General features: G+C 61.8%; 58 protein-coding genes (2 of these 58 running past the window's edge). 28 read left to right on the top strand and 30 right to left on the bottom strand.

Translation table 11 applies throughout. The features are described 5' to 3' along the window. On the bottom strand, window positions 1-1,202 hold the 5' portion of the coding sequence (gene hmgA / locus BLP99_RS08720) for a homogentisate 1,2-dioxygenase (RefSeq protein WP_072430781.1). Its footprint begins 103 nt before the window's first position; the window shows 1,202 of its 1,305 coding nt (coding positions 1-1,202); its start codon is at window positions 1,200-1,202; its stop codon lies beyond the left edge, outside the window. 114 nt (window positions 1,203-1,316) lie between these two features. On the opposite strand from hmgA, the gene BLP99_RS08715 reads away from it, so the two are divergent. Beyond that, a complete protein-coding gene (locus BLP99_RS08715; protein ID WP_072388291.1) occupies window positions 1,317-2,102 on the top strand; it encodes an IclR family transcriptional regulator in 786 nt (261 codons plus the stop codon). A 188-nt stretch (window positions 2,103-2,290) separates the two neighbouring features. Here BLP99_RS08715 and BLP99_RS08710 read toward each other — a convergent pair whose 3' ends face one another. The 3 genes from BLP99_RS08710 to BLP99_RS08700 all read right to left on the bottom strand — a co-directional run bounded on the left by BLP99_RS08710 (window position 2,291) and on the right by BLP99_RS08700 (window position 8,166). Further along, window positions 2,291-4,843, bottom strand: coding sequence for a helix-turn-helix transcriptional regulator (locus BLP99_RS08710; protein WP_072458680.1), 2,553 nt, complete (start codon window positions 4,841-4,843; stop codon window positions 2,291-2,293). A 139-nt stretch (window positions 4,844-4,982) separates the two neighbouring features. Then, window positions 4,983-6,350 carry a DUF1329 domain-containing protein gene (locus BLP99_RS08705; RefSeq protein WP_072430779.1) on the bottom strand — a complete coding sequence of 456 codons (1,368 nt, stop codon included), beginning with the start codon at window positions 6,348-6,350 and terminating at the stop codon, window positions 4,983-4,985. A gap of 22 nt (window positions 6,351-6,372) precedes the next feature. After that, window positions 6,373-8,166: a DUF1302 domain-containing protein gene (locus tag BLP99_RS08700; protein ID WP_072388297.1), complete on the bottom strand. Its 1,794-nt coding sequence runs from the start codon at window positions 8,164-8,166 to the stop codon at window positions 6,373-6,375. An 888-nt stretch (window positions 8,167-9,054) separates the two neighbouring features. On the opposite strand from BLP99_RS08700, the gene BLP99_RS08695 reads away from it, so the two are divergent. Continuing rightward, entirely contained in the window at window positions 9,055-9,822 is a 768-nt protein-coding gene (locus BLP99_RS08695; protein ID WP_072388299.1) for an N-acetylmuramoyl-L-alanine amidase, read from the top strand. A gap of 41 nt (window positions 9,823-9,863) precedes the next feature. On the opposite strand, the gene BLP99_RS08690 is transcribed toward BLP99_RS08695, so the two are convergent. From BLP99_RS08690 to BLP99_RS08675, 4 genes are all read right to left on the bottom strand, one after another. Continuing rightward, window positions 9,864-10,775, bottom strand: coding sequence for an SDR family oxidoreductase (locus BLP99_RS08690; RefSeq protein ID WP_072388301.1), 912 nt, complete (start codon window positions 10,773-10,775; stop codon window positions 9,864-9,866). Between the two features lie 179 nt (window positions 10,776-10,954). Further along, window positions 10,955-11,857 (bottom strand): alpha/beta fold hydrolase, encoded by a 903-nt coding sequence (locus BLP99_RS08685; RefSeq protein WP_072388303.1) that lies wholly within the window; start codon window positions 11,855-11,857, stop codon window positions 10,955-10,957. After that, the gene (locus BLP99_RS08680; protein ID WP_072430777.1) at window positions 11,857-12,639 is read right to left on the bottom strand and encodes a class II aldolase/adducin family protein; all 783 of its coding nucleotides are present in this window, start codon (window positions 12,637-12,639) and stop codon (window positions 11,857-11,859) included. The genes BLP99_RS08685 and BLP99_RS08680 overlap by 1 nt, the downstream gene beginning before the upstream one ends. 153 nt (window positions 12,640-12,792) lie before the next feature. Continuing rightward, a complete protein-coding gene (locus BLP99_RS08675; protein WP_072388308.1) occupies window positions 12,793-13,248 on the bottom strand; it encodes a flavodoxin in 456 nt (151 codons plus the stop codon). A gap of 155 nt (window positions 13,249-13,403) precedes the next feature. Between BLP99_RS08675 and BLP99_RS08670 the strand changes: the two genes are divergently transcribed. Both BLP99_RS08670 and BLP99_RS08665 read left to right on the top strand, forming a co-directional pair. After that, window positions 13,404-13,880 carry a PAS domain-containing protein gene (locus tag BLP99_RS08670; RefSeq protein ID WP_072388310.1) on the top strand — a complete coding sequence of 159 codons (477 nt, stop codon included), beginning with the start codon at window positions 13,404-13,406 and terminating at the stop codon, window positions 13,878-13,880. Window positions 13,881-13,934: 54 nt separating this feature from the next. Then, the gene (locus BLP99_RS08665; RefSeq protein WP_072430776.1) at window positions 13,935-14,540 is read left to right on the top strand and encodes a hypothetical protein; all 606 of its coding nucleotides are present in this window, start codon (window positions 13,935-13,937) and stop codon (window positions 14,538-14,540) included. 99 nt (window positions 14,541-14,639) lie between these two features. Here BLP99_RS08665 and BLP99_RS08660 read toward each other — a convergent pair whose 3' ends face one another. Next, window positions 14,640-15,599, bottom strand: a complete 960-nt coding sequence (locus tag BLP99_RS08660; protein WP_072388314.1) for a MerR family transcriptional regulator — start codon at window positions 15,597-15,599, stop codon at window positions 14,640-14,642. Window positions 15,600-15,774: 175 nt separating this feature from the next. Between BLP99_RS08660 and folM the strand changes: the two genes are divergently transcribed. From folM to BLP99_RS08630, 6 genes are all read left to right on the top strand, one after another. Then, window positions 15,775-16,485, top strand: a complete 711-nt coding sequence (folM, locus tag BLP99_RS08655; protein ID WP_072430775.1) for a dihydromonapterin reductase — start codon at window positions 15,775-15,777, stop codon at window positions 16,483-16,485. A 19-nt stretch (window positions 16,486-16,504) separates the two neighbouring features. After that, complete coding sequence (gene folE / locus BLP99_RS08650) at window positions 16,505-17,065, top strand: GTP cyclohydrolase I FolE (RefSeq protein WP_072388318.1); 561 nt, start codon at window positions 16,505-16,507, stop codon at window positions 17,063-17,065. Continuing rightward, on the top strand, window positions 17,066-17,446 hold the full coding sequence (gene folX, locus BLP99_RS08645; RefSeq protein WP_072388320.1) for a dihydroneopterin triphosphate 2'-epimerase: 381 nt from the start codon (window positions 17,066-17,068) through the stop codon (window positions 17,444-17,446). It begins immediately after the preceding gene. A 99-nt stretch (window positions 17,447-17,545) separates the two neighbouring features. Beyond that, complete coding sequence (locus BLP99_RS08640; protein ID WP_072388322.1) at window positions 17,546-17,842, top strand: DUF1244 domain-containing protein; 297 nt, start codon at window positions 17,546-17,548, stop codon at window positions 17,840-17,842. Then, the gene (locus tag BLP99_RS08635) at window positions 17,835-18,173 is read left to right on the top strand and encodes a HopJ type III effector protein (protein ID WP_072388324.1); all 339 of its coding nucleotides are present in this window, start codon (window positions 17,835-17,837) and stop codon (window positions 18,171-18,173) included. The genes BLP99_RS08640 and BLP99_RS08635 overlap by 8 nt, the downstream gene beginning before the upstream one ends. Window positions 18,174-18,365: 192 nt before the next feature. After that, a complete protein-coding gene (locus BLP99_RS08630; protein ID WP_092180164.1) occupies window positions 18,366-19,616 on the top strand; it encodes a 2-aminoadipate transaminase in 1,251 nt (416 codons plus the stop codon). Window positions 19,617-19,803: 187 nt separating this feature from the next. Here BLP99_RS08630 and trxB read toward each other — a convergent pair whose 3' ends face one another. Then, window positions 19,804-20,766, bottom strand: coding sequence for a thioredoxin-disulfide reductase (trxB, locus tag BLP99_RS08625; protein ID WP_003205459.1), 963 nt, complete (start codon window positions 20,764-20,766; stop codon window positions 19,804-19,806). A gap of 309 nt (window positions 20,767-21,075) precedes the next feature. On the opposite strand from trxB, the gene cysZ reads away from it, so the two are divergent. Both cysZ and BLP99_RS08610 read left to right on the top strand, forming a co-directional pair. Next, a complete protein-coding gene (gene cysZ, locus BLP99_RS08615) occupies window positions 21,076-21,831 on the top strand; it encodes a sulfate transporter CysZ (RefSeq protein WP_072388329.1) in 756 nt (251 codons plus the stop codon). 40 nt (window positions 21,832-21,871) lie between these two features. Continuing rightward, window positions 21,872-23,071, top strand: coding sequence for a glycosyltransferase family 4 protein (locus tag BLP99_RS08610; protein ID WP_072388331.1), 1,200 nt, complete (start codon window positions 21,872-21,874; stop codon window positions 23,069-23,071). A 136-nt stretch (window positions 23,072-23,207) separates the two neighbouring features. Here the strand turns inward: BLP99_RS08610 and BLP99_RS08605 are convergent, their stop codons facing one another. From BLP99_RS08605 to BLP99_RS08595, 3 genes are all read right to left on the bottom strand, one after another. After that, a complete protein-coding gene (locus BLP99_RS08605) occupies window positions 23,208-24,311 on the bottom strand; it encodes an NADH:flavin oxidoreductase (protein ID WP_092180162.1) in 1,104 nt (367 codons plus the stop codon). Between the two features lie 210 nt (window positions 24,312-24,521). After that, on the bottom strand, window positions 24,522-25,004 hold the full coding sequence (locus BLP99_RS08600) for a glutathione peroxidase (protein ID WP_072388335.1): 483 nt from the start codon (window positions 25,002-25,004) through the stop codon (window positions 24,522-24,524). Window positions 25,005-25,111: 107 nt separating this feature from the next. Further along, entirely contained in the window at window positions 25,112-25,597 is a 486-nt protein-coding gene (locus tag BLP99_RS08595; RefSeq protein ID WP_072388337.1) for an FKBP-type peptidyl-prolyl cis-trans isomerase, read from the bottom strand. On the opposite strand from BLP99_RS08595, the gene BLP99_RS08590 reads away from it, so the two are divergent. From BLP99_RS08590 to BLP99_RS08580, 3 genes are read left to right on the top strand one after another with little or no spacing between them, the layout of a single operon-like run. Beyond that, window positions 25,566-25,904: a DUF3565 domain-containing protein gene (locus BLP99_RS08590; RefSeq protein ID WP_072388749.1), complete on the top strand. Its 339-nt coding sequence runs from the start codon at window positions 25,566-25,568 to the stop codon at window positions 25,902-25,904. The two genes, BLP99_RS08595 and BLP99_RS08590, sit on opposite strands and share 32 nt — an antisense overlap. 53 nt (window positions 25,905-25,957) lie before the next feature. Then, window positions 25,958-28,057 carry a phosphate acetyltransferase gene (gene pta, locus BLP99_RS08585; RefSeq protein ID WP_072388339.1) on the top strand — a complete coding sequence of 700 codons (2,100 nt, stop codon included), beginning with the start codon at window positions 25,958-25,960 and terminating at the stop codon, window positions 28,055-28,057. Then, a complete protein-coding gene (locus BLP99_RS08580; protein WP_092180160.1) occupies window positions 28,058-28,966 on the top strand; it encodes an acyltransferase in 909 nt (302 codons plus the stop codon). A gap of 201 nt (window positions 28,967-29,167) precedes the next feature. Here BLP99_RS08580 and cysN read toward each other — a convergent pair whose 3' ends face one another. The 3 genes from cysN to BLP99_RS08565 all read right to left on the bottom strand — a co-directional run bounded on the left by cysN (window position 29,168) and on the right by BLP99_RS08565 (window position 33,000). Then, window positions 29,168-31,066, bottom strand: coding sequence for a sulfate adenylyltransferase subunit CysN (gene cysN, locus BLP99_RS08575; protein WP_072388344.1), 1,899 nt, complete (start codon window positions 31,064-31,066; stop codon window positions 29,168-29,170). 9 nt (window positions 31,067-31,075) lie between these two features. After that, window positions 31,076-31,993 carry a sulfate adenylyltransferase subunit CysD gene (gene cysD / locus BLP99_RS08570; RefSeq protein ID WP_072388346.1) on the bottom strand — a complete coding sequence of 306 codons (918 nt, stop codon included), beginning with the start codon at window positions 31,991-31,993 and terminating at the stop codon, window positions 31,076-31,078. A gap of 248 nt (window positions 31,994-32,241) precedes the next feature. Then, window positions 32,242-33,000 carry a Nif3-like dinuclear metal center hexameric protein gene (locus BLP99_RS08565; protein WP_072388348.1) on the bottom strand — a complete coding sequence of 253 codons (759 nt, stop codon included), beginning with the start codon at window positions 32,998-33,000 and terminating at the stop codon, window positions 32,242-32,244. A 103-nt stretch (window positions 33,001-33,103) separates the two neighbouring features. Here BLP99_RS08565 and algW point away from each other — a divergent pair, with 103 nt between their 5' ends. From algW to BLP99_RS08550, 3 genes are all read left to right on the top strand, one after another. Beyond that, window positions 33,104-34,264: a Do family serine endopeptidase AlgW gene (gene algW, locus BLP99_RS08560; RefSeq protein ID WP_072388350.1), complete on the top strand. Its 1,161-nt coding sequence runs from the start codon at window positions 33,104-33,106 to the stop codon at window positions 34,262-34,264. Between the two features lie 283 nt (window positions 34,265-34,547). Continuing rightward, on the top strand, window positions 34,548-36,653 hold the full coding sequence (locus BLP99_RS08555) for a TonB-dependent siderophore receptor (protein WP_092180158.1): 2,106 nt from the start codon (window positions 34,548-34,550) through the stop codon (window positions 36,651-36,653). A 13-nt stretch (window positions 36,654-36,666) separates the two neighbouring features. After that, window positions 36,667-37,386: a DUF4198 domain-containing protein gene (locus BLP99_RS08550; RefSeq protein WP_092180156.1), complete on the top strand. Its 720-nt coding sequence runs from the start codon at window positions 36,667-36,669 to the stop codon at window positions 37,384-37,386. 84 nt (window positions 37,387-37,470) lie between these two features. Here BLP99_RS08550 and hisC read toward each other — a convergent pair whose 3' ends face one another. The 10 genes from hisC to BLP99_RS08500 all read right to left on the bottom strand — a co-directional run bounded on the left by hisC (window position 37,471) and on the right by BLP99_RS08500 (window position 45,577). Then, complete coding sequence (gene hisC, locus BLP99_RS08545) at window positions 37,471-38,523, bottom strand: histidinol-phosphate transaminase (RefSeq protein WP_072388357.1); 1,053 nt, start codon at window positions 38,521-38,523, stop codon at window positions 37,471-37,473. A 2-nt stretch (window positions 38,524-38,525) separates the two neighbouring features. Further along, window positions 38,526-39,863, bottom strand: a complete 1,338-nt coding sequence (gene hisD, locus BLP99_RS08540) for a histidinol dehydrogenase (RefSeq protein WP_072388359.1) — start codon at window positions 39,861-39,863, stop codon at window positions 38,526-38,528. A gap of 123 nt (window positions 39,864-39,986) precedes the next feature. Beyond that, window positions 39,987-40,622 carry an ATP phosphoribosyltransferase gene (gene hisG / locus BLP99_RS08535; protein ID WP_047228656.1) on the bottom strand — a complete coding sequence of 212 codons (636 nt, stop codon included), beginning with the start codon at window positions 40,620-40,622 and terminating at the stop codon, window positions 39,987-39,989. Window positions 40,623-40,877: 255 nt separating this feature from the next. Then, window positions 40,878-42,143, bottom strand: a complete 1,266-nt coding sequence (murA, locus tag BLP99_RS08530) for a UDP-N-acetylglucosamine 1-carboxyvinyltransferase (protein WP_076405551.1) — start codon at window positions 42,141-42,143, stop codon at window positions 40,878-40,880. Window positions 42,144-42,169: 26 nt separating this feature from the next. Beyond that, window positions 42,170-42,409: a BolA family protein gene (locus tag BLP99_RS08525; RefSeq protein ID WP_072388365.1), complete on the bottom strand. Its 240-nt coding sequence runs from the start codon at window positions 42,407-42,409 to the stop codon at window positions 42,170-42,172. Between the two features lie 116 nt (window positions 42,410-42,525). After that, the gene (locus tag BLP99_RS08520) at window positions 42,526-42,831 is read right to left on the bottom strand and encodes an STAS domain-containing protein (protein WP_072388751.1); all 306 of its coding nucleotides are present in this window, start codon (window positions 42,829-42,831) and stop codon (window positions 42,526-42,528) included. 8 nt (window positions 42,832-42,839) lie between these two features. Continuing rightward, window positions 42,840-43,493, bottom strand: a complete 654-nt coding sequence (locus BLP99_RS08515) for an MlaC/ttg2D family ABC transporter substrate-binding protein (RefSeq protein WP_072388367.1) — start codon at window positions 43,491-43,493, stop codon at window positions 42,840-42,842. 10 nt (window positions 43,494-43,503) lie between these two features. Next, window positions 43,504-43,971 (bottom strand): outer membrane lipid asymmetry maintenance protein MlaD, encoded by a 468-nt coding sequence (gene mlaD, locus BLP99_RS08510; protein WP_072388369.1) that lies wholly within the window; start codon window positions 43,969-43,971, stop codon window positions 43,504-43,506. Beyond that, complete coding sequence (gene mlaE / locus BLP99_RS08505) at window positions 43,971-44,768, bottom strand: lipid asymmetry maintenance ABC transporter permease subunit MlaE (protein WP_072388371.1); 798 nt, start codon at window positions 44,766-44,768, stop codon at window positions 43,971-43,973. The genes mlaD and mlaE overlap by 1 nt, the downstream gene beginning before the upstream one ends. Beyond that, a complete protein-coding gene (locus BLP99_RS08500; RefSeq protein ID WP_072388373.1) occupies window positions 44,768-45,577 on the bottom strand; it encodes an ATP-binding cassette domain-containing protein in 810 nt (269 codons plus the stop codon). The genes mlaE and BLP99_RS08500 overlap by 1 nt, the downstream gene beginning before the upstream one ends. Before the next feature lie 276 nt (window positions 45,578-45,853). On the opposite strand from BLP99_RS08500, the gene BLP99_RS08495 reads away from it, so the two are divergent. From BLP99_RS08495 to BLP99_RS08450, 10 genes are all read left to right on the top strand, one after another. After that, window positions 45,854-46,828 carry a KpsF/GutQ family sugar-phosphate isomerase gene (locus BLP99_RS08495; RefSeq protein WP_072388375.1) on the top strand — a complete coding sequence of 325 codons (975 nt, stop codon included), beginning with the start codon at window positions 45,854-45,856 and terminating at the stop codon, window positions 46,826-46,828. After that, entirely contained in the window at window positions 46,828-47,352 is a 525-nt protein-coding gene (locus BLP99_RS08490) for a KdsC family phosphatase (RefSeq protein ID WP_072388377.1), read from the top strand. Before BLP99_RS08495 ends, BLP99_RS08490 begins: the two co-directional genes overlap by 1 nt. Before the next feature lie 7 nt (window positions 47,353-47,359). Beyond that, window positions 47,360-47,929: an LPS export ABC transporter periplasmic protein LptC gene (lptC, locus tag BLP99_RS08485; RefSeq protein ID WP_072388379.1), complete on the top strand. Its 570-nt coding sequence runs from the start codon at window positions 47,360-47,362 to the stop codon at window positions 47,927-47,929. Then, window positions 47,916-48,461 carry a lipopolysaccharide transport periplasmic protein LptA gene (gene lptA / locus BLP99_RS08480; protein WP_072388381.1) on the top strand — a complete coding sequence of 182 codons (546 nt, stop codon included), beginning with the start codon at window positions 47,916-47,918 and terminating at the stop codon, window positions 48,459-48,461. The genes lptC and lptA overlap by 14 nt, the downstream gene beginning before the upstream one ends. Beyond that, the gene (lptB, locus tag BLP99_RS08475) at window positions 48,461-49,186 is read left to right on the top strand and encodes an LPS export ABC transporter ATP-binding protein (RefSeq protein WP_072388383.1); all 726 of its coding nucleotides are present in this window, start codon (window positions 48,461-48,463) and stop codon (window positions 49,184-49,186) included. The genes lptA and lptB overlap by 1 nt, the downstream gene beginning before the upstream one ends. 155 nt (window positions 49,187-49,341) lie before the next feature. Beyond that, window positions 49,342-50,838, top strand: a complete 1,497-nt coding sequence (locus BLP99_RS08470; protein WP_072388385.1) for an RNA polymerase factor sigma-54 — start codon at window positions 49,342-49,344, stop codon at window positions 50,836-50,838. Between the two features lie 76 nt (window positions 50,839-50,914). Further along, on the top strand, window positions 50,915-51,223 hold the full coding sequence (gene hpf, locus BLP99_RS08465; protein WP_072388387.1) for a ribosome hibernation-promoting factor, HPF/YfiA family: 309 nt from the start codon (window positions 50,915-50,917) through the stop codon (window positions 51,221-51,223). 12 nt (window positions 51,224-51,235) lie between these two features. Further along, window positions 51,236-51,700, top strand: coding sequence for a PTS IIA-like nitrogen regulatory protein PtsN (gene ptsN, locus BLP99_RS08460; RefSeq protein WP_072388389.1), 465 nt, complete (start codon window positions 51,236-51,238; stop codon window positions 51,698-51,700). 2 nt (window positions 51,701-51,702) lie between these two features. Continuing rightward, window positions 51,703-52,560 (top strand): RNase adapter RapZ, encoded by an 858-nt coding sequence (gene rapZ, locus BLP99_RS08455; protein ID WP_072388391.1) that lies wholly within the window; start codon window positions 51,703-51,705, stop codon window positions 52,558-52,560. A gap of 15 nt (window positions 52,561-52,575) precedes the next feature. After that, window positions 52,576-52,851 carry an HPr family phosphocarrier protein gene (locus BLP99_RS08450; RefSeq protein WP_072388393.1) on the top strand — a complete coding sequence of 92 codons (276 nt, stop codon included), beginning with the start codon at window positions 52,576-52,578 and terminating at the stop codon, window positions 52,849-52,851. 229 nt (window positions 52,852-53,080) lie between these two features. Here BLP99_RS08450 and BLP99_RS08445 read toward each other — a convergent pair whose 3' ends face one another. The 4 genes in view from BLP99_RS08445 to BLP99_RS08430 are tightly spaced (at most 27 nt apart) and all read right to left on the bottom strand, a layout consistent with a single transcriptional unit that may run on beyond the window. Continuing rightward, window positions 53,081-53,971 carry a ZIP family metal transporter gene (locus BLP99_RS08445; protein WP_092180153.1) on the bottom strand — a complete coding sequence of 297 codons (891 nt, stop codon included), beginning with the start codon at window positions 53,969-53,971 and terminating at the stop codon, window positions 53,081-53,083. 19 nt (window positions 53,972-53,990) lie between these two features. Then, a complete protein-coding gene (locus tag BLP99_RS08440) occupies window positions 53,991-54,614 on the bottom strand; it encodes a superoxide dismutase (RefSeq protein WP_072388397.1) in 624 nt (207 codons plus the stop codon). Between the two features lie 2 nt (window positions 54,615-54,616). Next, entirely contained in the window at window positions 54,617-55,057 is a 441-nt protein-coding gene (locus BLP99_RS08435; protein WP_072388399.1) for a hypothetical protein, read from the bottom strand. Between the two features lie 27 nt (window positions 55,058-55,084). Then, a protein-coding gene (locus tag BLP99_RS08430; RefSeq protein ID WP_076405556.1) for a class II fumarate hydratase crosses the window boundary here: on the bottom strand, window positions 55,085-55,316 show its end. It continues 1,145 nt past the right edge of the window; 232 of the gene's 1,377 nt are visible here — the last part of the coding sequence; the start codon falls outside the window, past its right edge — the gene reads right to left on this strand; it ends in the stop codon at window positions 55,085-55,087.

Raw genomic sequence — 55,316 nt, 5'->3', positions numbered from 1 at the left:
ACCTGGCTGGTCTCGAACATGAAGGCCATGGTGTTGTCGATCTTCGTCGGCTCGAGCGTGGCATTGATCGCCTTGGTGCAGGTCTCGCCATCCGGGCCATGGGCGCTCATACAGCTATGCAACGAGGCGCCACCCGGCAGGAAACCTTCGGCCTTGGCATCGTAGGCGCCCTGGATCAAGCCCATGAACTCGTTCATCAGGTTGCGGTGGAACCACGGCGGACGGAAGGTCTTTTCCGCCACCATCCAACGCGGCGGGAAGATCACGAAGTCGAGGTTGGCCAGGCCGTGGACACTGGTCGGCGACGTCAAAACGGTGAAGATGGAAGGATCCGGGTGATCGAAGCTGACCGTGCCGATGGTGTTGAAGCGTCGCAGGTCATATTTGTACGGCACGTTGTTGCCATGCCAGGCCACCACATCCAGGGGCGAGTGATCCAGTTCGCACGCCCACAACTCACCGAGGAATTTCTGTACCAGGGTGGTGGGTTGCGCCAGGTTCTCGTAATGGGCCACCGGCGCCAGGAAATCACGCGGGTTGGCCAGGCCGTTGCTGCCGATGGGGCCCAGGTCCGGCAGGCGCAGCGGCGCACCGTGGTTTTCGGCGAGGTAGCCCCGGGCCTGTGGGTCGAGCAATTCGACCCGGAATTTAAGCCCACGAGGCAACACGGCGATTTCCAGCGGAGCCAGCTCCAGCACACCCAGTTCGGTGGCGATTCGCAGTCGTCCCAGTTGCGGCACGACCAGCCATTCACCGTCGGCGTTGAAGAACACCCGCTCCATGGAGCGGTTGGCACGGTAGTGATAAAGGCTGATGCCGGCGGGTTTGTCCTGGCTGGCATTGGCCGCCATGCGCACCAGCCCGTCGATGAAGTCGGTGGGCTCGGCAGGAATGTCCAGCGGGCTCCAGCGCAGGCGATTGGGAGTGATGTCCCCCAGCGGCCCACCGGCCAGCTGACGCTCCAGGCGGGTAAAGGCCGGATGATTGGCCGACGGCCGGATGCGGTACATCCAGGTGCGTCGCGCTTCGCTGCGAGCCATGGTGAAGGCGGTGCCGGAGAACAGCTCGGCGTAGAGACCGTATGGGGCTTTCTGCGGGGAATTCTGGCCGACGGGTAACGCGCCCGGCAGTGCTTCACTGGCAAATTCGTTGCCGAAGCCCGATTGATAGGCCAGGTCCGATGCCGTGGGATCGAGGTTCATGGAGCCTCCTGAACATCTGTTATTTTTATCGTAATCGAATTACGCATAACGTAATTTGCCCGATAGCAACCGTCAAGCTATAAAGACGCCCATTCGCCCCCAGATCAGGCCTCCATGGAAAACCCGCTCAGTAACGGCAAACAGAAAGTCCGCTCGGCCGAAGTCGGTACCGACATTCTCAAGGCCCTGGCCGAACTCTCTCCGTCCACCTCCCTGTCGCGCCTGGCCGAACACGTGCAGATGCCGGCGAGCAAGGTCCATCGCTACCTGCAAGCCTTGATCGCCAGCGGTTTCGCCGAGCAGAACGCCGCGACCAACCATTACGGCCTGGGCCGCGAAGCGCTGCGGGTGGGCCTCGCAGCGTTGAATGGCATGGATGTGCTGCAGGTGGCCGCCCTGCCCCTGGCAGAGCTGCGGGACGACCTCAATGAAACCTGCTTCCTGGCGGTATGGGGCAATCACGGCGCAACCGTGGTGCGGATCGAACCCGCCGTGCGGGCGGTGACCGTGGTGACGCAACTGGGGTCGGTACTGCCGTTGCTCAGTTCATCCACCGGCCTGGTGTTCAGCGCCTATCTGCCGGAGCGCGAGACAATCGAGTTGCGCCAGCAGGAAGTGAAGAGCAGCCAGGCGCACGCCCTGGCCGACGACCACGCCTATGCCAGCCTGTGCGAGCAGATTCGCAGTCGCGGCCTGCACCATGTGCACGGTTTGCTGATGCCGGGCGTGGACGCCTTGTCCGCCCCGGTCTTCAACGCTGTCGGCCAGGTGGCCGCCGTCATGACCATCGTTGGCCCGACATCGCTGTTCCATGCCGACGAACACGGCCCGGCGGCGCAACGGCTGTTGGCGGCCACCCGGGCCGTGAGCTGGCGGATGGGCTACGAAGGCTCTGTCTGAAAAGCCCTTACTCGGTGAGGCTGCGTTGAAACCGGCTCGTGCGCGAGCCCCATCGCCATGCTCATTCACTCCAGTAAAGTCGCGCGCGACCCCGGCCGTTCCTCGCCTTGCCTGACCCTCGTCTCAGACTTTTCAAACAGAGCCTGAGGCAGTCCCGCCGGAAGCTTGCAAGAAAGCCACGCGCCGTCCTAACTCATGACCCCCATGCCCTTGGCTTTCGCCACCGCTTGAGTCCGTCGCTGCACGCCAAGTTTGCTGTGGATCCGACGGGCGTGGGTTTTCACGGTGTGCAGCGAGATGAACAACTGTTCGGCGATCTGCTGGTTTGAATGCCCTTGTGCGATCAACCCCAGCACTTCCAGTTCACGCTGGCTCAACAAGGTCTCTTCGGCCGCGGTTGCAGGCGGCTCGATAGGGGCCGCCGCCTGCACCCAGCGCAATAGCTGGGGCTGGCGCAGGCGCAATTCACTCAGGGCGTGTTCCGCTCGCCAGCAGGCGACGCGTTCGAATCCCTCCTCCATGAGCGAACGCGCCAGGGCATGGTCGGCGGACAGCCACGCCACTTCGGCCAGGGCCAGGTGCAACTCGGTCTCCAGCCCATGCATGCCACAGCGCTGAGCCTGCTCGATCATTGCCTTGAGCCGTGCCTGTGGCTCCTGCGCCCGCTGCAGGTAGACCTCGGTGAGCACCAGCAAGTATTCGAGCCTGGGGATCAACTCCAGGGTCGCCGGTGGCGCATGCTTGGCCTGGGGCCCATGGAAATGCCGCAGGACCCTGGTAAGGGCTTCATGGGCCAGCTCCGGACGCCCTTGCTGCAACCAGAACTGGCAGCTGGTTTGCAGCAAAACGCCACGGTAGACCGTGTCGGGAATGTGCCGTTGCTGCATGATCCGCTCGGCATCGCGCAGTTGCATGAAAGCTGCGCCGTAATCCCCCAGGTTGACAGCCAGGCTGGCCTTGCCGAGAAACCCGTAGAGCACCTGTTTATCCTGGTAGCGCAAAGCCGTGTCCAGGCCCCGCTGGAATTGCTCGGCGGCCTGGTCGTCAAAGCCCATGCGCAACGCCAGGCGTCCACGACGCAGGGCGATACGCCCCAGCAGCGCGGAAAAATCCTGGCCCGGCTTGTCCAGCAATACTTGCACCGCCCTGAGCAGATCGTCGGCTCGATGGGGCGCGCCGCGCTGTTCCAGGATCTGGGCATGGTCCAGCTCCAGCAACCCTTCGAACACCAGCGAACCCTGGGCCCGGGCCAGGCACAGCGCCTGGCGGCTGGTCCACTGGGCCGAGGCCAGTTCGCCCTTGAGCAATGCCTGCTGCGTCAATCCCGACAGGCACAGCAACTGCAAGGACCAGGCTTGCGGATCCAGGCCGGCCTGGGCCTGGAGGAAGTGCTCGCGTGCCTGTTCGCCGTCGCCCGACAGATGCAGCAGCCACCCCCGCAGGACCTGCCAGCGAGCCACCAGTTGCCGCTGCTGGCAAGCCTGGGGTTGCGGTGCGAACCGGGTCAGTTGCTCGATGCAGGCCGAGGCCTGATCGAAGCGTCCGGCGAACAGCAGCGCGGCAGTGACCAACCCCACCGATTGCGGCGTGCTCAGGGTCAGTGCCTCGCCTTGCTGGTCATGCAGGTCCAGCAACAGCAGTACATTGTCGCGCTGCAAGACGTGCTCGAAACTCAGGTGCCGCAGGAAACTGATGGCCGCTTCGAACTCCTCGGCCTGGATGGCCTGCTCGAACGCCATTTGCCAGTCCTGTTCGGCGGCGAACCACTGGCACGCCCGTCGATGCCAGGAGCGTCCCTGGGGCCAGGGTTCATCACGCACCAGCCGAGCCAGCGGCGGGAAAATCTGCAGCCAGTCCGAGGACTGCTCCCAAGGTTCGATGAAGCATCCCAGCTCCAGCAGCAAGGGCAGGCACTCCGCCCCCACGGTGTCACCGAACAGATGCTCGCAAAGACGGGCGTTGAAGCGCGGCAGATGCGCCAGCACGCGCCACGCCTGGGCCAGGTCCGCGGTCAACGTGCTGAACAACTCGTACTCGAGGTAGTCCAGCAAGGTGCCGGGCCGCCCTGGCGAGGCGTGACGGCGCGCCCATTCGCACTGTTCGAGCAAGGCGATGCGCACGCCGGCGCACCAGCCGCCACTGCGCTGTATCACCTCCCGAGCGGTTCGGTTTGCCTGGGGCGGGGTCAGATGACCGAGCAAGGGCAGGATATCGTCGGGCGTGAAGACCAGCGCCTTGGCATCGAATTCGTACAGCTCGTCCTCGAGCAGCAGGCGCGTCCAGTTGCAATGCGGACGCCGACGGCCGTTGAGCCACAGATGCAGCAGCGGGCTGCTGGCATTGAGCAGACGGTCGAGCCAGTGGTCCAGGCCGGGGTTCGACACCCGGCAGTAATCATCCAGGAACAGCCAGGTGGGGGTTTGCAGGCGGGCCAGATGATTCAGCAGCCCCGCCTCGTCCATCATCGGCAGGCCCAGGGCCTGGGCCAGGCGCTCGCACATCTGCGTCGCATCCAACACGCTGCCTGCCAGGGGCAACCAGTGCACTCGACAATCTTTGGGGGCTTGCAGGAAACACTCGGCGAACAAGGCGCTCTTGCCGCTGCCCGCGGGCGCGCACAGCAACTTCACCCGAGCCCCCGAGGCCAGCAGGGGCTCGCTCAGGGACCTGCGCGGCACATGCGTCGAAGACAGGCGAGGCAGCAATCCAGGACGGTCCGGGCACGGGGACATGGCGGTCATGCGGGCAGGTCCTTTTTATTGTTCTCCCTCCACCCTAGCCCTGTGTCACCCACCTTTGGAGAAGTATTCAGCGCGCTGATCGCAGCCCATAAAAAAAGAGACCGATCGGTCTCTTTTTTCGTAGCGACGGCAGTGGGTGTTACCGAACCCCACTCGACCGCAGCGCCGCCGGGGTGTAGTCGGCCGCACGGGCCTCGAAACCATACACGTAGCTGTGCTTCTCCTCGTTCTTCATGCCCAGGGCGATATAGCGGCCGGCGATGAGGTCGTAGAGTGCCTCGAGGGTGTAGCCCGGGTTCTGGTGATCGTAATAGAACTGGGCATGCCCTTCGGCCACGCGCCACAGTTGCCCACGACCGTCGTAGTGGTCCACCAGCGCGGCCTGCCAACTGTCCTCGTCGATGTACATGTGGCGCTTGGCATAGATATGACGCTCGTTGGGCTTGACCGTGCCGATCACTTCCCAGACGCGATGCAACTCGTAGCGGGTCAGGTCCTGGTTGATGTGACCGGCCTTGATCACGTCGTCGTACTTGAGGTTGGGCGAGTCGAGCTTGTAACTGTTGTACGGGATGTACATTTCCTTCTTGCCCACCAGCTTCCAGTCGTAGCGATCCGGTGCGCCGGAAAACAGGTCGAAGTTGTCGGAGGTACGCAACCCGTCGGCGGCAGTGCCCGGACCGTCGTAGGCCACCTGAGGCGCGCGGCGTACACGCCGCTGGCCAGCGTTGTAGATCCAGGCCAGGCGTGGTTCCTTCACCTGGTCGAGGGTTTCATGCACCAGCAGTACGTTGCCGGCCAGACGCGCCGGAGCGGTGACCTCCTGCTTGAAGTAGGTGAGCACGTTGCTGGCCTTTTCTGGATCGGCGTCCTTGATCAGGAACGGCACGGCAATTTCTTCTTCGAAGCGGATCGGCGTGAAACTGCCGTTGGTCTGCGGCGTGGCCTGGGTGATGATGCGCCGCAGGTTGCCACCGTGGTAACGAGTGACGTGGTTCCACAGCACCTCCACGCCGTTCTTGGGAATCGGGAACGCGTAGTAGCGGTTACCGGTGAAATTGGACAGGCCGTTGCCATCGTTGATCGCCGTGACGTTGAGCGCGCTGCGCTTGATCGACTCGTAGATCTCGGGGGGCAGTGACACACTGCGATGGGTCGGATAGACCGGGATCCGGTAGGTTTCCGGGTAGCGCTTGAACATCGCGACCTGGCCTTCGGAAAGCTTGTCCTTGTATTTGTCCACGGTGGCGGCGGTGATGGTGAACAGCGGTTTTTCACTGGCAAACGGATCAGCCAGGAAACCTTTGCTGTCCACCGCCCCGGCATTCTTGGGAATGCCGCCGGTCCAGGCCGGAATCGAGCCATCGGCGTTGCCCGCCTTTTCCGCGCCCACCGGCGTCAGGCTGGTGCCCAGTTTGTTCGCTTCCTCCGGCGAAACCGCCGCCATCACGTTCGCGGCCAGCAGGCTCAGGGCCAGGGCACCGCATTGCAGAATCATCTTGCGCATTGGGTTTTCCTTGTCAGCCAGATCAGAAGTTCACGCCGAAGCTCAGGGCGAGGAAGTCGCGGTCTTCGAGGACGTTGTAGTCGCCGCCGAAAAAGTCGGTGTAGCTCAGGCTGGCGGTGTAGGTGTTGCGGTAGTCGGCGTCGACGCCAACGCTGACAGCCTTCGCGCCCTCGTTGAACAGGCCGTTGGGGCCGTAGCCTGACACGTCGTGAGACCAGGACAGGTTGGGTTTGAAGTTGACGCCGGCGACGACGTTGGAATAGTCGAGAATGGCCCGCGCGCGGTAGCCCCATGAGGTCGAGGTGACGAAACCGTCGGTGTCACCGTTGAAGCCGTACTGGCCGTAGACCGAGTCGCGGCCATAACGCAGCTGGTCCTTGGACTCCAGCCCCCCGACATGCACCACCGCCGCCTCGCCCACCAGGGTCAGCCGATCGGCCCCCAGCACCTGGTCGAAGAAGTGCGTCATGGTGCTCTGGATCTGGGTGATTTCCTTGCGCCGGTAGCCGGTGTTGTCGGCACCCGGCGCGGTCGCGATGGGCGATGCCGCGCCACCGGCAATCGGGTTGACCAGGGCCAGGGTCAGGTCGTTGGTATTGACCTGCACCGGTGCGTTGGGACGGTAGCTGATCTCGCCGGTCCAGGCGGTGCCGGTGGGTAACGTCGTGGAGAAACTGGCGCCGTACAGGCGGATATCTTCCGGGTATTCAAGGTAGTACCCACCACGGCCCAGCATCACGCTTTGCGCAAGGCCCGCACCGCTGCCAGGGACCAGGCCGTTGGCGATCGCGACCATTCCCGGCAACGCCGCCAGCGTCGAAAGCCCCGCCGTGGTGGTCCCGACGGTAGGCGTACGGCTGTGGTAATTCATGAAGTACAGGCCGTACTCGGTATCATCGCCAAGCCAGCGCAACGCCGTGCCCCACTGGCCGGAGTCGCGGGCGTCGCGGTCGCCGCCACGGGGAATGATCACCCCTTCGCTGGACACCTGGATCTCCTGGCCGAATGCCTGGGTCAGGGGCACGAACGGCGCAATCGCCGGACTGCCCACGGTGTAGCCACTGGTGCAACCATCGGCCACCACGTCGTTGCCGAAGAACGTGCCGCAGTTATCCACCACGGTCTGATCCCACTCCAACTGGTAGAAACCTTCGATGGTGAGCTTGTCGGTCAGGCCCTGGGAGGCGAACAGCATGTTCACCGGAATCAGGCCTTCCTTGATTTCCGCACCGGGGCGACGGAAGGCGGACACGTCCACCGGGTTGATGCTGTTGATGGAGTTGCCGATGAAGGTGCTTTCCCCCCAACTGACCACCTGCTTGCCGGCGCGCACAGTGCCCGGCAGATCGGCGATGGAATAGTTGTGATAGACGAAGGCATCGAGAATCTGTGCCCCTGAGGACTTGGCGCCTTCCTTGCGATTGCTGTCGCTGATGTCCTTGAACTCGCGGCCCTCATCCTTGAGCTCGAAGTCATACCAGTACTTGCCACGCACGAACACACCGGTGTCGCCGTACTTGAGTTCGAGGTCGTGCAGTCCTTTGAAGATCTTCGAAAAGGTCTCGCCTTTCTTGAAGTTCAAGCGCCCATCGTCACCGGTGGAAGATTGCCCCCGGCCACCGTTGACCGTCCCCACCAGATCCCTGTCGGCGTCGCGCATGCCCCAGCTCGCGCCAACGGACAGCGAGGAGTCGAACTGGCCTTCGATCTCGCCAATGTTGAATGAAACGGCCTGCGCCTGGGCACAGCAACCCAAGGCCACCGCGACGGCCAGCGCCTGCGGCTTGAAGATGGCGCGCATTGTTATTGTTGTCATGCGTCTTCCCCGGTGAGTGACAGAGACTTCACCCTACTGCCGCCCGGAGCGGGCGATAAGCGCACCAAGGAGGTATTCGCGCTGTCGCTCGAAAGGATTACAGCCTTTGCGAGACGGGCCTTTGCACGACGCATGGATGGACTGGATGACCCATCATCAACGCCACGCATATCCATCGCGGCCATGACACTGTTGCGCGCACTGCAACAGTGCATGTCCGGATCCGGGCTGTTTCCCGACGCGGTCGATCCTTATGCTGGCCGGGCTTGCAGGGTAACGGGCCTGCCAGCAGCCGCCACGGCATCCCTCACGCCTGGCGCACCGTCATTCGGATGGACTGGCGTCATCGGTTCATCATCCCGTGCTTGCGACGTTGATTTGTAGCTCCTTTGCAACGTCATCTTCAGGCCGCTGCTTTTTGCAGCGGCCTTTTTTATTTGGTTTATTCCCAGATGAAATTCTCGACGCTTACATCAATATCGGAAATATCCAACAGCCCGGCCACCTGCTCCAGCGCATTGCTTTCTTTCATTTCCATTGAGTACAACTACGTCAATTGCAATGAACGATGACAAGTGCTCAACATACCGCCATATCACTGATATACCGGCATCCGATATATGCATGGGAAGAACACCCAGGGACTCTTAAACCAACGTAGACCGGAAGCAGCGGCAAAATAGAAACAGGGCACAAGCAAGCCTGAATACCTTACCGGTGACACCAGTTAAGAGCGGCAACTGCCGTACCTCTAACGCCCTGAAGACCAGACGCCAATTCCCACACGAAACCAAGACCTTCACTACATGCCGAACCCACAGTCATTGTTAGCCTGATTTACGTCGAAGCCTGTTGCATCGACCTTCTTCAGTTATCAGTGAGTTTCTTATGTACGCGATCAACTCCACAAGTTACCGATCAAGATATGGCTATAACAATCGGGTTCGTTTCCTCGTCTTTCACTATACCGCCGCCAACTTTTCGTCCTCTGTCAATACATTGACCGGCGCCTCGGTCAGCGCTCATTACCTGATTCCGGATTTCAACGACCCGAGTTATCTGAAGGCTGGGTTCAATGAGCCGCAGATCTTCAACCTGGTGGACGAGAACCAGCGCGCCTGGCACGCAGGGGTGAGCAGCTGGGGAGGCAGGAATAACCTGAACGACACTTCGATTGGCGTCGAAATCGTCAATCTCGCCACGGATAACCAGGGACAATTCACCTTTCCTCCTTATGACCCCCGGCAAATCGAGGCAATCCAATACCTGGCCTCGAACCTGCTCCAGCGCTATCCGGACATCAGCCCGGTCAACGTGGTGGGGCATTCGGACATCGCCGCCGGCAGGAAAAGCGATCCCGGCCCGATGTTCCCGTGGCAGGCGCTATACGCCAAGGGCATCGGTGCCTGGTTCGATGAGTCCACCCAAAGGGCCTGCATGCACGCCTACGAATGCGCCGGCTTGCCTACCCGCGAACAATTGCTCGGGCTGTTCAAGAAATATGGCTATGACACTTCGGCTGCCACGACCAGTATGGGCTTCCAGCGCCTGGTGCGCGCCTTCCAGCTTCACTTTCGCCCGGCCCGGTATGACGGTGTGATGGACATCGAGACCGCCGCGAACCTGGCGGCACTGGTGAAGAAGTATTGTCCGTGACCGACGTTGCCGTCATCGACGGCAACCGGTCTGGCGGCGAGTCAAACGGCGTAGCGTTGCAGATTCGCCATCATCTCCTTCAATGCTTCCAGGTTGTCGTTCGGGTGGACTGCGTCCTTGAAATCACAGATCTGCTGCCAATGGGCGGCGACGTCTTCGGGGGAAAAACCCTTGTTCGGATCGAATCCGGCACCGAGGCTGCGTTCCCAGCGCACCTTGCCCATCCAGCCGCCGCCCACCTCGAACAACCCGGAAGTTTCCTGGCAGGCTTCGCTGGCCAGGTACACCACCAGCGGGCTGACCAGTTCGGGCTTGAGCTGTTCGAACACCTGCGGCGGCATCAGGCCTTCGGTCATGCGGGTGCCGCCAGTAGGCGCGATGGCATTGACCAGGATGTTGTTCTTGCGACCTTCAATGGCCAAAGTGCGGGTCAGGCCATACAGGCCGAGCTTGGCCATGCCGTAGTTGGACTGGCCGAAATTGCCATAGATCCCCGAGGTCGAGGCCGTGAAGATCACCCGGCCATAATTCTGCTCGCGCAGGTGCGGCCATGCGGCACGGGTGACTTTGTAGGCGCCCTCGACATGGACGCGATAGACCAGGTCCCAATCGGCATCGTCCATCTTGTGGAAGGTCTTGTCCCGCAGGATACCGGCGTTGTTCACCACCACATCGACCCGGCCGAACACGTCGAGGGCATTCTGTACCAGTTTGTCGCCATCAGTGACCGAGTCGTGGTTTGCCTCGGCAATACCGCCGGCCTCGCGAATCTCAGCCACCACCCGATCCGCCGCCGAGGCGTTGGCCCCCTCGCCCTGGGCGGAACCACCAAGATCGTTGACCACTACCCGGGCGCCTTGCCTGGCGAACAGCAGGGCATGGGCCCGCCCCAGGCCACCGCCAGCTCCGGTGACGATCACCACTTTATCTTCGAAGCGCACAGATTCACTCATGGGCAGAACTCCAGCAGGCCGAATGGATTGCAAAGCCCGAGTGTCGGGCACAGGGAGCATGATCCACAATCAACACGGCTGAGAGTGAATGGTGGGCGATAAGGCGAGGGGATGATGCGTTGGCGCATGACAGGACGCGAATCCGAGCCTGGCTCAACCCGATCCCAAGGCAACAGGCGTCACGAGTACACCACCTGCCGCACCGGCCCAGGGATGCCCGCACGGAACGCCAGGTAATGCTTGAGCACCTGCACCGGTGCCTCCGCCTGCGGATAGTGGCCGATGTCGGGCAGCAGCACCGTATCCGCATTGGGAATCAGCGCCTCGTAGCGCGCCACCATGTGCGCACCGGAAATCGGATCGAACCCACCATCGATGACCCGCATGGGCACTTCGCCGCGCTGCATCGCGTGCACCCAGCGATCGCGCTGCACACGGCGTTCGGGAATGTAGCGGATGAGTTTGTGCATGATCCGTGGGCCGCCGTTGCTGTGCACCAGGCTCCAGTAATCGTCCAGTTCGCTTTCGCTGGGGCCGGTCCATGGCCCGAAGATCCGCCGAAAACTCTTGGCCAGGCCCTCGCGGGAAAAGGCCCGGGCCACCAGCCAGCCCAAAGGACCGAGCAACAACCTTTGCACCAGCACCGGACGATGGGTCTCCGGAAACAGGCCGCCGTTGAGGAACACGCAACTGGCGATGTCGATACGTGCCTCGCAATGACGAGCGATCAGTTCCTGGGCCACGCTGTCCCCATAATCGTGGGCCAACAGGTGAACCGCTTGCCTGACATTCAGGTGCTCCAACAGCGCCTGCTGCAGATCGGCCTGCTCCAGCAGGCTGTAGATGTGATCCACCGGCTTGGCGGAATCACCAAACCCGAGCATGTCGCAGGCAATCACCCGATAGCGCTGGGCCAGGGGTTGCCACAGGTAGTGCCAATCCCAACTGGCGGTGGGGAACCCGTGGATCAGCAGCAACGGTTCACCGTGCCCCGCCGCCCAGTACCGGATGGCATGCCCCCGGAACATGAAGGTCTGGCCGCGCTGGCGCCAGATGCGCAGGGGAACCTGCACCATAGGCATCAGCTTCTATAACCCTGGTCTTGTTGATCGAGCTTGCGCAGCAACGCCGGCCACGCCAGCGCGCCCCCCATGCCCTGGGCACTCCTGGTGACTGCGGCGATCATCGCCTTGGCACCGGCCAGTATCGGCGTATCGATGGCAATCAGCTCGACCCCGCCATTTTGTGCCAGTACCTGGATCTCACAGGCCCGCTGAAAGGTGAACATCATCAGGAAGGTATCGGCGATAGTCCCGCCGCAGGTCAGCAGTCCATGGTTGTGCAGCAACAGGAAGTTGCTGTCGCCCAGGTCTGCCTGCAGACGGGCCTTCTCTTCGTGATTGAGGGCAACGCCCTCATAAGGGTGACAGGCCAGGCTCGACAGCACGAACAGGGATTGCTGGCTGATGGGCAGCACCCCTTGCTTCTGGGCCGATACGGCGACGCCGGCAGCGGTGTGGGTATGCAACACACAGGCTACATCGTGGCGCACTTCGTGCACTGCGCTGTGAATGGTGTAGCCGGCCGGATTGATCTCGTAGGGGCTGTCCATGAGCTTGTTGCCGGCCTGATCGACCTTGACCAGGCTGGACGCGGTGATCTCGTGGAACATCATCCCGAACGGGTTGATCAGGAAGTCCTCGGTGCCGGGAATCTTGGCGGAGATATGCGTGAAGATCAGGTCATCCCAGCCATGCAACGCCACCAGTCGGTAACAGGCGGCAAGATCGACGCGGGTTTGCCATTCGGCGGTGCTGACCTGGTCCTTGATGCTGAGTGTCGATTGGATGGGCGCTACGCTCACGGCTCTGACCTCTGGCTTATCGTTATAAGGTGCAACGGCACGCCGTGCACAAGAGGATGAGTCTAGTCAGCCCTGGCGAGGGCGCCAGTTGCCTTGGCAGCCAGCTTAATGACCGAGCGGGTCACGCCGCCCGTTGCGCCGACGCCCGCTCGATCAACGACGCAGGGCCTCGATCAACTCTCCCAGCCAAGGCTGCGCATCGGTTTCCGGCGTGACGCTTTCGCTGGCATCCAGGCGCAGCATAGGCAGCACCTCGGCCACCCCAAGTTCGGCGAACAATTCGCGCATCTGCTCGCCACCGCCGCAGAAAGTGTCGCCGTAGCTGGCATCTCCCAGGCCGATCACGGCACCTGGCAAACCGCGAAAGAAGGCGGGCAACTGGTCGCGAATGGCCGAATACAAGGGCATCAGGTTATCCGGCAGTTCTCCCATGCCGGTGGTGGACGTCACGGCCAGCAAGGCTTGCGGGGCGAATGCCTGGATGTCCGCCAGGGTCGCCCGGGGGTTGCACAGGGTTTCGAAACCGGCCTCGCCGAGCAGGGTGGCGGCATGGTGGGCGACTTCTTCGGCGGTGCCGTATACCGAACCGCAAAGGATGGCGATTTTCATCTATCTGGTCCTGAACCTGAATAAAAGACTCGGGATAGTAGCAGGCAGAGCCGCCAGTTTGCGATTGGCTCCCAACAACCAGTGATGGCCAGTGGACAGCCCTGCAGATTCTTCTAAAATGCTGTATTTACAGGGATTTGAAAAGGAAGCGGTCCATGATCAATGCGCAGCTGATGCAACTGGTGATAAACGCTTCCAACGACGGAATCGTCATCGCCGAAAAGGAAGGCGACGAGGACAACATCCTCATCTATGTGAACCCGGCCTTCGAGCGGCTGACCGGCTATAGCCGGGACGAGATCCTCTATCAGGACTGTCGTTTCCTGCAATCGGGCGATCGCGACCAGCCCTCGCTCGAGCACATACGCGAGACGTTGAAGCAGGGCGGTGCCTGCCGGGAAGTGCTGCGCAACTATCGCAAGGATGGCACGCCGTTCTGGAACGAATTGTCACTGTCGACGGTTAAGAACGCAGCTGACGGCCACACGTACTTCGTGGGCGTGCAGAAAGACGTGACGGTCCAGGTCAGGGCACAGAACCGCATCGCGCAGCTGGAAAAGGAACTGGCGGACGCCCGGGCCACGATTGCTCGTCTTGAAGCGACGAATGGCACAAACAAAACGGCGAATTAACGGTCAGTCACTACAATCACCAGTGAACACGTAAGAAATCATCTCGAGCACACCATGCAGCGCGACGCCCTTCTGACCCAGGATGAGCTGGATTTCATCCGGACAATGCAGCACAACCCGCAATTGAACGAGCGGGATGTCACGTCGAGCCTGCTGGTCAATGGCGGGTCGCAGATCCGTGACCTGCTGACGCGCCTGGCGGCGAACGAGCAGGTCACGCTGCAAGCCAGTTTCGAAAATCAGCAGATGACGTTCCCGCTGCACCTGGTGGAAGACGAATTTCACGCGATGCACCTGCGCCTGGGCGTACCGAGCATCTACGAGGACGGGCCCAAGGTGCGTCCCTGGCGCTTGGCCCTCGAAGAACCGGTGGCCCTGGAGAACGCCAAGGGCCAGCCAGGGCCTTTGTGGGTTCACGAGGTATCCTGCAAGGGCGTGCTGCTGGAAAACCGCAGCCGCATCAAGCCCCCCAAGCAGTTCGCCTTGTGGTTCAGCCCGTCAGGGTACGAGAGGATTTCGTTGCGCGGCGCCTTCGAACGGGAAACCGATCGGGGCCTGTATGCCTACCATCTGAGCCAGAATGACGAGGACGAGACCGAGCGCCTGCGTCAGTACATCCTTCAACAACATCGGCTGACCCATCCGGCGATGCATCTGTAGGCCACGAAAAGCCTTGATACTCGCTCATGCTGCTTACAGAGCCCAGGCCCTGCCTGTGTCTGCACGATTTCTCGCACAAGCCCAGGCGATCGTCCGGCTTCAGGTGTCCAGGCTTCCCGCCAGCAACTGACGCAAGCGCTGGCTCATCACCGTCCCTTCATTGCCCAGGCAGCCGATCGACGATCCCGCCAGGCAATCCTGCATCAAATCGGAAGCGTCACCCGCCAGCATCAAGGGGCAATCCAGGCTCATCGCCAGTTTGTTCAGGCGCTTGGGCAATTCAGCCCCAGGGGCATGGTTGGACATCAGTACCAGCGCCACCGGTTTCACCTTCTGGCACACCAGGGTCAACTCATCGAACGGCTGGCCCACCGTCAACAGCCTGATGCCCACGTCCGCCTTCGACAGGAACAACGCCGTGACCAATAGCTCCAGTTCGCGGCATTGGCCGGCGATGGCAGTGACCAACAGACGTCGCGAGGGTGAATCACGCTTGAGCAAGAGCCGTTGTGCGACACGCGAACGCAGGAAACCGTCGTAGAACAGCCATTCGCTGGTCTGGCCGAACTCCTGCTGGCGCTGCAACAGCTGCCGCCACAGTGGCATCAATATGTTCTGGAATACGATGGGCACCGCGTAGCTGGAAAATATCTGCCCATAGATGCGGTCCAGCCCCATGTCGTCAAAGTCGCCGATTGCATCGGCCACTTGCTGTTGCCATTGGGCGTAGTCGCTCCTGACCCGACTGGATGGAATCAACGGGGAAACCGATTTCACCGAATCGGTTCTGGCCAGGATCTTGCTCACCTTGCTGACCGCCACCCCCCGTTCGATCCAGGCCAGGATGCTGCGGACCTTCTCGATATCCCCCAGGGAGTACAAGCGATGACCGCTGTCAGTGCGCGTGGGCTGGATCAGACCGTAGCGGCGTTCCCAGGCGCGCAGCGTCACTGGGTTCACGCCGGTGAGGCGGGATACTTCGCGAATGGGAAACAGATCTTCCCGTTCCATGGCGCCTGATGCCTGGAATACGAACTTATCGTCGGTGATTACGCTCATCTCGGAAGAATTCCCATTGGCGAATTGGATCCTATCTTACCCCTTCTAAGTCGTATGATGACAACTACAAACCGTATCGATATGCGCAGTTGTTGTGTCCCTTTATGACGGGCTCGTAGGTACAGGTCGCCGACCGCTGTTATAGTTTTGCTCCTGCCGTGAACCGAGCCGCCCCATGCCCAGTGCCAACGCTCCGATCCTGCTCACCGGCGCAGCCCAGCGCGTCGGCCTGCATTGCGCCCAGCGACTGCTGGACGAAGGTCACGCGGTGATCGCCACCTATCGCACCGAACGTCCCGGCGTACAGACGCTGCGTGATCGGGGGGCGACCGTGCTATACGCCGATTTTTCCAATGAGGCGGGGATCCTGGCCTTCATCGAGCAACTCAAGCAGCACACCGACCGGCTGCGGGCCATCGTGCACAACGCCTCGGCATGGCTGGTCGAAACACCCGGCGACGAAACGGCAGCCTTCAACGCGATGTTCGGCGTACACATGCTCGCGCCCTATCTGATCAACCTGCATTGCGCGCAGCTGCTGCTGCGCTCGAGCCCCGCGGACATCGTGCACATCAGCGATGACGTGACACGCAAGGGCAGCAGCAGGCACATCGCCTATTGCGCCACAAAGGCCGGCCTCGAAAGCCTGACGCTGTCCTTCGCGGCGAAATATGCACCCGCCATCAAGGTCAACGGCATCGCCCCTGCCCTGCTACTGTTCAACCCCGCAGACGACGCGGCGTACCGGGCCAAGGCCCTGGCCAAGTCGGCACTGGGCATCGAGCCCGGTAGCGAAGTGATCTACCAGAGCCTGCGTTACCTGCTGGACAACCCCTATGTCACCGGCACGACCCTGACCGTCAACGGCGGGCGGCACCTCAAATAGCCTGTTTCGAGGATTCATCATGGCGTTATCCCTGCCACAGCATTACCGCGAAATCCTCATCGGCCTGGGGGAAAACCCCGAGCGCGAGGGCTTGCTCGATACCCCGCTGCGCGCCGCCAAGGCCATGCAGTACCTTTGCCACGGCTACGAGCAGAGCGTGGAGCAGATCGTCAACGGCGCGCTGTTCGCCTCGGACAACGATGAGATGGTGATCGTCGCCGACATCGAGCTCTATTCCTTGTGCGAACATCACCTGCTGCCCTTCATCGGCAAGGCCCATGTGGCTTATATTCCTACGGGCAAGGTCCTGGGGCTGTCGAAGATCGCCCGGTTGGTGGACATGTTCGCCCGTCGCCTGCAGATCCAGGAGAACCTCACCCGGCAGATCGCCGACGCGGTGCAGCAGGTCACCCAGGCCGCCGGCGTGGCAGTGGTGATCGAAGCCCAGCACATGTGCATGATGATGCGCGGTGTCGAAAAACAGAACTCGACCATGAATACCTCGGTGATGCTTGGCGCCTTCCGCGAGTCCAGCACCACCCGCCAGGAGTTCCTGCAATTGATTCGACGGAGCAACTAAATGCCACAACTTCAGCCAGCCATGGCGCGCATCCGGGTCAAGGACCTGCGCCTGCGCACCTTCATCGGTATCAACGAGGAGGAGATCCTCAACAAGCAGGATGTGTTGATCAACCTGACCATCCTGTATCCGGCCCAGGACGCGGTTCGCGACAACGACATCGATCACGCGCTGAACTACCGCACCATCACCAAGGCGATCATCGCCCACGTGGAAGGCAATCGCTTTGCCCTGCTCGAACGCCTGACCCAGGAGCTGCTGGATCTGGTCATGGCCAATGAGTCGGTGCAATACGCCGAGGTCGAAGTGGACAAGCCCCATGCCCTGCGATTCGCCGAGTCGGTGTCGATTACCCTTGCAGCAAGCCGGGCTACTTCGTAGCCGCTGCAAGCCTCAAGCTGTAAGCTTCGAGCCTGAGCACCGCAAATCCACTCTTGCAGCTTGAAGCTCGCCCCTTGAAGCTGCCTCGCAGAGACCACCATGAACGATCAACAACGCCTCGAACTCGAAGCCGCCGCTTTCCGTCGGCTGGTTGCCCACCTGGACAGCCGCAAGGACGTGCAGAACATCGACCTGATGAACCTTGCCGGCTTCTGCCGCAACTGCCTCTCCAAGTGGTACAAGGCCGCCGCCGATGAACGCCAGATCGAGGTGAGCCTCGACGAGGCCCGTGAAACGGTCTACGGCATGCCCTATGCCGAATGGAAAGCCCAATACCAGAAAGAAGCCAGCGCCGAACAGCAAGCGGCGTTCGCCAAAGGAAAACCCGATGCCTGACCTGAACACCTTTCGCAGCCAACTCAAGAGCGGCGAGCACGCCTTCGCCGACACCCTGGCCTTTATCGCCGCCGGCTACGATTACCAGCCCCGCGCCTTCAATAACGGCGGCGTGCAAAACGCCGCCGGGCAGAACGAAGGCTCGTGCAAGACCCTGGGCCTGGCCTTGCTCGAAGGATTGAGCGACGAAGAAGCGCTGCTGGCGTTCGGCGAACATTACCGCTCGGTGCTGGCCACGCCCGAAGGCAGTGATCACGGCAATATCCGCGCGCTGATGGTTCATGGGCTGGCAGGTGTGAAGTTCGACGAGTTGCCGCTGCAACGGCGCTGATCGATCCTAGCTGTGTGGTGAGACCTGTGTGGTGAGATCCCCTCGCCACAAGGGTTGCACGCATCCTGAGTTGAAGTACACCTCGCCACATCCCGACTTTTAAGATTGACCCGGCAACTTTATTTCGTTTGCCGGGCCCCTCTGCTCGCGGCTTAGATAACGGAAATTTCTCCTTCGTCCGGGCCGTCATCCATGAGCAGCGAAACCATCAGCCAATCGATTTCCATCGTGCATCCCGTCAGCCTCAGCCACGGCAGGAACGCCGAGGTCTGGGACACCGAGGGCAAACGCTACATCGACTTCGTAGGCGGTATCGGCGTGTTGAACCTCGGCCATTGTCATCCGCGCATTGTCGAGGCGATCCGCGAACAGGCTACGCGGCTGACTCACTACGCGTTCAATGCCGCGCCCCATGTTCCCTACATCGAATTGATGGAACGCCTGACGGCGTTCATGCCGGTGGATTACCCGGTCAGCGGCATGCTCACCAACAGCGGCGCCGAGGCGGCGGAGAACGCCCTGAAGATCGTGCGGGGCGCCACGGGCCGTACCGCCGTGATCGCGTTTGACGGCGCCTTTCACGGTCGCACCCTGGCGACCCTCAACCTCAACGGCAAGGTCGCGCCTTACAAACAGAAAGTCGGTGTGCTGCCCGGGCCGGTGTATCACTTGCCCTACCCCAGCCCGGACAACGGCGTGTCCTGTGCCGACGCCTTGAAGGCCATGGAGCGGTTGTTCAGCGTCGAGATCGATGTCAACGACGTGGCCTGTTTCATTGTCGAACCGGTCCAGGGCGAAGCCGGCTTCCTCGCGCTGGACGTATCCTTCGCCCAGGCCCTGCGCCAGTTCTGCGACGACAAGGGCATCGTGCTGATCATCGATGAAATCCAGTCCGGATTCGGGCGTACCGGCCAGCGCTTTGCCTTCTCCCGATTGGGCATCGAACCCGACCTGATCCTGCTGGGAAAAAGTATTGCCGGTGGCGTGCCCCTCGGTGCGGTGGTAGGCCGCAAAGCGTTGCTGGACAACCTACCCAAGGGTGGCCTGGGCGGTACCTACTCGGGTAACCCCATCGCCTGCGCCGCCGCACTGGCGACCCTGGACGAAATGACCGACGCCAACCTGCACGCCTGGGGCGTGCAACAGGAAGAGGCGATCGTCAGCCGCTACGAATCCTGGCGCAGCCGCGGGCTAAGCCCTTACCTGGGTCGCCTGACCGGCGTCGGCGCAATGCGCGGCATCGAGCTGAGCCAGTCCGACGGCACCCCGGCTTCGGCACAATTGACGCAACTACTGGCCCTGGCACGGGAATCGGGCCTGCTGTTGATGCCCAGTGGCAAGTCGCGACACATCGTGCGGCTGCTGGCGCCGTTGACGACCGAGCCGGCAGTGCTGGAAGAGGGGCTGGATATTCTGGAGGCGTGCCTGGCGAAGCTGGCCTGAAACTCAGTGCTTCTGAGCACACAAGAAGCCTGTGGGAGCGCGCTTGCTCGCGGCAGCGTCAAATCTGCCGACATCGATGTTGGCCGGTACACCGCCATCGCGAGCAAGCTCGGTCCCACAAGGGTTCAAAGCCAGGTACTCAGGCATTAAAAAACCGGCCGAGGCCGGTTTTTTAATGCCCATTTGATCAGAACGAAGCGTTCTGCAGGCCGTCCAGGTAGCGCTCGGTGTCCAGTGCTGCCATGCAACCGGCGCCGGCCGAGGTGATGGCCTGGCGGTAGACGTGGTCGGCCACGTCGCCGGCCGCGAAGATACCTTCGACGCTGGTGGCAGTGGCGTTGCCGTCGCGGCCGCCCTTGACCACCAGGTAGCCGTCCTTGAGTTCCAGCTGGCCTTCGAACAACGACGTGTTCGGAGTGTGGCCGATGGCGATGAACACGCCGTCAACCTTGATCTCGTCGAAGCTGCCGTCGTTGTTCTTCAGGCGAGCACCGGTCACGCCCATGTTGTCGCCCAGCACTTCGTCCAGGGTCGCGTTGAGCTTGAGGATGATCTTGCCTTCGGCGACGCGGGCATTGAGCTTGTCGATCAGGATCTTCTCGGCGCGGAAAGTCTCGCGACGGTGGATCAAGGTCACCGTGCTGGCGATATTGGCCAGGTAGAGAGCTTCCTCTACAGCGGTATTGCCGCCACCGACCACTGCCACCGGCTTGTTGCGGTAGAAGAAACCGTCGCAGGTGGCGCAGGCCGAAACCCCTTTGCCCATGAAGGCTTCTTCCGAAGGCAGGCCCAGGTAACGAGCGCTCGCGCCAGTGGCGATGATCAGGGCATCGCAGGTATAGGTCGCGCTGTCGCCGGTCAGGGTGTAGGGCTTGGCTGCGAAATCCACGGCATTGATATGGTCGAAAACGATTTCAGTCTCGAAACGCTCGGCGTGTTCCTTCATGCGCTCCATCAACGCCGGGCCGGTCAGGCCATGGACGTCGCCCGGCCAGTTGTCGACTTCGGTGGTGGTGGTCAATTGACCGCCGGCCTGCATGCCGGTGATCAGCAGCGGCTTGAGGTTGGCACGGGCCGCGTAGACCGCGGCGCTATAACCGGCAGGGCCGGAACCGAGAATAATCACTCGAGAATGACGGACTTCAGACATGACCTGCTCCTGTTGACCGGCCCCTGCGGACCGGAACGCCGGGTAAACGGCGGGAATAAAAAAGAACCGTTGATGCACTTGGGGAAGGCTTTGGTTCGACGGTCCTGAAAAACAATGGGTGCAGCGTATCGAGGGAGCGAAGATTAAGGAAATACGGTTTAACAATCCAGCTCATAGGTGAGTTCTATCCCAGGTAGACCTCTCGATAGGAGCCACTGTCCGGCAAACCTGTTACAGGCCATGTAGACGCTTTCCCGTACGCCGCAAAGCCGGTAAGGTCGGCGCGTTCATCTTCGTTCGGAGCATCCCATGCCTGCCCCCGTCCTGTCGGGCCCGCAATATCTGCAAGAAGGTCTCAAGCTGGTCCTGAGCCCGGGCCTGCGCCTGTTCGTCCTGCTCCCGCTGGCCATCAACCTGCTGCTGTTCATCGGCCTGATCTACCTGGCCGGCCATCAATTCAGCCTGTGGGTCGACACCCTGATGCCGTCGCTGCCGGACTGGCTGAGCTTTCTCAGCTACATCCTCTGGCCGCTGTTCGTGGTCCTGGTGGTGCTGATGGTGTTCTTCACGTTCACCATGCTCGCCAATATCATCGCCGCCCCCTTCAACGGCTTCCTCGCGGAAAAAGTCGAAGTGGTGATCCGGGGTACCGATGATTTCCCGGCCTTCAGCTGGGGCGAACTGGTGGCCATGATTCCCCGAACCCTTTCCCGGGAAGCCCGCAAGCTCGGCTACTTCCTGCCCCGTGCCCTTGGCCTGTTCGTGCTGTCGTTCGTGCCGGTGCTCAATCTGGTGGCCGCGCCGCTGTGGCTGTTGTTCGGCGTGTGGATGATGGCCATCCAGTACATCGACTACCCGGCGGACAACCACAAGCTGGGCTGGAACGAAATGCTCGCCTGGCTGCGGGAAAAGCGCTGGCAGAGCCTGGGCTTTGGCGGCAGCGTATACCTGGTGCTGCTGATCCCGGTGGTCAACATCCTCATGATGCCGGCAGCAGTGGCCGGGGCGACCCTGTTCTGGGTGCGCGAGCAAGGCGCCGAGACCGCACTGGCCCGCCAGGGCTGAGCCGGTCACGAATCCGTCATCAAGACGACACAATGACGAAATGACCCCGGTCGACACTGGGGTCATGACCACACCTCTGCACGTTACCCTCATCACCGAAACCTTCCCGCCGGAAATCAATGGCGTGGCCAACACCCTGGGCCGTCTGCACGACGGCTTGCGTGCCCGCGGGCATCGGGTCGAACTGGTACGTCCGCGCCAGGGGGGCGACCCGCGCCAGGCCGGTGACGAACATCTGTTGCTGTGTCGGGGCTGGCCGTTACCGGGCTACCCAGGGCTGCAATGGGGCCAGGTGTCCATGCACAAGCTGCTGCGCCGGTGGAAGCGCCATCGGCCGGACGTGCTCTATATCGCCACCGAAGGGCCGCTGGGCCTGTCGGCGTTGCGGGCGGCGCGGCGCCTGGGTATCGCGGTGGTCAGTGGGTTCCATACCAACTTCCAGCAGTACACCCAGCAGTACGGCCTCGGGCTGCTGAGCCGCGCGCTGACTCATTATCTGCGCTGGTTCCATAACCGCTCCGCCGTGACCCTGGTGCCGAGCCTGAGTCAGCGGCTGGAACTGGAGCGTCGCCATTTCGAACGGGTGGCGTTGCTGTCCCGTGGCGTGGACAGCCAGCTGTTTCATCCCATCAAGCGCTCGGCCTCCCTGCGCGAGGCCTGGGGCCTGGGTGAGCACGACATTGCGGTGATCCATGTGGGGCGCCTGGCGCCGGAGAAGAACCTCGGGCTGCTCAAGCGCAGTTTCGACACGCTGCGCAGCGCTTTTCCCGAGCGACGGCTCAAACTGGTGGTGATCGGTGATGGCCCGCAGCGCTCGGCACTGGAGCAGGACCTGCCCGAAGCGGTCTTTTGTGGCGCCCAGCGTGGCGAGGCGCTGGCCAGCCACTATGCGTCCGGGGATGTGTTCGTCTTTCCAAGCCTGACCGAAACCTTCGGCAACGTCGTGCTGGAAGCCCTGGCGTCCGGGCTGGGTGTGGTGGCCTACGATCAGGCCGCGGCGGCACAGCATATCCGCCATGGCTATAACGGCGTGCTGGCCATGCCGGGGGATGAAGAGGCATTCTGCGATGCCGCCCGTTGGCTGCTGGAGGAGCGCGAGACCTTGCGTTGCGTGCGGCTCAATGCGCGCCAGCATGCCAGTCGCCAGGGCTGGGCGGCGGTGATCGAGCAATTTGAAGCGCAGTTGCGAGGGGCTTGCGTGGGTGAGCAGGTAATGCCTGTTGCGCCCACTGTGCGCTGACTGTTCGGTGATTTTCAGGCCGCTATCGTGAGCAAGCTCGCCCCCACAAGTGGATTCTGGCCGGACACCGATAGGCGTCCGCCAAGGATCCATCGGGGAACAGGCTTGCTCGCGACAGCGTCAGTCAGGACGCCGCTTAAACCAAAGTCATCAGCGCCTCTCGGCTGAACGGCAGGATCTCCTGCTCACGCCCTTCACGGACTTTCTGCGCCCAGTCCGGATCCACCAGCAGTGCACGGCCCACCGCCACCAGGTCGAACTCATCGTTGTTCAGCCGCTCCAGGAGTTTTTCCAGGCTGGCGGGTTGGGCGACCTTGTCGGTATTGACCATGAACTGCAGGAACTCGCCATCCAGGCCGACGCTGCCAACGGTGATGGTCGGCTTGCCGGTCAGCTTGCGGGTCCAGCCCGCCAGGTTCAGTTCCGAGCCTTCGAATTCCGGTTCCCAGAAGCGCCGCGTCGAGCAGTGGAAAATATCCACGCCGGCTTCGGCCAACGGCTTGAGGAATTCGCCCAGGGCCTCGGGAGTCTGCACCAGGCGTGCCGTGTAGTCCTGCTGCTTCCATTGGGAGAAACGGAAAATGATGGGGAAGCCCTCGCCCACTGCCGCACGCACGGCACGGATCAACTCGATGGCGAAACGCGAACGATTGGCCAGGCTGCCGCCGTAGCCGTCGGTACGCTGGTTGCTGCCTTCCCAGAAGAATTGATCGATCAGGTAACCGTGGGCACCGTGAATCTCCACGCCGTCCATGCCGATGCGCTGGGCGTCCTTGGCCGCCTGGGCAAAGGCCGCGATGACCTCATCGATATCCGCCTGGGTCATGCCGTGCACCACTACCTGGCCGTCCTTGAGCTTCTCCGACGGTCCATAGCCCGGCACGCTGGCATCCGGCTCGGTGCCGAGGCGGCGCACATTGCCGACATGCCACAACTGCGGAACGATCTTGCCACCCTCGGCGTGAACCGCATCGACCACCTGCTTCCAGCCTGCCAGCGCGGCTTCGCCGTAGAAGTGCGGCACGTTCGGATAACCGTTGGAGGCCTTGTGTCCGACCGTGGTGCCCTCGGTGACGATCAGGCCGACCCCGGCCGCCGCGCGACGACGGTAGTACTCCACCACCTTGGCATCGGGCACGCCACCCGGCGAAAAGGAACGGGTCATCGGCGCCATCACCACCCGGGTCGGCAGTTCGAACGCGCCGAGCTGGAAAGGTTTGAACAGGGCTTTTACAGACATGGGGCACTCCACGGGCATGGGATCGCTGATCAATATGACGGCGATAATATGTGGCCCTGGGAGGCTCGGGTAGCACTATTGATTGGAATGATTAAGGATCAAAAGCGAGCCGAGAGAATCGCGGTCGGGTGAATGAACCGATCCGCAGCCGGGGGGGGAAATCTGTGGCAAGGGATTTATCCCCTCGCCACAATGTTGTCGTGCCTGGCTTCAACCCAGGGCTTTTTCGATGGCCTGGATCACCGTGGGATCATCCGGTGCGGTGCGTGGCGAGAAACGCGCCAGCACGCGACCGTCCTTGCCCAGCAGGAACTTCTCGAAATTCCAGGTGATGTCGCCGGGAAACTCCGCCCCCTCGCCGGCCAAGAGGCGGTACAACTGGTGGCGGTCGGGACCGTTCACGTCCAGCTTGCTGGACAGCGGGAAGGTCACGCCATAGTTGAGGCTGCAGAATGCCTGGATTTCCTGCTCGGTCCCCGGTTCTTGCCCGGCGAACTGATTGCACGGCAGGCCCAGCACACTGAACCCCTTGTCCTTGTATTGCTGGTAGAGATTCTCCAGCGCCGCGTACTGAGGCGTCAGGCCACATTTGGAGGCGACGTTGACCACCAGCACGACATGCCCCTTGAAGGGTGCCAGCGCCAGCTCCTGACCATCCAGGGCTTTGAGTTTAAGGTCGTGGAAAGCACTCATGACGAACTCCAGGTTTACCGATCTTTCGAAACAGCCATGGACGATGCTACCGACAAAAAAGGCGCCACGGGGCGCCTTTTTCGTTTCATTTGAGCGTAGCGCAGAAATCAGTGGTGATGGCCGCCTTCGCCATGGACGTGACCATGGGCGATTTCTTCCTGGCTGGCGTCACGGATGTCAACGATCTTGACCTTGAAGTTCAAGCGCTGGCCGGCCAGTGGATGGTTGCCGTCAACAGTGACGTCGTCGCCTTCCAGGTCACGAATGGTGACGATCTGCATCTGGCCATCGGGCGCCGATGCGTGGAACTGCATGCCCACTTCCAGCTCGTCCACACCTTCGAACATGCTGCGGCTCAGGGTGCTGACCAGCTCGGCGGAGTACTCGCCATAGGCGTCTTCCGGTTCAACGGCAACGTTCAGCTCGTCACCGGTGGTTTTGCCTTCCAGGGCTTTTTCCAGGCCCGGGATGATATTGCCTGCACCATGCAGGTAGACCAGCGGAGCGCCGCCGGCAGAGCTGTCGATGACCTCACCAGCGTCGTTGGTCAGGGTATAGTCGATGGAGACAGCCTTATTGGCGGCGATCAGCATGGGGCGAGACCTTTTGCATAAGAATGAAGAACGGACAAGTCTAAACAAGGATTTGCCCGAAAGCGAACGGAACCCGGACAAACGGGCTCGTTCGAACAGACCGACGGTCACCGGTTTCCATCAGGACGAGGATGGGCACTGGGTAGTCGAGCTGTCCTGCGGGCACACCCAGCATCTGCGTCACCAGCCACCGTGGCAGGCCCGGGCCTGGGTCCTGGACGCCGCGCAACGTATTGAAAAAATAGGCCAGCCCTTTGATTGCGGCTGGTGCGCGCAGGCCCCCGTTAGCGATAACCTTGGCGACTGAATTCGACGGTAGACACAGACCGCGCCCTTGCCATGCACCCTTAGAGAATCCGCATGCAAACTTTTTTTATCGCGCCCACCGACTTTGGTGTGGGTCTGACCTCCATCAGCCTCGGGCTGGTGCGTACCCTTGAACGGGCCGGGCTGAAAGTCGGCTTTTTCAAACCCATTGCCCAGCCTCACCCCGGCGACACCGGACCGGAACGCTCCACCGAACTGGTGGCCCGCACTCACGGTCTCAAGCCGCCCCAGCCCCTGGGCCTGGCCCATGTCGAACGGATGCTCGGCGACGGCCAGCTCGACGAACTGCTGGAAGAGATCATCACCCTTTACCAGCAGGCCGCGATCGGCAAGGACGTCCTGGTGGTGGAAGGCATGGTCCCGACCCGCAGCGCCAGTTACGCCGCCCGGGTCAACCTGCACCTGGCCAAGAGCCTGGACGCCGAGGTCATCCTGGTGTCGGCCCCGGAGAACGAAGTACTGACCGAGCTTTCCGGACGGGTGGAGTTGCAGGCGCAGCTGTTCGGTGGCCCCAAGGATCCGAAGGTCCTCGGGGTGATCCTGAACAAGGTCCGCACCGATGAAAGCATCGAGGCGTTTTCCGCGCGCCTGAAGGAACATTCGCCCTTGCTGCGCAGCGGCGACTTCCGCCTGCTGGGCTGCATTCCGTTCCGGCCGGAACTCAACGCCCCGCGCACCCGCGACGTGGCCGACCTGATGGGCGCGCAGGTGCTCAACGCCGGCGACTACGAAACCCGGCGCATGAGCAACATCATCATTTGCGCCCGCACCATGCGCAACACGGTGGAATTGCTCAAGCCCGGCGTACTGGTGGTGACTCCCGGCGATCGCGACGACATCATCCTGGCCGTGAGCCTGGCGGCCATCAACGGCGTGCCCCTGGCCGGCCTGCTGCTGACCAGCGACACCCTGCCAGACCCGCGCATCATGGACCTGTGCCGAGGCGCCTTGCAGGCCGGCCTGCCGGTGCTGTCGGTCAGTACCGGCTCCTATGACACCGCCAACCTGCTCAACAGCCTGAACAAGGAAATCCCGATCGATGACCGCGAACGCGCGGAAATCATCACCGATTTCGTCGCCAGCCACCTGGATGCCCAGTGGCTGCACCAGCGCTGTGGCACGCCACGGGAAATGCGCCTGTCCCCCGCCGTGTTCCGCTACCAACTGATCCAGCGCGCCCAGGCCGCCAACAAGCGCATCGTGCTGCCGGAAGGCAGCGAGCCGCTGACCGTACAGGCCGCCGCCATTTGCCAGGCCCGGGGCATCGCCCGTTGCGTGCTGCTGGCCAAGCCGGCCGACGTCGAGGCGGTAGCCCGTGCCCAGGGCATCGAACTGCCGCCGGGGCTGGAGATTCTTGATCCGGACGCGATTCGCGAGCGCTACGTCGAACCGATGGTCAGCCTGCGCAAGAGCAAGAGCCTGAACGCACCGATGGCCGAGCAGCAGTTGGAAGACACCGTGGTGATCGGCACCATGATGCTGGCCCTGGATGAAGTGGACGGGCTGGTTTCCGGCGTGATCCATTCCACCGCCAATACCATCCGCCCGGCCTTGCAGTTGATCAAGACTGCGCCCGGCTGCTCTCTGGTGTCCTCGGTGTTCTTCATGCTGTTTCCCGAAGAAGTGCTGGTCTATGGCGACTGCGTGATGAACCCGCACCCCAGTGCGGCGGAGCTGGCGGAGATTGCCTTGCAAAGCGCCGATTCGGCCGCCGCGTTCGGCATCACCCCGCGGGTGGCGATGCTCAGCTATTCCAGCGGCGAGTCGGCCAGCGGCGAGGAAGTGGAGAAGGTCCGCGAAGCCACGTTGCTGGCCCATGAGGCGCAGCATGGCTTGCTGATCGACGGACCGTTGCAGTACGACGCCGCCGCCAACGAAGCCGTGGCGCGGCAACTGGCGCCCAACAGCCAGGTGGCCGGCCGTGCGACGGTGTTCATCTTCCCAGACCTCAACACCGGCAACACCACCCACAAGGCCGTTCAGCGCAGCGCCGATTGCGTCAGCCTCGGCCCCATGCTGCAAGGCCTGCGCAAACCGGTGAACGACTTGCCTCGCGGCGCCCAGGTCGATGACATCGTGTACACCATCGCCCTGACCGCCATCCAGGCCGCCAACCGACCCATGGATATCTAAATGCTGGACTTTCTGCCCGCCCCCTTGCGGGGCGTCATCGCTTCACTGCTGTTGGCCCTGAACACCGTCGTGTGCTGCACGCCGCTGTTCATCGTGGCGATCTTCAAGTTGCTGTTGCCCTTCCCCCCCGCCCAGCGCCTTACCGACTGGCTGATGAGCCATATCCACGAGGCCTGGATCAGCAACAACAAGGGCTGGATGAACCTGCTGCGCCGTACCCGCTGGCACCTCAGCGGCCTGGAAGGCCTGGACTACCAGCATTCCTACCTGATCACCAGCAATCACCAGAGCTGGGTCGACATCATGGTGCTGCAATACGTGCTGAACCGGCGGATCCGCCCGTTGAAGTTCTTTCTCAAGCAGGAGCTGATCTGGGTGCCGGTGATCGGCCTGGCCTGGTGGGCCCTGGGCTTTCCCTTCATGAAGCGCTACTCCAAGGCGTACCTGGAGAAGCATCCGGAAAAGAAAGGCAAGGACCTGGAAACCACTCGCAAGACTTGCGCGAAGTTTCGCAACAACCCCGTGGGCATTTTCAACTTCGTCGAAGGCACGCGCTTCACCGAAGGCAAGCATGCCCAGCAACAGTCACCGTTTCGCTACCTGCTCAAACCCAAGGCCGGAGGCATTGCATTCGTGCTCGACGCCATGGGCGAGCAACTGGAATCGATCATCAACGTAACCATTCACTACCCCGGCGGTCGCCCGGGATTCTGGGACCTGCTGTGCGGCAAGGTTGGGGAAGTGGTGGTGCATTTCCAGGAGCTGAAGCTACCGCCGCAATTCATCGGCAAGAGCTACGACCAGGACGGCGCCTATCGCCTGGAGTTCCAGGGCTGGATCAACCAGCTGTGGCAGGACAAGGACGCGTTGCTCGAACAGATGCACCACGAGTATCCCGGCAAGTCTTGAGGTGTCGGTACGGGCCTCATCGCGAGCAAGCTCGCTCCACAGGTGATGTGGGATGAGTTCCGGTACTGTGTCCGCTGCTCCCCCCTGTGGGAGCGAGCTTGCTCGCGATAGCGTCCTTCGACAATAAAAAAGCCCGCAGATGATCACTCATCTGCGGGCCTTTGCTTGCCGCTTGAAGCTAGAAGCTCACAGCGACTTGCCTTAGATCGCCCCACGCTTGCGCAGCAGATCCAGCACCTGCTTGACACCCTCTTCCAGGGTCAGCGCCTGGGTGTCGATCACCAGGTCGGCATCCAGCGGCACGTCATACGGGAAGGACTCGCCGGGAATATTGTCGCCAGCGGCGGCGTACAGCCCCTGCGGATCACGCTGGGCACACACTGTCGGCGAAGCCTGGACATAGACCGTCAGCAGACGATCACGCCCGATCAGGTCCTTGGCCTGCTCACGCCCTTCGGCACTTGGCGCAACGAACGCGGCGAGGGTCAACAGGCCGGCTTCGTTGAACTGCCGGGCGACGTGGGCCGCACGGCGCCAGTTCTCGGTGCGCCCGGCACGGTCCTGTGGCAGGCCCTTGTTCAGGTCATGACGCAGGTTCTGGCCATCGAGCACGAACACCGCACGCCCCATGTCGAACAACTTGCGCTCCACCGCATAGGCCAGGGTGCTCTTGCCAGCGCCGGACAGGCCGCTGAACAGCACCGTGGCCGGTTGCTGGCCGAAGCGTTGGGTGCGCTCTTCCACCGACACATGGGCCAGCTTGCCGTGGTGCGTGCTGCTGCCGTGGGTCAGCGGCTGGGCGACGATCATGCCGGCACCGACCGTGCCATTGGTCAAACGATCGATGACGATGAACGCGCCGGTGGTGCGGTTGCTCTCGTAGCCGTCCAGGGCGATCGGCGCGTCCAGCGCGATTTTCACCTTGCCGATTTCGTTGAGCTGCAAGGCACTGGCCGGCCCTTCTTCCAGGGTATTCACATCGACCCGGTTGACGATGCTGGCAATCGAGCCAGGCACGTAACTGGTGGCGCGCTTGATGTCGTATTTCTTGCCGGGCAGCATCGGCTCCTCGGCCATCCATACCAGCATCGCCTCGAAGCTGTCGGTGACCGGCGGAACGTTGTCGGCATGCACCAGCAGGTCGCCACGGGAGATGTCGATCTCGTCTTCCATGGTCAGCGTCACGGCCTGGCCGGGGCCGGCGTGTTCCAGCTCGCCCTCGAAGGTGACGATGGATTTCACGCGGCTGCTCTTGCCCGATGGCAGCACCACCACTTCGTCGCCCTTGTGCACGATGCCGCTGGCCAGGGTGCCGGCGAAACCGCGGAAGTTCAGGTTCGGACGGTTGACGTACTGCACCGGGAAACGCAGGTCGGTGAAGTTGCGGTCGCCCGCCACTTCCACGGTTTCGAGGATCTCCATCAGCGACTGGCCGGTGTACCACGGCGAGCGCTCGGACTTGTTCACCACGTTATCGCCCTTGAGGGCGGACATGGGCACGAAATGCAAGGTGGTGGGCTTCATCTTCAAGCCCTCGGCGAACTTCAGGTAGTCGGCCTTGATCGACTCGAACACACCCTGGTCGAAGTCCTTGAGGTCCATCTTGTTGATCGCCACGACGATGTGCTTGATGCCCAGCAGCGAGGCGATGAAGCTGTGGCGACGGGTCTGGGTCTGCACGCCGTAGCGGGCGTCCACCAGGATGATCGCCAGGTCACAGGTGGAAGCACCGGTGGCCATGTTGCGGGTGTACTGCTCATGGCCGGGAGTGTCGGCGATGATGAACTTGCGCTTGGCGGTAGAGAAATAGCGGTACGCGACATCGATGGTGATGCCTTGCTCGCGCTCGGCCTGCAGGCCATCGACCAGCAGTGCCAGGTCGATATCGTCACCGGTGGTGCCGACTTTCTTCGAATCGCGGGTGATGGCTTCCAGGTGATCCTCGTAGATCATCTTGGAGTCGTGCAGCAGGCGCCCGATCAGGGTGCTCTTGCCGTCGTCGACGTTGCCGCAGGTCAGGAAACGCAGCAGTTCCTTGCGCTCGTGCTGGCCCAGGTAGGCGAGGATGTCCTCGCTGATCAAATCAGATTGGTGCGACATGACAACCCCTTAGAAATAACCCTGACGTTTCTTGTCTTCCATCGAGCCTGCGCCATCGTGGTCGATGACCCGGCCCTGGCGCTCGGAAGTTCGCGTCAGGAGCATTTCCTGAATGATGTCCGTCAGGCTCTCGGCCTCGGACTCCACCGCGCCCGTCAACGGGTAGCAGCCAAGGGTACGGAAACGCACTTTCTTCTTGACGATGCGGGCCTTTTCTTCCTCGGACAGGTGCTCGAGGATGCGCTCATCGTCGATCATGATCAGCGTGCCGTTCTTCTCGATCACTTCGCGCTCGGCGGCGAAGTACAGCGGCACGATCGGGATGCCTTCGAGGTAGATGTACTGCCAGATGTCCAGTTCGGTCCAGTTCGACAGGGGGAACACGCGGATCGATTCGCCCTTGTTGACCTTGCCGTTGTAGACGTTCCACAGCTCGGGACGCTGGTTCTTCGGGTCCCAGCGATGCTTGCTGTCGCGGAACGAGTACACGCGCTCCTTGGCGCGGGACTTTTCTTCGTCGCGACGGGCACCGCCGAACGCGGCGTCGAAACCATACTTGTCCAACGCCTGCTTCAGGCCCTGGGTCTTCATGATGTCGGTGTGCTTGGCACTGCCGTGGGTGAACGGGTTGATGCCCTGCGCCACGCCATCCGGGTTCACATGAGTGATCAGCTCCAGGCCCAGCTCTTCGACCATGCGGTCGCGGAACTTGTACATTTCCTGGAATTTCCAGCGGGTGTCGACGTGCATCACCGGAAACGGCAGCTTGCCGGGAAAAAACGCCTTGCGTGCCAGGTGCAGCATCACGGCGGAATCTTTACCGATGGAGTACAGCATCACCGGGTTATCGAACTCGGCGGCCACCTCGCGGATGATGTGGATGCTTTCCGCCTCCAGCTGTTTCAGATGCGTCAGTTTGTCGACCATGGCTACTCACGAAAACTTTCTTATGAACGGCCAGCGGGCCGTGTTCGAGCGAGGAATCCTAGCACAGCGACCTCTTCTAATCAGGGCGCCAACTAGATCGAAACAGCATATGGATATGCCTGGTGGTTCGGCCGCTATGGCTCTTTGTGGGAGCGAGCTTGCTCGCGATAGCGTGTGCTCAGGCGCATTAATGCTGGCTGATCCGCCGCTATCGCGAGCAAGCTCGCTCCCACAGAGGTTATAAGCAGTCAAATGGGATTCGGGCAATCGATGAAGATGTGCTCCAGGGCAAACCGGCGTGCCAGGTAATCACCCAAGGCCTGGACGCCGTAGCGCTCGGTCGCGTGGTGCCCGGCGGCGATGAAGCTGATGCCGTTTTCCCGGGCGCTGTGGAACGTCTGCTCGGACGCTTCGCCGCTGAGGTACAGGTCGACCCCGGCCAACACCGCCTGGTCGATATAGCCCTGGCCGCCTCCGGTGCACCAGCCGACCCGGCGGATCATCTGCTCGCCTTCGATCAGCAACGGCTCGCGCCCCATGACTTCCTGGACCTTGCGCGCGAAATCACGAGCCGTCATGGGTTCGGACAAGGAACCCACCAGCCCGACGACCTTGGGATTATCCGGGTCCAGTGGTCCTTCGACGGTGATGTCCAACTGACGGGCCAATTGCACGTTATTGCCAACGTCGGGGTGCAGGTCCAGCGGCAGATGATAGGCCAGCAGGCTGATGTCGTGCTTGAGCAAGGTCTTGAGCCGCCGCTGCTTCATCCCGGTGACGCAAGGGTTTTCGCCCTTCCAGAAGTAACCGTGGTGGACCAGCACCAGGTCGGCCTCGGCTTGCACCGCGGCATCCAGCAGGGCCTGGCTGGCGGTGACGCCACTGACGATGCGCATCACCTGGGGCGAACCTTCTACTTGCAGGCCATTGGGGCAATAATCGGCGATCCGGCTGCTCGCCAGGTAACGGTCCGCTTCTTCGACCAGGGTGCTCAGGGCTACGGCCATGAAAAGACTCCTAAATATCCCGTTCAGAGGCACGCGCGGCCTCGTATAATGCGCGACATTATGGCGGTCTTATCCCGCCCGCAACCTTCGTAGGACGTGCTTAATGCTCAAGGCGCTGCGTTTTTCCGGCTGGCCGCTGTTGGCTGGCGTGCTTGTCGCTTTACTGATTATCCAGCGCTACCCGGAATGGGTCGGCCTGCCAAGTCTTGACGTCAACCTGCAACAGGCGCCGCAAACCAAGGCCCTGCAGCAGGGCCCGGTGTCCTATGCCGATGCCGTGACCACCGCCGCGCCAGCCGTGGTCAACCTCTATACCACCAAGGTCGTCAACAAACCCAGCCATCCGCTGTTCGAAGACCCGCAGTTCCGGCGTTTCTTCGGCGACAACTCGCCCAAGCAGAAGCGCATGGAGTCGAGCCTGGGTTCGGGCGTGATCATGAGTCCGGAAGGCTATATCCTGACCAACAACCACGTCACCAGCGGCGCCGACCAGATCGTGGTCGCCCTGAAGGATGGCCGTGAAACCCTGGCACGGGTGATCGGCAGCGACCCGGAAACCGACCTGGCGGTGTTGAAGATCGACCTGAAGAACCTGCCTGCCATCACCATCGGCCGCTCGGACAGCATCCGCATCGGCGACGTCGCCCTGGCCATCGGCAACCCGTTCGGTGTCGGCCAGACCGTGACCATGGGCATCATCAGCGCCACCGGTCGCAACCAGTTGGGGCTCAACAACTACGAAGACTTCATCCAGACCGATGCCGCGATCAACCCCGGCAACTCCGGTGGCGCGTTGGTGGATGCCAACGGCAACCTCACCGGGATCAATACGGCGATCTTCTCCAAGTCCGGCGGCAGCCAGGGCATCGGCTTCGCCATTCCGGTGAAGCTGGCGATGGAGGTGATGAAATCCATCATCGAACACGGCCAGGTCATTCGCGGCTGGCTGGGTATCGAAGTACAGCCGCTGACCCAGGAGCTGGCCGAGTCCTTCGGCCTGTCCGGGCGGCCAGGCATCGTGGTGGCGGGAATCTTCCGCGACGGACCGGCGCAGAAGGCCGGCCTGCAACTGGGCGACGTGATCCTGAGTATCGACGGCGAGCCGGCCGGCGATGGCCGTCGCTCGATGAACCAGGTGGCACGCATCAAGCCTACCGACAAAGTCGCCATCCAGGTGATGCGCAACGGCAAGGAGCTCAAGCTCACCGCCGAGATCGGCCTGCGGCCACCACCGGCACCGGTGGTGCCCAAGGAAGAGCAGTAACTGAGGGGCGCATCCTCGTTGGCCTGACACAACCCTGTGGCGAGGGGATTTATCCCGCCGGGTTGCGCAGCAACCCGTAATCAGACACCGCGGTCCATCAGATGAACCGTACCGGCTGGTCTACGGCTGCTGCGCAGCCGAACGGGGATAAATCCCCTCGCCACTAGAAATCCTACCGGCACTTCCACTGTGATCCTCTCCAGATTTCACTTGAAATACAGATAGCAGAAATTCTCATTAGTAGTGTTATATTGTTTCAATTATAAATTTGGAACAATATAACATGCCATCCTTGAAACGGCTCTCCCTCGCCAGCCTGGCCCTGGGTCTGCTGGGCGACCCGGCCTTCGCCGAAGAAGTGCAACCGGTGGAACTGGACGCCATCAGCGTGAGATCCGATTACGAATCCCCCACCGGGCCCGTGGCCGGCTATCGAGCGACCCGCTCTGCCAGTGCGACCAAGACCGACACGGCCCTGAGGGATATCCCGCAATCGATCAGTGTGATCCCCGCCAGCGTACTCAAGGATCTGGGCAGCACTGAGGTTGAACGGGCACTGGAGTTCGCTGGTGGGGTATCGAAACAGAACAATTTCGGCGGGTTGACGCTATACGAGTACAGCGTGCGCGGGTTCACGACGTCGGAATTCTACAAGGACGGCTTCAGCGCCAACCGCGGCTATCCGAGCACGCCGGATACGGCCAACATCGAACGCATCGAGGTGCTCAAAGGCCCGGCCGCCAGCCTGTACGGCCGAGGCGATCCGGGTGGCACGGTGAACATCGTCACCAAAAAACCCCAGCCCGATGCCTTTACCACCCTTCAGACAAGCGCCGGCAGTTGGGATCGCTACCGCACGGCCCTGGACGTCAACACGCCCCTGGATGCCGAAGGCAACCTGTTGTCGCGAGTCAATCTGGCGGTGGAAGACAACCACAGCTTTCGCGACCACGTCGACAGCCAGCGTGTTTTCGTCGCGCCTTCCATCAGCTGGCAGCTGAACCCAGATACGCGGCTGTTGCTGGAAAGCGAAATCGTGCGCCACAGCTCGACGTTCGACCGCGGCATCGTCGCCCCGAACAACCGCTGGAGCGGAGTTTCCCGTTCCACGTTCCTGGGCGAACCCGACGATGGCGACATCGACAACCACAACAACATGCTCCAGGCCGCGCTCGAACATCAGCTCAACGACGCCTGGCAACTGCGCCTGGCCAGCCATTACAAGCAGGGCGAACTCTGGGGGTTCGCCTCCGAAGCGCGCCCGTTGAACGCCGACGGGCGTACTGTCAACCGTCGTTACCGCGAGCGGGACAACGATTGGCATGACAGCATCACCCAGCTGGAACTGCGCGGCCTGTTCGACCTCGGTCCCTGGCAGCACGAACTGTTGATCGGCAGTGAATATGAGGACTACCGCAAGAACGAGCGCGTGACCACCATCACTGGCGGTCCCTACCCCATCGACATCTATCAGCCGATCTACGGCCAGCCAAAACCCGACGGCCTGCGTACCGGCACGGACTTCTTCGAGCATGTGCAAAGCCGTGCGCTGAACCTTCAGGACCAGATCGTCTTCACCGACAAGCTGCGAGGCATGCTGGGCGTACGTTACGAGCACTTCGAACAGAGCATCGACGATCACACCCGCAACGCCACCGACCGCCAACGTCACGAGGCCCTGACGCAACGCGCCGGCCTGCTGTATCAGCTGACGCCCGAAGTCGGGCTGTTCGCCAACGCATCCACCTCGTTCAAGCCCAACAACGGCCTGGATGCCACCGGCAAGTCCTTCGATCCGGAAGAAGGCGTGGGCTACGAAATCGGAATCAAGAGCGAGCTCTTCGACGATCGCCTGAGCAGCACCCTGGCGGCATTCCATATAGAGAAGGAAAACGTCCTCGCACTGGACCCGGCTACCGACACCAACCGGGCCATGGGCAAGGCCCGCAGCCAGGGGCTGGATCTGCAGGTGACCGGACAGGTGACCGATGCCGTACGGGTGATCGGCGCCTTCGCCTACATCGATGCGCAAGTGACCCAGGGGGACAAGGCCATTCCCACGGGCAGCCGGATCCTGGGCGTTGCAAAGCACAGCGGCAGCCTGTTGGGGGTATATGAATTCCAGGACGGCCGCCTGCGTGGTTCGGATGTCGGCGCGGCGCTGACCTACGTTGGGGATCGTTCCGGACAGGCCGGCAGCGATTTCGAATTGCCGGCGTACCACACCGTGGACCTGCTGGCGCATTACAAGGCCAGCGACAACGTCACCCTGGGCCTGAACCTGAATAACGTCCTCGACGAAAAATACTACGAACGCTCCTACAGCAATTACTGGGTCACCCCCGGCGACCCGCGCAATTTCACCGTCAATCTCACTCTTGATCTATAAAAAGGAAAAACCCATGAAATGCCCCAAGACAGTCGCCCTTCTCGGCTTGCTCCTGGCGACTCAAGCCTCGGCCCATGGCCTGTGGACCGAACAGCGGCGTGGCAACATCGAAGTGATCTATGGTCACGGTGCCGAAGATAATGCGTTCAAGGCGCAGAAAGTCAGCGGTGCCTGGGCCTATGACCTGGGTGGCAAGATGATTCCGGTGACCGTGGAACGCCTCCCGGACCACGCCCGCCTGCAACCACTCAAGCCGCCCGCCGTGCTGGCAGTGGCGCTGGATAACGGCATGTGGTCCCAGACCGCCGACAAGAAGTGGATCAACGAAGGCCGCAGCAAGGTGCCAGGGGCAATCGAGTCGACCCACACGTTCAAATACAGCCTGGCGATCAACGAACCCGGGGCCAGGCTGCCGAAGCTCGACGAGATAAAGTTCGTGATTCGCCCGCAAGTCGACCCGCTGACCGTAGGGCCGGGCCAGTCGTTGCCGGTCCAGGTACTGCTGGACGGCAAGCCGGCGGCAGGCGTGAAGCTGGTGGGGGACTATCGCAGCGCACCGGACACCGTCTCGGCTGAAACCGATGCCGATGGCCGGGCCAAGGTCGTGGTGCGCAATGAAGGGTTGAATGTGATCGCCGCGCAGATGGAAATGGCCCTTAAGGACAACAAGGACGTGGCCACCCGAGGCGTATTCACCTCACTGACCTTCGTCGGCGAGCCGCATCACGATTAACACGCCGGGCACAGTCAGTCGCATGGATGCCGACTGACTGAGTCATCGCGAACAGGTTCGCTCCCACAGGTTCAGCGCCAGGCTTCAGAGTTCGCCGAGGGCTTCCACCAGCGCCTGGTTCTGTTCCGGCGTGCCGATGCTGATCCGCAGGAACTGGGCAATGCGTTCCTGCTTGAAGTGCCGCACGATCACGCCCTGTTCCCGCAGTTTCGCCGCCAGCCCCGCCGCATCGTGCCGTGGGTGGCGAGCGAAGATGAAGTTGGCGGCCGAAGGCAGGACTTCGAACCCCTTGCCCTGCAGTTGCGCCACCACCCACTCCCGATGCTCGATGACCAGCCGACAGGTCCGGTCGAAGTACTCCCGGTCGTCGAACGCCGCCGCGCCGCCGACGTTCGCCAGGCGATCGATGGGGTAGGAGTTGAAGCTGTTCTTGATCCGTTCCAGCGCTTCGATCAGGTCAGGGTGACCCACCGCCAGGCCCACCCGCAGCCCGGCCAGCGAGCGAGACTTGGACAGTGTCTGGGTGACCAGCAGGTTCGGGTAACGACCCACCAGGCTGATGGCCGTCTGGCCGCCGAAATCGATATAGGCTTCGTCGACCACCACCACCGACCCCGGGTTGGCCTGGAGAATCCCCTCGACCGCCTCCAGCGCCAGCAGGCAGCCGGTCGGCGCATTCGGGTTGGGGAAGATGATCCCGCCATTCGGCCTGGCATAGTCGGCCGGGTCGATCCGGAACTGCTCATCCAGAGGCACGGCCTCGAACCGGATGCCATACAACCCGCAATACACCGGGTAGAAGCTGTAGCTGATGTCCGGGAACAGCAGCGGCAGGTCGTGCTGCAGCAGGCCATGGAAAATGTGCGCCAGCACTTCGTCCGAACCGTTGCCCAGGAATACCTGGTTGGTCTGCACGCCGTAGTATCGGGCCACGGCGCCTTTGAGCAGGTCGCTGTTGGGATCCGGGTACAGGCGCAGGCTGTCGTTCAGTTCGGACTGCATCGCCGCCAGGGCCTTGGGCGACGGGCCGTAAGGGTTTTCGTTGGTGTTGAGCTTGACCAGACGGGTCAGCTTCGGCTGCTCGCCCGGGACGTAGGGGACCAGGTCCTTGACGAACGGGCTCCAGAATTTACTCATGTTCAGTTCCCCTGCCCGTCAATGGAAGGCTCGTCAAGGATGCGATATTCGGCACTGCGGGCGTGGGCGCTCAGGGATTCGCCACGGGCCAGCACGGAAGCGGTCTTGCCCAGTTCGGACGCCCCCTGCTCGGAGCAGAAGATGATCGACGAACGTTTCTGGAAGTCGTATACCCCCAGCGGCGACGAGAAACGCGCCGTGCCGGAGGTAGGCAATACGTGATTGGGACCGGCGCAATAGTCGCCCAGCGCCTCGCTGGTGTGGCGTCCCATGAAGATCGCCCCGGCGTGACGGATCTGCGGCAGCCAGGCCTGCGGATCGGCGACCGACAGCTCAAGGTGCTCCGGCGCGATGCGGTTGGCGACCTCGATGGCCTGCTCCATGTCACTGACCTTGATCAGCGCACCACGGCCGTTGATCGACGTATTGATGATCTCGGCGCGGTCCATGGTCGGCAGTAGCTTGTCGATGCTGGCGGCGACCCTGTCGAGGAATTCGGCATCCGGGCTGACCAGGATCGCCTGGGCGTCTTCATCGTGCTCGGCCTGGGAGAACAGGTCCATGGCGATCCAGTCCGGATCGGTCTGGCCGTCACATACCACCAGGATCTCCGAAGGACCGGCGATCATGTCGATGCCGACCTGGCCGAACACATGACGCTTGGCGGTGGCCACGTAGATGTTGCCCGGCCCGACCACCTTGTCGACCCTCGGCACGCTTTCGGTGCCATAGGCCAGGGCGGCCACGGCCTGGGCGCCGCCAATGGTGAACACCCGGTCCACCCCGGCGATACAGGCGGCGGCCAGCACCAGTTCATTGATTTCGCCCCGCGGGGTCGGCACGACCATCACCACTTCGGCAACGCCGGCGACCTTGGCCGGAATGGCGTTCATCAATACCGAAGACGGGTAGGACGCCTTGCCTCCCGGCACGTACAGGCCGGCGCGGTCCAGCGGCGTGACTTTCTGGCCCAGCACCGTACCGTCGGCCTCGGTGTAGCTCCAGGAGTCCTGTTTTTGCCGCTCGTGATAGCTGCGCACCCGGGAAGCAGCCTTTTCCAGGGCTTCGCGCTGGGGCACGGTGATGCGGGTCAGGGCCAGTTCCAGGCGCTCGCGCGGCAGGATCAGGTCGGCCATGGACGCCGCTTGCAGGCCATCGAATGCCTGGGTGAATTCCACCAGGGCAGCATCGCCACGCTCGCGAACGGCCTTGATGATATCCAGCACCCGCTGATTGACCGAGTCGTCAGACACACTTTCCCAGCTCAGCAGATGATCCAGATGATGCGCAAAATCCGGGTCGGCAGCGTTGAGTCGGCGAATCGAGGTGGGAGCGGTCATAGCGAGGGCCTCATAAAATGGCAAATGCTCAGGCGCCCTAAGCTACCAGTCCATTCGCGTGGGCACCTGAGAAAATTGGCTATGACGCGGATAGACGGGCGCGACCGAGGCCGCGCGGGTGAATCAGCCGCGGTGTCGCGATTCCACTGCCTTGCGCAGGGTATCGATCAAGGCCTGGATACGGGCGTGCTGCATTTTCATCGATGCCTTGTTGACGATCAGCCGAGAGGTGATGTCCGCGATGAAATCCTGGGGCTCCAGGCCGTTGGCCCGCAAGGTGTTGCCGGTGTCGACCACGTCGATGATCTTGTCCGCCAGACCGATCAGCGGCGCCAGCTCCATCGAACCGTACAGTTTGATGATATCGACCTGACGGCCCTGCTCGGCGTAATAACGCTTGGCAATGTTGACGAACTTGGTCGCCACCCGCAGGCGCCCCTTGGGCTCTGGTGCCCCGACCTTGCCGGCGGTCATCAGCTTGCAGCGGGCGATTCGCAGGTCAAGGGGTTCGTAGAGGCCCTGGCCACCGTATTCCATCAGCACGTCCTTGCCGGCGACCCCCAGGTCGGCGGCGCCATGCTCCACATAGGTCGGCACGTCGGTGGCACGCACGATCAGCAAGCGCACGTCGGCCTGGGTCGTGGGGATGATCAGCTTGCGGCTCTTGTCCGGATTCTCGGTCGGCACGATGCCCGCTTCAGCCAGAAGCGGCAAGGTGTCGTCAAGGATGCGGCCCTTGGACAGTGCGATGGTCAACATGGAAACGTCAGTCCTTATCAAGGTACTCATGCCCGGTCGCAAGCGGCGCCGGACACACATCGAGGGTGCAAACACCCTCGACCTGAAACGAAATCAACGGACACATCCTTGTGCCCACGCAAAGTGCCTGCGCGACGATCATACTGCGTTGAAAACAGGCTCGGATGCTCATTGACAACCAGTCAAGTCGGGCGCGCGCCCGGCCGTTCCTCGCCTGTTTTCGCCTTGCCTGATCGCTCCGCAGTCACTTTCCAATTAGCCCGGCACGCGGCGGATCTTGGCGCCCAGCATCTGCAGCTTCTCTTCGATGCATTCGTAGCCACGGTCGATGTGGTAGATGCGATCGATCAGGGTATCGCCTTCGGCGACCAGGGCCGAGATGACCAGGCTGGCCGAGGCCCGCAGGTCGGTGGCCATCACTGGTGCACCCTTGAGTTTCTCGGTGCCGGTCACGATGGCGGTGTTGCCTTCGACCTGGATCTTGGCGCCCATGCGGTGCAGTTCATAGACGTGCATGAAGCGGTTCTCGAAGATCGTCTCGATCACCGCGCCCGTGCCTTCGGCAATCGCGTTGAGGGAGATGAACTGCGCCTGCATGTCGGTCGGGAACGCCGGGTATGGAGCGGTCCGCACGTTGACAGCCCTGGGCCGCTTGCCGTGCATGTTCACCTCGATCCAGTCTTCGCCGCAAGTGACTTCGGCGCCGGCTTCCTTGAGCTTCTCAAGGACGGCCTCGAGGATGGTCGGATCAGTGTCCTTGACCTTGACGCGGCCACCGGTGACCGCAGCGGCCACCAGGTAGGTGCCGGTTTCGATCCGGTCCGGCATCACTTTGTAGGTCGCCGAGTGCAGGCGCTCGACACCATCGATGGTGATGGTATCGGTGCCGGCACCGCTGATCTTCGCGCCCATGGCGATCAGGAAGTTCGCCAGGTCCACTACTTCGGGCTCGCGGGCGGCGTTTTGCAGCACGCTGCGACCACGGGCCAGCGCGGCAGCCATCATGATGTTCTCGGTACCGGTCACGCTGACGGTGTCGAAGAAGAAGTGCGCACCGCGCAAGCCACCTTCAGGTGCCTTGGCCTTGATGTAGCCGCCTTCGACGTCGATGACCGCGCCCATGGCTTCCAGGCCACGGATGTGCAGGTCCACAGGACGCGAGCCGATGGCGCAGCCACCCGGCAGGGCGACTTCGGCTTCGCCGAAGCGGGCGACCATCGGGCCCAGCACCAGGATCGAGGCCCGCATGGTCTTGACCAGCTCATACGGGGCGACCAGGGTCTTGATGGTGCGCGGATCGATCTCGACGCTGAGTTTCTCGTCGATGACAGGCTCGATGCCCATGCGGCCGAACAGCTCGATCATCGTGGTGATGTCGTGCAGGTGCGGCAGGTTGGCCACGGTCACCGGGCCATCGCACAGCAGGGTCGCGGCCAGGATCGGCAGGGCGGAGTTCTTTGCCCCGGAAATACGGATTTCGCCATCGAGACGAACGCCGCCGGTAATAATCAGTTTATCCATTAAGAAGAATCTCGAGGCCCGTGGGCTCAGGTGCGATCGGCCCAGGCCGCGCTGCTGAAAAATTTCATCGTGACCGCGTGGATGCTGCCATCGGCGATCCATGGGTTCAAATGGGCATAGATGCTCTGCTGGCGCTTCACCGGGGTCAACGCCGCCAGTTCATCGCTGATAACGTTCAACTGGAAGTTGCAGCCTTCGCCTTCCACTTCCACCTGCGTACCTGGCAGCTTTCCCTCAAGAAAGTGCTTCACTTCGTAAGCCTGCATGCTCAACCTCAATCGGCGCCCAGTGCGCGCGGGTCGCACATCATACAAAAAAAGCCCCGCGCCTGCGAACCCCGCGAAGCCGGACTCTGACGGGGGGCTTGTTTCCAGGGTGTGTCTCAGGAATGTACCAGCAACTCGGTCAGTTCGCTGACCTGGGCGATCTCACGCATGTCATCGGGCATGCCACGGATGCTCCAGGCCTTGCCGGCCGCCTGGGCGTCCCGCATGAAGCACAGCAGCAGGGACAGCCCGACGCTGCTGGACTTGTGCACCGCCGAGCAGTCGAAGACCAGTTCGGTGGCGCTGGCGGACTTGATCAGCGCCTGGCCCTGCTTGCGCAGGGCCGGGCCGGTGCGGTAATCCAGCACGCCGCTGAGCAGCAATTCACCACCCTCGCCCAGACGGACGGCCGACTCGCTCACCGTCTCGTTCATTGTTCCTGCTTCTCTTTGGCTTCTTCGGCCACTTCCTTGGCCTTGGCGACTTCACCGGCCCAGCCGTTGATGGTCTTGTCCAGGTCGTTGCCATTGCGCTGCATCGCGTCGGCGAACTGATCGCGGAACAGCTTGCCGATATTGATGCCGTTGATGATCACGTTACGCACCTTCCACTCGCCGTTCAGCTTCTCGAGCGTATAGGACACCGGGTAGATCGCACCGTTGTTGCCCTTGACCTGCATGTCGACGCTGGTACGGGTGCCGCTTTCGTCCTTGGCCGGCGAAACGGTGATGCCCTGGTTGTTGTATTCGAGCAGCGCGTTGCCATAGAACTGCATCAGGCTGCGCTTGAAGTTTTCCTGGAAGCGGGACATCTGCTCCGGGGACGCCTTGCGCGAGTACTTGACGGTCATGATGCTGCGGGAGATACCGTCGGCGTCCACCACGGGACCGACGATGCCATTGAGCGCGTCATAGAAGGCGCCAGGGTCCTGCTTGTATTTTTCCTTGTTGGCCGAAAGGTCGGCCAGCAACCGGTTCGTGGTGTCCTGGATGATGTCGTGCGCCGAAGGCGCCGCCACGGCATTGGCCATCAACGGCAAGGCCGCCAGCAGGACCAACAGGGTGCGTCGCAGGATGGAAATCATCGAAAGCTCCTTATTTGGCTTCTTTGCTAACGGTATTGAGCAGGAATTTCCCGATAAGATCCTCAAGCACCAACGATGATTGCGTATCGTGGATGGTGCCACCGTCCTTGAGCAGGGTTTCTTCCCCGCCCACGCTGATACCGATGTATTTCTCGCCCAGCAGGCCGGCAGTGAGGATCGATGCAGTGGAGTCGGTCGGCAGGTTGTCCACCCGCTTCTCCAGTTGCAGGGTCACCCGGCCGGTGAACGTGTCGCGATCCAGATCGATTGCCGTGACCTTGCCGATGGTCACACCGGCCATGGTCACTTTGGCTCTGACCGTCAAACCGGCGATATTGTCGAAATAAGCATAGAGTTTATAGGTATCGGTGTTGGCGGTCGGCGCCAGGCCACTGACCCGCAAGGCCAGCAGCAGCAAAGCCAGGATGCCAGCCAGCAGGAAAAGGCCGACACCGATTTCCAGGGTGCGGTTTTGCATCAGAAATCTCCAAACATCAAGGCGGTCAGAATAAAGTCAAGGCCCAGGACGGCCAGCGAGGCGTACACCACGGTCTTGGTTGTGGCACGGCTGATCCCCTCTGACGTGGGCTCACAGTCATAGCCTTGAAACACGGCGATCCAGGTCACCACGAAAGCGAACACCGCGCTCTTGATGATGCCGTTGAGCACGTCATCGAGAAAATCGACGCTGTTCTGCATATTGGACCAGTAGGAACCTTCATAGACCCCCAGCCAGTCGACGGCGACCCAGGAGCCACCCCAGATCCCGACGACGCTGAAGATCATCGCCAGCACCGGCAGGGAAATGAATCCGGCCCACAGGCGTGGGGCGATAATGTACTTGAGCGGGTCGACACCGATCATTTCCAGGCTGGACAGTTGCTCGGTGGACTTCATGTTGCCGATCTCGGCCGTCAGCGCCGAACCCGCGCGCCCGGCGAACAGCAGCGCGGTGACCACGGGGCCGAGCTCGCGCAGCAGCGTCAGGGAAACCATCTGCCCCACCGCCTGCTCCGAACCATAGCTGGACAGGATATTGAAGCCCTGCAGCGCCAGCACCATGCCGATGAAGATCCCGGAGACCACGATGATCACCAGGGACATCACGCCTACCGAATGCAATTGCTTGACCAGCAGGCCAAAACCACCGCCTGTCGAGTTGCGCCCGAACAAGGCATGGACCAGGAACAGCGTCGAGCGGCCCAGCACCGCCAGTACGTCGATGCCGGAGCGCCCGAACAGGCGAATTCTTTCTATCAGCGATTTCTTGCGCATCAGCGCTTCCCCAGCAGATCGGTACGGTAATCCGTGGCCGGAAAATGGAACGCCACCGGGCCGTCCGCATCACCCTTCATGAATTGGCGAATGCGCGGGTTGTCCGAGGCCTTGAGTTCCTGGGGCGTGCCCTGCCCCAGGACCTGGCCATCACCGATCACATAGATGTAGTCCGCGATACTGGCGGTTTCGGCCAGATCGTGGGAGACCACGATACTGGTGATACCCAGCGCATCGTTGAGCAGGCGGATCAGCCGTACCAGCACGCCCATGGCGATGGGGTCCTGGCCGACGAAGGGCTCGTCATACATGAGGATCTTCGGGTCGAGGGCAATCGCCCGCGCCAGTGCCACACGGCGCTTCATGCCGCCGGACAGCTCGTCCGGCATCAGATCGATGGCCCCCCGCAGCCCGACCGCCTGCAACTTGAGCAGCACGATGTCGCGGATCATCTCTTCTGGCAGGTCGGTATGGACCCGCAGCGGGAATGCCACGTTCTCGAACACATCCAGATCGGTGAACAATGCGCCGCTCTGGAACAGCACGCCCATGTGCTTGCGCGCATCGAACAGGTCGCTGCGCGAAAGCTTCGGAATATTCTGGCCATTGACCCAGACTTCGCCGGCACTGGGGCGCAGCTGGGCTCCCATCAGGCGCAGCAACGTGGTCTTGCCGCACCCGGAAGGCCCCATGATGCCGGTTACCTTGCCGCGCGGGATACGAATATCGATATCATTGAAAATGCTGCGCGTCCCTCGCTTGAAGGACAGCCCCTTCAGCTCGACCGCGTAGGCGTTGTCGGCACTCATCTAAACTCCTTGCGATGCAGCCTCACATCCGGATGCCCTGGCCAGCCGGCCAGATGTCGGTACTGCCGGGCATTCGAATCGGCGGCGAACTATAGCACTGCAACACCCAAGCGCCCAAGGGTTACCCCCCTGCGGTTAAGCGTGGATTAAGGTAGAAGCCCCAGGTTTATGACAAACCTGGCGAGGTCTTCGCATAAAGCGTGACGAACTAGCGTGAGTGAATTGTTCATTGCCGCTATAATCGCCGCCTTTTCATCGGGCTATACGATTTCTGACATGAGCCAATCCAGCGACCTGATTCAATCGGCACAACGTACCATCCGCCTCGAGCTCGAAGCCGTGCAAGGCTTGCTGCCCCATATCGACGCTGATTTCGTACGCGCCTGCGAGATGATTCTGGCCAGCAAGGGCCGCGTCGTCGTGGTCGGCATGGGCAAGTCCGGACATATCGGCAACAAGATCGCCGCCACCCTGGCCAGCACCGGCACCACGGCATTTTTCGTCCACCCGGCCGAGGCCAGCCACGGCGACATGGGCATGATCACCCGGGACGATGTCATCCTGGCCCTGTCCAACTCGGGCTCGACCAATGAAATCCTCACGCTGTTGCCGCTGATCAAGCGCCTTGGCATCCAGATGATCAGCATCACCGGCAATCCGGCTTCGCCCCTGGCCAAGGCCGCCGAGGTGAACCTCAACGTGCATGTCGAGCACGAAGCCTGCCCGTTGAACCTTGCCCCGACCTCCTCCACCACCGCGGCGCTGGTCATGGGTGACGCCCTGGCCGTGGCCTTGCTGGAGGCCAGGGGCTTCACCGCCGAGGATTTCGCGTTCTCCCATCCCGGCGGCGCCCTGGGCCGTCGCCTGTTGCTGAAAGTCGAAAACGTGATGCACGCCGGGGAAGAGCTGCCTCGAGTCCAGCGCGGTACGCTCCTCAAGGACGCTCTCATGGAAATGACCCGCAAAGGGCTTGGCATGACGGTGATTCTCGAAGCCGACGGCAAGCTCGCCGGAGTCTTCACTGACGGCGACCTGCGCCGCACCCTTGACCGCGCCATCGACATCCGCAATGCCACTATCGATGAGGTCATGACCCTCCACGGCAAGACGGCCCGCGCCGACATGCTCGCCGCCGAAGCCTTGAAAATCATGGAAGACCACAGGATCAATGCACTGGTGGTCGTGGATGACGAGGACCGCCCGATCGGCGCCTTCAATCTGTCCGACCTGCTGCGTGCCGGAGTAATGTAATGACGACCGACCTGCTGCAACGCGGTAAAGATATCAAGCTCGCCGTTTTCGACGTTGACGGCGTGCTCACCGATGGCCGCCTGTACTTCCTGGAAGATGGCAGCGAATTCAAGACCTTCAATACGCTCGACGGCCAAGGCATCAAGATGCTGATGGCCGCCGGCGTGCAGACCGCCATCATCAGTGGCCGCAAGACCCCGGTGGTCGAGCGACGCGCGAAGAACCTCGGCATCCCCCATCTATACCAGGGACGCGAGGACAAACTGGTGGTGCTGGACGAGCTTCTGGGCCAACTCAACCTAAGCTATGAACAGGTGGCCTACCTCGGTGACGACCTGCCGGACCTGCCGGTGATCCGTCGGGTCGGCCTGGGCATGGCGGTGGCCAACGCGGCCAGCTTCGTACGTGAGCATGCCCACGGCGTCACCACGGCACGGGGCGGCGAAGGCGCGGCCCGTGAATTCTGTGAACTGATCCTGCGCGCCCAGGGCCGCCTCGAAGCGGCCAACGCCGCGTACCTGTGAGCCATTTATGCTGAGCAAGAAGATTCGCACCATCGTGGTGTTCGGCTGTATCGCGGCGATTTTCGCGGCGGTGGGCTATTGGAACATCAGCCCGGAACGCTTCCTCGACCAGCCTGCGGCCCAGGTCGAGGAAAAGATCGACTGGTATGCGACCAACACGCACACCCTTCAGTACCTGCCCGATGGCAAGGTGCAATACGAAATGACGGCCGACAAGGTCGATCACGTCAAGGCCACCGACATCACGCTGGTGACCACGCCGGACCTGAACATGTTTCGTGGCACCGATTTCCCGTGGCATGTGCAAAGCAAGCGTGCCGAAGTCAATTCCGGCGGCACCGAAGTGGAGCTCATCGATTCGGTACGCGTGGCTCGCACCGATGAGAAGAACCGTACGACCATCATCACCAGCAGCCGGATGACAGTGTTCCCGCAGCAAGAATATGCGCAGACCGAGCAACCCGTTAGAATCGACGGCGCCGGCGGTGTGTCGACCGGCACTGGAATGAAAGCGTATCTGAAGGAAAGCAGGATACACCTGCTATCGAACGTAAGAGGACAGTATGAAGCTCGCTAAAACCCTCCCTATTTTGCTCAGTCTGGGCGCAGCACTGGGAAGCGCGAGCGCCTGGTCCCTCCCCAACGACCGCGATCAGCCTATCCGCATCCAGGCCGACGACGCCCAGCTGGACGACAAGAATGGCGTGGCCACCTACAAGGGTGACGTGATCATTACCCAGGGTTCGATGAAGGTGACCGGCAATACCGTGACCATCACCCGCACCCAGTCCGGGGATATCGACGTGGTGACCTCGGTGGGCAACCTGGCCTATTTCGAACAGCTGCAGACCGCGGGCGACACCAAGCCTGTCCAGGGCTACGGCGTGACCATCCAGTACCATGCCTCCCAGGACCGCGTCGTGCTGATCGACCGAGCCAAGGTCATCGACAAGGATGGCAACACCACCCAGGGCGAAAAGATCGTCTACGACACGAACAAGAAACTCGCCAGCGCGGGTCGCGCCACCGGTAACAAGGTGACCGAGCAGCGCCCACGGATCGACATGGTCATCCAGCCGAAAAAGAAAACCGAGCAGAAGGCCCAGTAATGGCAACTCTGAAAGCTCAGCACCTGGCCAAGAGCTACAAGGGCCGCCAGGTCGTGCGTGATGTCAGCCTGTCCATCGATAGCGGGCAGATCGTCGGCCTGCTTGGCCCCAACGGCGCAGGCAAGACCACCTGCTTCTACATGATCGTCGGCCTGGTCCAGGCCGATCAGGGCCGCGTACTGATCGACGACCTGGACGTCAGCCACCAGCCCATGCATGGTCGGGCGAAAGCCGGCATCGGCTATCTGCCGCAGGAAGCGTCGATCTTCCGCAAGCTGTCGGTCGCCGACAACATCATGGCGATCCTCGAGACCCGCAAGGACCTCGACAAGGCAGGCCGCCGCCAGGAGCTGGAGAGCCTGTTGCAGGAATTCCACATCAGCCACATCCGCGACAACCTGGGCATGAGCCTGTCCGGTGGCGAACGACGCCGGGTGGAAATCGCCCGCGCCCTGGCCACCTCACCGAAATTCATCCTGCTCGACGAACCGTTCGCCGGCGTAGACCCGATTTCGGTAGGCGACATCAAACAGATCATCCACCACCTCAAGGCCAAGGGGATCGGCGTACTGATCACCGACCACAACGTGCGCGAGACCCTGGACATCTGTGAAACCGCCTACATCGTCAATGATGGGCAGCTGATCGCCGAAGGCGACGCTACCACCATCCTGGCCAACGAACTGGTCAAGGAAGTGTATCTGGGTCATGAGTTCCGCTTGTAAGCACAAGGTGCCTGGCAAATTGGCCCGGCACCGCTAATTTTATTGCTAGGCAAACACTTCAGTTTCAGGCATATAATTTGCTTAAGGTTTGGCGCTCCGGCGCCATGTAGTGGATGGCGCATGTGCGCCGGCGAATAAGGTGTTAAGCCCCTGCCATGAAACCATCGCTAGTCTTGAGAATGGGCCAGCAGCTGACGATGACACCGCAGCTGCAACAGGCCATCCGCCTGCTCCAATTGTCGACCCTGGACCTGCAACAGGAAATCCAGGAGGCCCTGGAGTCCAATCCGATGCTCGAACGCCAGGAAGAAGGCGACGACTTCGATAACTCCGACCCACTGGCCGACAACGTCGAACAGAAAACCAGTACCGAGATCCAGGAACCGTCCTATCAGGAGGAGTCCGCCCCCACGGTGGATAACCTGGAGGATGGCGAATGGAACGAACGCATCCCCAACGACCTCCCCGTGGACACGGCCTGGGAAGATGTCTACCAGACCAGCGCCAGCAGCCTGCCCAGCAGCGATGACGACGAGTGGGACTTCACCACCCGTACGTCCGCCGGCGAGAGCCTGCAAAGCCATCTCTTGTGGCAGCTGAACCTGGCGCCGATGTCCGATACCGATCGCCTGATCGCGGTGACCCTGATCGACTGCATCAACAACCAGGGTTACCTGGACGAGACCCTCGAAGAAATCCTCGAGGCCTTCGACCCCGAGCTGGACATCGAGCTGGATGAGATCGAAGCCGTTCTGCATCGCATCCAGCAGTTCGAACCGGCCGGCATCGGCGCCCGCAACCTGGGCGAATGCCTGTTGCTGCAGCTGCGTCAGTTGCCCGCCAAGACCCCTTGGCTGGCCGAAGCCAAGCGACTGGTCAGCGACTACATCGACTTGCTGGGCGGCCGTGACTACAGCCAGTTGATGCGGCGCATGAAACTCAAGGAAGATGAACTGCGCCAGGTGATCGAACTGGTCCAGAGCCTGAACCCGCGTCCAGGCTCGCAGATCGAGGCTACCGAGCCAGAATACGTAGTCCCCGACGTGATCGTGCGCAAGCACAACGATCGCTGGCTGGTGGAGCTGAACCAGGAAGCGGTCCCCAAGCTGCGGGTCAATGCCCAGTACGCCGGATTCGTGAGGCGCGCCGACACCAGCGCCGACAACACCTTCATGCGCAACCAGTTGCAGGAGGCGCGCTGGTTCATCAAGAGCCTGCAGAGCCGCAACGAGACCCTGATGAAGGTTGCCACCCAGATCGTCGAACATCAGCGCGGTTTCCTGGACTACGGCGACGAAGCGATGAAGCCGTTGGTCCTGCATGACATCGCCGAGGCGGTGGGCATGCACGAATCGACGATTTCCCGGGTGACCACACAGAAATTCATGCATACCCCACGGGGTATCTATGAACTGAAATACTTTTTCTCCAGCCACGTCAGCACCTCCGAAGGCGGCGAATGCTCGTCCACGGCCATCCGCGCGATCATCAAGAAACTGGTGGCAGCGGAAAATCAGAAAAAGCCGTTGAGTGACAGCAAGATCGCTGGTTTACTGGAGGCACAAGGCATTCAGGTGGCCCGCCGTACCGTCGCTAAATACCGTGAATCCCTCGGGATCGCGCCTTCGAGCGAACGCAAGCGGTTGATGTAACAGGCCACGCCACAGCGTTCCAGTGGCAGGCATTTCTGCCTGCCGCTTTATGCACTGGCAACGAAGGAGAAGCTGTATGCAAGTCAACATCAGTGGACACCAACTGGAAGTGACCAAGCCTCTGCGCGAGTACGTCGAGCTCAAGCTCAAGAAACTCGAAGGGCATTTCGACAAGATCACCAACGTGCAAGTCATCATGACGGTCGAGAAGCTTCTGCAGAAAATCGAAGCCACGCTGCATATCCCCGGCGGAGAAGTCGTTGCCAACGCGTCGCATGACGACATGTATGCCGCGATTGACCTGCTGACCGACAAGCTGGATCGCCAACTCAAAAAGCATAAGGAAAAGACCCAGAGCCTCCTCCAGGGCGCAACCGGTCGTTAATCCCCCCAATCCATGATCCGACTAGAAACCATCCTGACCCCCGGCCGTTCCCAGGTGAACGCGCCGGGTGGCAGTAAAAAGAAAGCCCTCGAACAAATTGCCAACCTGATCCACCGTGAAGTCGGGGATCTGGAAATGCAGGACGTCTTCGAGGCCCTGGTTGCCCGTGAGAAACTCGGTTCCACCGGTTTCGGCAACGGCATCGCCATTCCCCACTGCCGCCTCAAGGGTTGTGCCGCACCGATCAGTGCGCTGTTGCACCTTGAAGCCCCCATCGATTTCGACGCCATCGACGGCGCACCGGTCGACCTGCTGTTCGTGCTGCTGGTCCCGGAAGCCGCCACAGACGCGCACCTCGAACTGCTGCGCCAGATCGCCAGCATGCTGGACCGCAAGGAAGTGCGTGACAAACTGCGCAGCGCACCGAGCAACGAAGCCTTGTATCAGGTTGTCCTGGACGAACAGAACGGTCATTGAACATGCGCCTGATCATCGTCAGTGGCCGTTCCGGCTCCGGTAAAAGCACAGCCCTCAACGTGCTCGAAGACAATGGCTACTACTGCATCGACAACCTGCCGGCCGGGCTGCTGCCGGAGCTGGCCGAGCGGGCCCTGATCCATACCGAGCTGGCGCAGCCGCTGGTGGCGGTCTCCATCGATGCACGCAACCTGCCCAGCCACCTGTCGCGTTTCCCTGAGCTGCTCGAGGAAGTTCGCAACAAGCACATCCAGTGCGACGTGCTGTACCTGGACGCCGATGAAGAAACGTTGCTCAAGCGCTTTTCCGAAACCCGTCGGCGCCACCCACTGAGCAATGCCAGTCGCTCCCTGGCCGAAGCCATCCACGACGAAAGCCAGTTGCTGGGGCCGATCGCCGACCTGGCGGACCTGAAGGTCAACACCACGCACCTGAACCTGTATCAGTTGCATGACACCATCAAGCTGCGCCTGCTGAACCAGCCCGAGCCGGGCACGGCGTTTTTGCTCGAGTCGTTCGGGTTCAAGCGCGGCATGCCGGTGGACGCCGACCTGGTATTCGATGTGCGCTGCCTGCCCAATCCCTACTGGAAACCGGAACTGCGCGAGCAGTCCGGGCTGGACCAGCCGGTGATCGACTACCTGGCCGCCCAGCCGGATGTCGAGGACATGTTCCAGGACATCTCTGCCTACCTGCTTAAATGGCTGCCCCGCTTCGCCGCGAGCAATCGCGCCTATGTGACCATCGCCATCGGCTGCACCGGTGGTCATCATCGTTCCGTCTACCTGACCGAGCGCCTGGGTCGTCTCCTGCAACCCACCCTGAAGAATGTCCAGGTTCGCCACCGCGACCTCAGCTAAAGGATTCACATCGCGATGCCTGCTCAGGAAATTGAAATCATTAATAAATTGGGTTTGCATGCCCGCGCGTCAGCGAAATTCGTGGGTGTCGCGGGTAAGTTTCCAGATACCACGATCAGGGTCGGGCGCACGCCAGAGTCAACTGTCGATGGCAAGAGCATCATGGCGATGATGATGCTGGCTGCGGGCAAAGGCACCAGGATCCATCTGAGCACGGAAGGTGAAAAGGCCCAGGAAGCGATGGATGCGCTGGTTGCCCTGATCAACAACTACTTCGACGAAGGCGAATAGTCCCCCCTATGGTGAGGGATCCGCTGGTGAGTGGATTTAGCGAATCGTCGCACTGCCCCGCCGGGTTGCGAAGCAGCCCCAAAAAGAGCTCAGTCGACCTGATGCTCGGCGGTGACAGATATCAGGACTGCCTCGCAGCCCAGCGGGGATAAATCGCCTCGCCACCGATTGATTCCGGCCGCCGCTGATTGATCCCTGCCCCACCTACCTGCCCCGCAGGTTCCCCCTGTCACGCCAACGCCGTATCCAGCACCATCATCAGGCAAAACCCCACCAACAATCCCAGGCTCGCCAGTTTCTCGTGACCATTGCGACGGGATTCGGGAATGACTTCGTGGGTCACCACCAGCAGCATCGCCCCTGCCGCCAACGCCAGACCCAGGGGCAAGAGCATCTCGGCCAGGCTCACCAACCAGGCGCACAGTAGCGCGAACACCGGCTCGACCAGCCCAGACGCCGCGCCAATCAGGAACGCCTTGACCCGCGACATGCCCGCCGTGGCCAGCACCAGCGCGATCACCAGTCCTTCGGGGACATCCTGCAAGGCGATGCCCATCGCCAGGCTGTCGGCATCGGGCATGCCGCCCCCGGCCGACACGCCCACCGCCATGCCTTCTGGAATGTTGTGGGCGATGATGGCGAACACGAACAACCAGATCCGCGGCGCGATGATCGGACGTCCTGGCGCTGCCACCAGCCTCTCGGGGCTGGCCGAGACCTTGCGGTCCACCAGGTACAGCCCGAACGCCCCCGACAGAATGCCAAAACAGATAAGGCCACTGGCGGCCCAAGGCGTGAACCCCAATTGCTCCGCTGCGGCAATGCCCGGCACGATCAGCGAAAACGCCGTGGCAGCGAGCATCACTCCGGCACCGAAGCCCAGCAGCGAATCGCTCACGGCCCGGGGCATACGCCGGATGACCAGCACCGGCACGGCCCCGAGCGCGGTGCCCAAGGCACAGAGTCCGCCGCCTTGAAGGGCTCGCAGCAACCTGGCCTCCAGGTCCAGCCACGCCAGGCCCTGGGCCGCCAGCAACGTCATCCCGGCCAACAACAGCAATGACCCCAAGGCATAGCGGAACATCCGTCCGCTTCCAATCGCCAGTGTTTGAGTATCCATAGTCAGCCTTGGAGGGGGTTCATGAAGGACTCGATGCCAGCGCCGCCTGATAGCGCCGGGCGACTTCAGGCCAGTTGATCACGTTGTAGAAAGCGTTGATGTATTCCGGCCGACGGTTCTGGTACAGCAGGTAGTACGCGTGCTCCCACACGTCCAGGCCCAGGATCGGCGTATTGCCGTTCATCAGCGGGCTGTCCTGGTTGGCGCTGCTTTCCACCACCAGGGCCTTCTGCGGGGTCACGCTCAGCCAGGCCCAGCCGCTGCCGAAGCGGCTCAGCGCAGCCTTGGTGAACGCTTCCTTGAATCGCTCCAGGCCCCCCAGCTGTGTCTCGATCGCTGCGCCAAGCGCACCGTCCGGTTGACCGCCACCCTCGGGGGACATCACTTCCCAGAACAGGGAATGGTTGGCATGGCCACCGCCCTGATTGATCACCGCCGCCCGCAGGTTCTGCGGCAACTGCTCCACGCTGGCCAGCAGTTTTTCGATGGGCCATTGGGCGTACTCGCTGCCCTCCACCGCGGCGTTGAGGTTATTGATATAGGTCTGGTGGTGTTTCGTGTAGTGGATCTCCATGGTTTTCGCATCGATGTGCGGCTCCAGGGCATCGTAGGCGTAAGGCAGCGCAGGCAAGGTAAAAGCCATTTTCAATGAACTCCATAATGAAGAGGGGCATTGCGGTGCAAGAGTGATGTGTCTTTGCTTTGGAGCAACCGTTGGGTGCGGGGGTACTCGCCATGCTCACTGATGAAACCCAGCAGTTCGACATAAGTCCTGTGGCTCTGGCGCATCGCGGCCGCACGCAGCGCTGCCGGCATGCGCTCGTCCTGCAGGGTCTGCAGCAACCGTTGATGGATGGCGCACAAGTATTCGGCGCTCTCCTCTGGCTGGTTCAGGCGCAGGTGCAAGTCCGCCAGGTTGTGGTGGGAGACGACGCAGGCGGCCACGGCCTCGTCGGCGTCAGGCCAGCGCTCATACAGCACCTGCGCCAGGGCCAGGGCTTGCAGGTAGGCTTCGCGGGCATCCACCAGTTCGCCCAGCATGAAATGACGATTGGCTCGTTCGATCGTGCGTTTCCAGTGCTCCATGATGAGTCCTCCACACAGGGATCGGAATTACACACCACCCGCCGTGAGCTTCTCGGGGTCCAGCAAGACCTCCAGTTCGCTACGCGACAGGTCGGTGTGTTCCAGGGCGACATCGATGACCGGGCGGCCTTGTTGATAAGCCGTCTTGGCGATTTGCGCGGCTTTCTGGTAACCGATGATCGGGTTCAATGCTGTAACCAGGATCGGGTTGCGCGACAGCGCCTCCTTGAGCCTGGCCTCGTTGACCTTGAAGGTGGCA

It is taken from the genome of Pseudomonas sp. NFACC32-1, from assembly GCF_900101215.1.
Lineage (GTDB): Bacteria > Pseudomonadota > Gammaproteobacteria > Pseudomonadales > Pseudomonadaceae > Aquipseudomonas.
The sequence above is the reverse complement of the archived record's forward strand: the minus strand, read 5'-3'. Positions and strand labels throughout refer to the sequence as shown.

Bases quoted from the DNA above. Each gene is read 5' to 3' on its own strand.
- BLP99_RS08450 (WP_072388393.1), top strand. From the start codon at position 52,576: ATGCCTGCTCAGGAAATTGAAATCATTAATAAATTGGGTTTGCATGCC.
- BLP99_RS08690 (WP_072388301.1), bottom strand. From the start codon at position 10,775: ATGAGTGAATCTGTGCGCTTCGAAGATAAAGTGGTGATCGTCACCGGA.
- hisD (WP_072388359.1), bottom strand. From the start codon at position 39,863: ATGACCGCTCCCACCTCGATTCGCCGACTCAACGCTGCCGACCCGGAT.
- BLP99_RS08600 (WP_072388335.1), bottom strand. From the start codon at position 25,004: ATGAGTGCTTTCCACGACCTTAAACTCAAAGCCCTGGATGGTCAGGAG.
- BLP99_RS08630 (WP_092180164.1), top strand. From the start codon at position 18,366: ATGAGCAGCGAAACCATCAGCCAATCGATTTCCATCGTGCATCCCGTC.
- BLP99_RS08580 (WP_092180160.1), top strand. From the start codon at position 28,058: ATGCTGGACTTTCTGCCCGCCCCCTTGCGGGGCGTCATCGCTTCACTG.
- BLP99_RS08665 (WP_072430776.1), top strand. From the start codon at position 13,935: ATGCAGCGCGACGCCCTTCTGACCCAGGATGAGCTGGATTTCATCCGG.
- BLP99_RS08610 (WP_072388331.1), top strand. From the start codon at position 21,872: ATGACCCCGGTCGACACTGGGGTCATGACCACACCTCTGCACGTTACC.
- folE (WP_072388318.1), top strand. From the start codon at position 16,505: ATGGCGTTATCCCTGCCACAGCATTACCGCGAAATCCTCATCGGCCTG.
- BLP99_RS08525 (WP_072388365.1), bottom strand. From the start codon at position 42,409: ATGCAGGCTTACGAAGTGAAGCACTTTCTTGAGGGAAAGCTGCCAGGT.
- BLP99_RS08700 (WP_072388297.1), bottom strand. From the start codon at position 8,166: ATGACAACAATAACAATGCGCGCCATCTTCAAGCCGCAGGCGCTGGCC.
- BLP99_RS08705 (WP_072430779.1), bottom strand. From the start codon at position 6,350: ATGCGCAAGATGATTCTGCAATGCGGTGCCCTGGCCCTGAGCCTGCTG.
- BLP99_RS08470 (WP_072388385.1), top strand. From the start codon at position 49,342: ATGAAACCATCGCTAGTCTTGAGAATGGGCCAGCAGCTGACGATGACA.
- lptC (WP_072388379.1), top strand. From the start codon at position 47,360: ATGCTGAGCAAGAAGATTCGCACCATCGTGGTGTTCGGCTGTATCGCG.
- BLP99_RS08695 (WP_072388299.1), top strand. From the start codon at position 9,055: ATGTACGCGATCAACTCCACAAGTTACCGATCAAGATATGGCTATAAC.
- mlaD (WP_072388369.1), bottom strand. From the start codon at position 43,971: ATGCAAAACCGCACCCTGGAAATCGGTGTCGGCCTTTTCCTGCTGGCT.
- BLP99_RS08715 (WP_072388291.1), top strand. From the start codon at position 1,317: ATGGAAAACCCGCTCAGTAACGGCAAACAGAAAGTCCGCTCGGCCGAA.
- mlaE (WP_072388371.1), bottom strand. From the start codon at position 44,768: ATGCGCAAGAAATCGCTGATAGAAAGAATTCGCCTGTTCGGGCGCTCC.
- BLP99_RS08445 (WP_092180153.1), bottom strand. From the start codon at position 53,971: ATGGATACTCAAACACTGGCGATTGGAAGCGGACGGATGTTCCGCTAT.
- BLP99_RS08515 (WP_072388367.1), bottom strand. From the start codon at position 43,493: ATGATTTCCATCCTGCGACGCACCCTGTTGGTCCTGCTGGCGGCCTTG.
- BLP99_RS08660 (WP_072388314.1), bottom strand. From the start codon at position 15,599: ATGAGCGTAATCACCGACGATAAGTTCGTATTCCAGGCATCAGGCGCC.
- BLP99_RS08640 (WP_072388322.1), top strand. From the start codon at position 17,546: ATGAACGATCAACAACGCCTCGAACTCGAAGCCGCCGCTTTCCGTCGG.
- lptA (WP_072388381.1), top strand. From the start codon at position 47,916: ATGAAGCTCGCTAAAACCCTCCCTATTTTGCTCAGTCTGGGCGCAGCA.
- BLP99_RS08595 (WP_072388337.1), bottom strand. From the start codon at position 25,597: ATGCTGATCGCCGCCAATAAGGCTGTCTCCATCGACTATACCCTGACC.
- folM (WP_072430775.1), top strand. From the start codon at position 15,775: ATGCCCAGTGCCAACGCTCCGATCCTGCTCACCGGCGCAGCCCAGCGC.
- rapZ (WP_072388391.1), top strand. From the start codon at position 51,703: ATGCGCCTGATCATCGTCAGTGGCCGTTCCGGCTCCGGTAAAAGCACA.
- BLP99_RS08590 (WP_072388749.1), top strand. From the start codon at position 25,566: ATGGAGACAGCCTTATTGGCGGCGATCAGCATGGGGCGAGACCTTTTG.
- hisC (WP_072388357.1), bottom strand. From the start codon at position 38,523: ATGAGTAAATTCTGGAGCCCGTTCGTCAAGGACCTGGTCCCCTACGTC.
- BLP99_RS08670 (WP_072388310.1), top strand. From the start codon at position 13,404: ATGATCAATGCGCAGCTGATGCAACTGGTGATAAACGCTTCCAACGAC.
- BLP99_RS08440 (WP_072388397.1), bottom strand. From the start codon at position 54,614: ATGGCTTTTACCTTGCCTGCGCTGCCTTACGCCTACGATGCCCTGGAG.
- BLP99_RS08550 (WP_092180156.1), top strand. From the start codon at position 36,667: ATGAAATGCCCCAAGACAGTCGCCCTTCTCGGCTTGCTCCTGGCGACT.
- folX (WP_072388320.1), top strand. From the start codon at position 17,066: ATGCCACAACTTCAGCCAGCCATGGCGCGCATCCGGGTCAAGGACCTG.
- BLP99_RS08675 (WP_072388308.1), bottom strand. From the start codon at position 13,248: ATGAAAATCGCCATCCTTTGCGGTTCGGTATACGGCACCGCCGAAGAA.
- BLP99_RS08555 (WP_092180158.1), top strand. From the start codon at position 34,548: ATGCCATCCTTGAAACGGCTCTCCCTCGCCAGCCTGGCCCTGGGTCTG.
- hisG (WP_047228656.1), bottom strand. From the start codon at position 40,622: ATGTTGACCATCGCACTGTCCAAGGGCCGCATCCTTGACGACACCTTG.
- BLP99_RS08685 (WP_072388303.1), bottom strand. From the start codon at position 11,857: ATGCCTATGGTGCAGGTTCCCCTGCGCATCTGGCGCCAGCGCGGCCAG.
- algW (WP_072388350.1), top strand. From the start codon at position 33,104: ATGCTCAAGGCGCTGCGTTTTTCCGGCTGGCCGCTGTTGGCTGGCGTG.
- cysN (WP_072388344.1), bottom strand. From the start codon at position 31,066: ATGTCGCACCAATCTGATTTGATCAGCGAGGACATCCTCGCCTACCTG.
- BLP99_RS08605 (WP_092180162.1), bottom strand. From the start codon at position 24,311: ATGTCTGTAAAAGCCCTGTTCAAACCTTTCCAGCTCGGCGCGTTCGAA.
- BLP99_RS08435 (WP_072388399.1), bottom strand. From the start codon at position 55,057: ATGGAGCACTGGAAACGCACGATCGAACGAGCCAATCGTCATTTCATG.
- murA (WP_076405551.1), bottom strand. From the start codon at position 42,143: ATGGATAAACTGATTATTACCGGCGGCGTTCGTCTCGATGGCGAAATC.
- BLP99_RS08710 (WP_072458680.1), bottom strand. From the start codon at position 4,843: ATGACCGCCATGTCCCCGTGCCCGGACCGTCCTGGATTGCTGCCTCGC.
- BLP99_RS08565 (WP_072388348.1), bottom strand. From the start codon at position 33,000: ATGGCCGTAGCCCTGAGCACCCTGGTCGAAGAAGCGGACCGTTACCTG.
- lptB (WP_072388383.1), top strand. From the start codon at position 48,461: ATGGCAACTCTGAAAGCTCAGCACCTGGCCAAGAGCTACAAGGGCCGC.
- BLP99_RS08490 (WP_072388377.1), top strand. From the start codon at position 46,828: ATGACGACCGACCTGCTGCAACGCGGTAAAGATATCAAGCTCGCCGTT.
- trxB (WP_003205459.1), bottom strand. From the start codon at position 20,766: ATGTCTGAAGTCCGTCATTCTCGAGTGATTATTCTCGGTTCCGGCCCT.
- BLP99_RS08635 (WP_072388324.1), top strand. From the start codon at position 17,835: ATGCCTGACCTGAACACCTTTCGCAGCCAACTCAAGAGCGGCGAGCAC.
- cysZ (WP_072388329.1), top strand. From the start codon at position 21,076: ATGCCTGCCCCCGTCCTGTCGGGCCCGCAATATCTGCAAGAAGGTCTC.
- hpf (WP_072388387.1), top strand. From the start codon at position 50,915: ATGCAAGTCAACATCAGTGGACACCAACTGGAAGTGACCAAGCCTCTG.
- BLP99_RS08495 (WP_072388375.1), top strand. From the start codon at position 45,854: ATGAGCCAATCCAGCGACCTGATTCAATCGGCACAACGTACCATCCGC.
- BLP99_RS08500 (WP_072388373.1), bottom strand. From the start codon at position 45,577: ATGAGTGCCGACAACGCCTACGCGGTCGAGCTGAAGGGGCTGTCCTTC.
- pta (WP_072388339.1), top strand. From the start codon at position 25,958: ATGCAAACTTTTTTTATCGCGCCCACCGACTTTGGTGTGGGTCTGACC.
- cysD (WP_072388346.1), bottom strand. From the start codon at position 31,993: ATGGTCGACAAACTGACGCATCTGAAACAGCTGGAGGCGGAAAGCATC.
- ptsN (WP_072388389.1), top strand. From the start codon at position 51,236: ATGATCCGACTAGAAACCATCCTGACCCCCGGCCGTTCCCAGGTGAAC.